Origin of the sequence: Teichococcus coralli, assembly GCF_009829925.1 — a bacterium.
Lineage (GTDB): Bacteria > Pseudomonadota > Alphaproteobacteria > Acetobacterales > Acetobacteraceae > Pseudoroseomonas > Pseudoroseomonas coralli.
The window spans coordinates 55454-111693 of sequence record NZ_SNVJ01000015.1; the positions used below are offsets into that span (position 1 = coordinate 55454).

The window sequence follows — 56240 nt, forward strand, 5'->3', positions numbered from 1 at the left end:
GCCTCCTGGCTGATCCAGGTCAGAAAAGCCGTTGCGCGGAAAAATGCTGCAACCGTTGCTTGCACAAGATTGTGCGGATGCCGTTCCGTTCCGGCTGCCTGGGTGGCCAGAAGAGTGCCTCGGAAGCAAGCCGTCGCGGGAGCGGAAATTCAGGTCGGGCCCGCAAGGCTTTCCGCGGGATCCGTGGTCGTTGCCGCCACGGCGAAGCCTCCGGAGGGCGAAAGCTTCCGGAGGGCGAACGTTTCCACCGGGCCAGCCTCAGGGCAAGGCGTCGAGCCGTTGGCGCAGCAGCCTGCGCCAGGGCGAATCCGGCGGCAGCGCGGCCATCAGGGTGGTCCAGGCCGCCCGCGCCGCCTCGGGGCGGCCCGCCTGCGCGTCGGCCATGCCGCGCAGGAAGCGGAGCTGCGGGGAGTTCGGCTCCACCGCCAGTGCCTTGTCCAGCAGTGCTGCAGCCCGGTCGAATTGGCTAAGCTCGATCCGCAGGCCCGCCAACTCGGCCGCCAGGTCGGGATCGAAGCGGGTGCCGAGGGCGTGTTCCCAGGCTTCGGCGGCGGCGGTCAGGCGGCCTCTTCCGCGCTGGGCGTTGCCGAGAAGGATCCAGCCCTGGCGCGCCGCCTCGCTTCCGGGCGGCAGCTGCTCGATCCGGCTGCGCAGCTGCGCCAACAGCGCCTCCTCCCGCGCCGCCTCCGCCGCGCGCTCGCGGAAGGGAGCGGCGGGAATGTCGGGGTGGCCGCCCCAGAGATAGATCCCGAAGCCGGCCGCCGGAACCAGGAACAGCGACGCCGCCAGCAACGCGGCGCCCCCCGAGAGGGCGCCGGGTGTAGTCCTGGGTGTGGTCCGGGGGGTAGCCCCTGGAGAGCCCCGTGTGGCGCGGCTGGCGGGAACGGTTTCCGGCGTGGCGAGCAGGCGGCGCTGCACCTCCACCACGGCGGCGCGGTGGGCGCTCTCCTCCAGGCGACCCGCCTCGCGCTCGCGCTCCAGCTCGGCGAGCTGGGCCCGGTAGAGGGCGAGGTCGGCCTCGCGGCGGCCGGTCAGGCGAGCGGGGCGGAGCAGGGCGAAGGCCAGCGGCGCCAGGACGAGCGCGGCCAGTGCCAGGAACAGCAGCCAGATCATTCCGCCGGGTCTTTCTCCAGCGCGGCGAGGCGCGCCTGTTCCTCGGCCGAGAGGGGCAGGGGCTCGGGCGCCGCGCCGCGCCGACGGAGCAGCAGGATGGCGGCCAGCCCGCCGCCCAGCGCCAGCACCGGCATGCCCCAGAGCGCGGCCGTCAGCAGGTTGAAGGGGGGGCGCAGCAGCACGAAGTCGCCGTAGCGTGCATGGAGGTAGTCGATCACCGCGGCGTCGCTGTCGCCCGCCGCCACCCGTTCGCGCACGATATGGCGCAGGTCTCGCGCCAGGTCGGCGTGGCTGTCCTCGATGGACTCGTTCTGACAGACCAGGCAGCGAAGCTGCCGCCCGATCTCCTGGGCGCGCTGCTCCTGCGCCGGATCGGGCAGCATCTCGGAGGGCGAGCTCACGGCAAGCGCCAGCGGCAGCCAGACCGCCAGCAGCGCCAGCGCCAGCAGCAGGCGGCGCATCAGGCGTAGTGCCTGAGCAGGGCGCGCACGTCCTGCTCCAGCACCTCCGGAGTGATCGGCCCGGCCCAGCGCCAGCGGATGACGCCCTTGCGGTCGACGAAATAGGTCTCCGGGACGCCATAGACGCCCCAGTCGATCGCCACGCGGCCCGGCTCGTCCCGCCCGAGGCGCTGGAAAGGGTTGCCATGCCGGGCCAGGAAGGCCATCGCCGCCTCGGGCTTGTCCTTGTAGTTCACGCCGTAGACCGCGACGCCCTCGCGCTTCAGGCGCATGAGCTGCGGGTGCTCGACCACGCAGGGCACGCACCAGCTCGCCCAGAAGTTCACCAGCACCGGGCCTTCGAGGTTCTGCAGGTCGGCGCTGGCGAGCAGCGGAAGGCCGGACGGCACCAGCGGCGGCAGGCTGAACTCGGGCGGGGTCCGGCCCACCAGGGCGGAGGGCACGCCGTGCGGATCATACTCGCCGGTGCCGAGGCCGCGCAGCATCGCGTAGAAGCCGAGGCCGCCGGCCGCCGCGACACCCAGCGGCGCCAGCATCAGCACGCGGCGGGAGGTCATCGGCATTCAGGGCCTCCGAAGGAGAAAGGCTGGGGAAGGAATTCCCCCCGGAATCTCCCGCCGGCCGTCATGCCGCCGCCTTCGCCGCGCCACGCGGCGCCGGTGCCGCCACGCGGATGCGCCGGTCCGTCAGGGAAAGCGCGCCGCCCAGCGCCATGATGCCGCCGCCGAACCAGATCCAGGACGCCAGCGGATTGTAGTGCAGGCGCAGCACGGCGGCGCCGTTCTGCTCCTCGCCCATGACGGCGTAGAGGTCGGCAAGGAAGGTGGTGTGGATGGCGGCCTCGGTGGTGGTGGTGCGGCCCACCGGAAAGAAGCGCCGCTCCGGCGTCATTACCGTGACCAGATCGCCGTTCCGAAGCACCGTGACCGTGGCGCGGCGGGCCGTCCAGTTGGGGCCGATGGCATCCGCCACCTTGTCCAGCCGCCATTCGTAGCCCGCGAGGGAGAGGCTCTGCCCCGGCTGCACCGCGGCGAGCCGGTCGCTGGCCAGGCCCATGCCGGCGATGCCGAGCACCGAGACGCCCAGCCCGGCATGCGCCAGGGCTCCCCCCCAGGCGGCCCGCGGCAGGCCCAGGGCGCGGCCCCAGGCGGCGGCCGGGCGGCGAAACAGGCCGATGCGGTCGGCAAGGTCGGCGAGGGCGCCGCAAACCAGCCACAGGCCGCCGCCGATGCCGAAGGCCGGACCGATGCGCCAGCCGGCGAAGGCCAGCACCAGCGCCACGCCGCCCGCGGCGATCAGCGCCGCCCACCACAGCCGCTGCAGCACGGGCCAGAGCCGGGCCCGCTTCCAGGGCAGCAGCGCGCCGGCCGCCATGGCCAGGATCAGCGGCACCGCGAGCGGCAGCAGGGCGGTGTTGAAGAAGGGCGGCCCGACCGAGATCTTCTGCTGGAACAGCAGGTCGGCGAACATCGGCCAGAGCGTGCCGCTCAGCACCACGGCCGCCATCGAGCAGAGCAGCAGGTTGTTCAGCACCAGCCCGCCCTCGCGGGAGAGGGGCGCGAACATGCCGGTGGGCGCCATGGAAGGTGCCCGCCAGGCGAAGAGGGCGAAACTGCCGCCGACATAGAAGAGCAGCAGCCCGAGGATGAAGACGCCGCGCGCCGGGTCATTGGCGAAGGCGTGCACCGAGTTCAGCACGCCCGAGCGCACCAGGAAGGTGCCGAGCAGCGAGAAGCCGAAGGCCAGCAGCGCCAGCAGCACCGACCAGACCTTCAGTGCCTCGCGCTTCTCCACCACAACGGCGGAGTGCAGCAGCGCCGTTCCGGCCAGCCAGGGCAGCAGGGAGGCGTTCTCCACCGGGTCCCAGAACCAGTAGCCGCCCCAGCCCAGCTCGTAATAGGCCCAGTAGGAGCCGAGGGTGATGCCGAGCGTCAGGAAGCACCAGGAGCCGAGCGCCCAGGGGCGCACCCAGCGGCCCCAGGCGGCGTCCACCCGCCCCTCGATCAGCGCCGCGACCGCGAAGGCGAAGGTGACGGCGTAGCCCACGTAGCCGAGGTAGAGCATCGGCGGGTGGAAGGCGAGGCCGGGATCCTGCAGCACGGGGTTGAGCCCCTGGCCGTCCGGCGCCGGCGGCCAGACGCGGCCGAAGGGGTTGGAGGTGGCCAGGATGAACACCAGGAAGCCCACCGCCACCAGGCCCAGCACGCCGAGCACCCGGGCGCGCAGGGCGCCGGGCAGGGCCCGTCCGAACGCCGCGACGGCGCCGCCGCACAGCGCCAGGATCATCACCCAGAGCAGCATCGAGCCCTCGTGGTTGCCCCAGGCGCCGGCCACCTTGAAGAGCAGCGGCTTGGCCGAGTGGCTGTTCTGCACCACGGTGATGACGCTGGTGTCGTTCACCACGAAGGCGGTGATCAGGGCCAGAAAGGCCGCGCCGACCGCCAGCAGATGGCCGAAGGCCAGGGGCGCGGCGGCGGCCATCAGCCGCGGCTCGTTGCGGGCCGCGCCCAGGATGGGCAGCACCGTCTGCGCCAGCGCGAGCGCCAGCGCCAGCGCCAGGGCGAAATGGCCGAATTCGCCGATCATCAGGCGCTCCTCAGGTTCCCGGCCGGGCCGGCTTGGCCGGTGCGGCGGAAGCGGCCGCCGGCTCCAGCGTGTTCCAGGAGGCGGCCGGCGGCGGCGCCCCCTTGGCGGGATCCCAGTGGCCGGTGCGCTTCAGCGCGTCGGCCACTTCGGGGGGCATGTAGGTCTCGTCGTGCCGGGCCAACACCTCGCTGGCGCGGAACAGGCCGTCCGGGCCGAGCTTGCCCAGCGCCACCACGCCCTGCCCCTCGCGAAACAGGTCCGGCAGCACGCCGACATAGGTCACGGGAATGGCGGCAGGGCCATCGGTGACGCGAAAGCGGGCCTCGGGCTTGCCGTCAGGCGTCTGGTCGCGTTGCAGGCTGCCGGCCTCCACCAGGCCGCCGAGGCGGAAGGCGCGCTCCGGGCCGGGATGCCTGGCGGCGATGTCGCTGGGCGCCAGGAAGAAGACCAGGTTGTCCTGGAAGGCGGTCAGCGCCAGCGCGGTGGCGGTGCCGAGGCCAAGCCCGGCCAGCACCACGATCCACAGCCGCCGCCGCTTGCGCGAGAGCTTCACCCCTGCCTCCTTTCCCGCGGGCCGAGCAGCGCGAGCCGCCGCTTGGCCGCCGCGTGCCGCCGCGCCGCCAGCGCGGCCATGGCGCCGAAGCCGAACGCCGCGAGCGCCCAGGAAATCACCACGTGCCACCAGTGTTGCGTCATACCGGCACCGCCGTTCCCGCCACATTGACCTGTGTCAAGCGACGCGTGGCCGCCGCACCGCCGCTCATGCGCCCACCTCGTGGCGGCGCGCCTGGGCGAGCTGGAGCTGCCGTACCCGCTTCTCCATCACCGCCGCGCGGGTGCGGGCCAGCACCAGGGCGGCGAAGGCCAGGGTGAAGCCGACCGTGCAGGCCAGCAGGGGGTAGAGCATGTCCACATGCATGGCCGGACCGTCCAGCCGCATGACCGATTCCGACTGGTGCAGCGTGTTGAACCAGTCCACCGACCACTTGATGACGGGCAGGTTCACCGCGCCGATCAACGCCAGGATGGCGCCGGCGCGGGCACCGCGCTCCTCGTCGTCGAAGGCGCGCACCAGGGCGGCATGGCCGATCCAGAGAAAGAACAGCACCAGCACGGAGGTCATCCGCGCGTCCCAGGCCCACCAGGTGCCCCACATCGGCCGGCCCCAGAGGCTGCCGGTGGCGAGGCAGAGCGCCGTGACCATGGCGCCCGCCGGGGAAAGCTCGCGCGCCGCGAGGTCGGCCAGCGGGTGCCGCCACACCAGCGAGAGCAGCGAGGCCACGGCGAGCCCGGCATAGCCGCCCATCGCCAGCCAGGCCATCGGGACATGCACGTACATGATCCGCACCGTCTCGCCCTGCTGCCAGTCCGGCGGCGAGAAGAGCAGCGCCCAGGCGGCGCCCACCGCCAGCACGAGGAGCGCCGCGCCCCAGAGCCAGGGCAGCAGGCGATCGGTCAGCCGCAGGAAGCGGCCGGGATTGGCGAAGCGGTGCAGCGTGCCGCCGCCGCGGGCGGCGGCCAGGGCAACGGGACGGGGGCGGGGCGGCAGGGTGCTCACGGGGCGCAACCTAGGCCCTCGCGCGGCCGGATTGAAGCCGTTCGCGCACGCGGTTACGTCATGCAACAGCCGCGCGCGGAGCGGTTCCGCCGCCGCCATGCAGAAGGAAGCCTGACCATGCTGTTCGCCATCATCTACGAGGACAAGCCCGGCGTGCTGGACCAGCGGGCGGCGGCCCGCCCCGCGCACCTGGAGTACCTCACCGCCCGGGCGGCATCCGTCGCGCGGGGCGGTGCCATGCTGGACGCCGAGGGCAAGCCCTGCGGCAGCCTGATCCTGGTCGAGGCGCCCGACCTCGCGGCCGCCGAGAAGATCGCCGCCGAGGATCCCTACACCCAGGCCGGGCTGTTCCAGCGCGTCACCGTGCGGGCCTTCCGCCAGGTCTTCGCCAATGGCGAGCGCCTCGCCGGCTGATGGCCTACTGGCTGGTCAAGAGCGAGCCGGACGCCTTTTCCTGGGACCAGCAGGTGGCGAACGGCACCGAGCCCTGGACCGGCGTGCGCAATGCCCTGGCGGCGAAGCACCTGCGTGCCATGCGCGCCGGCGACCGCGCCTTCTTCTATCACTCCAACCTGGGAAAGGAGATCGTCGGCGTGGTCGAGGTGGCGCGCGAGGCCTATCCCGACCCGACCGAGGAAGTCGCCCAGGGCAAGGCGCCGCGCTGGTGCTGCGTGGACATGCGCGCGGTGGGTGCGGTGCCCGCGCCGGTGACGCTGGCCGCCATCAAGGCCGAGCCGGCACTGGCGGAACTTGCGCTGATCCGGCAGTCCCGCCTTTCGGTGATGCCGGTCTCGCAGGAACACTGGGTGCTGCTCTGCCGGATGGGCGGCTGGGCGGCGGGCTAAGGCTTCGGCGCAATCGCGCGCGCTGGGTTTGGAGGCGCTGTCCCTGAACCAGGGCTTCGAAAACGAAGGTGGGAATCGGGAGGCATTCGATGCCTCCGATCGATGGGGGAGGGCCGGGAGGAGCGACGCCTCTCCCGGGCCTTTCACGCCGTCAGGTGGGCATGCAGGATGCTGCCGCCCAGAAAACAAGCAGGGCGGTGCCGCCCAACGCCTCGGCGATGCGGCCGAGCCGGGTGCCGAGCAGGCGCGACGGAGACGGCGCGCCGATTGCCCAGCCCCGCGCCGCGTCTCGGTCTTGCCGGGCCGCAATGCGGCGCACCGGGCCACGCGCCGAAGGCAGGAGCCTGTTGACTCGGTTCCGCCTGGATGGCGGTGGCTACTTCCCGATGCCGGGCCAGGAGACGCTTCGTGCCGGTGCGTCAAACTGCCCATTGAAATCAAGTAATTGTCCGTTTGTCGGAGATTTCACGCCCGGGCTACAGGCCCATGCCGCGCCATGCCGCGCCATGCCGCGCCATGCCGGCAAGTGCCGGCGCCGCGTTCCGTCCCGGATCCTCCTGTGCAGGGTGACGTCGCCGCCAGATCGGCCATGTCCGCGCTTTCATGCATCGGGGGCGCAGGGCCGGCGTTGAGGGCGGCAAGGAAAACCGGAGTTCTCCTGCCATGCGCATCGCTGTTTTCGCTGTTCTCGCCCTGGGCCTCACCGCCGCGCTGCCGGCCGCCGCCAAGGAAGGCGGCTGCGCAAAGGATGGTGCCGTGGGCGCGGTGGCCGGGCACTTCGTCGGCAAGGGCCATGCGGTGGCCGGTGCGGCGGCGGGCTGTGCCGTCGGCGTGCACCGCCGTCACCAGGCGGAGCATCGCCAGGAGCAGCAGCGGCAGAACCAGGATCCGAAGGGCTGAGGCCCTCCAGGCCTAGCGGCCGCCGAACCAGGGCGTGCGGCCGCGCCGGAAGTCGGGTTCGGCGGCGGGGTCCGGGGGCTGGTTCTGCAGGAAGGGCGTGGGGTCCACGTAGACCTGAACGCCGCTGCCCTGGGACGATGAGTCGCCCGGCATGCCGCGGCGGCGGAAATCGCGCTCGATATCCTCGTGGCCGAGGTAGCGCCCTTCCCGGTCGTAGTAGCGCCGGACCCCGCCCCCGGCGGACCGCTCGGAGCGGCCTTCGTACCGCCCCCAGGGGTCGTAGTAGCGAGTCGGGCCGGATGGGTGTCCGCTTTGTCCGTAGAAGCGGCCATGCCCATCGAAATCGGGCCGCGGCTGTGCCTGCGCCGGCTCGGTCAGGCCCAGCAGCAGTGCCAGCGCCAGGGCGTGGCGTTCCAGTCGTCGCATCCGTGCCTCCCTCCACATGCTCAGGCTGCGCGCTTCTGGTGAAGAAAGGCTGAAGCAGGTGGGGCGTTCCGTGCGGCGGGAGAATCCGGGCAAGAGCCTGCCGGCAGCCGGCTTGCGGTAGTGAAGCCGGGAGGGAGGGCGCCAGGCTGGCTTGCCTTCCGCTTGCGCCTGCGCCATCCCCGGCGGAATGAGCGATGCGCGCGCCCTGTGCCGGCTGGACGAGATCCCGGAGGGAAAGGCCCGCGGCTTTCCAGGTCCGGAGGGCGGTTTCATCGGCCTGCTGGCGGTGCGGCGGGCCGGGCGGGTGTTCGTCTACGTGAACTCCTGCCCGCATGTCGGTGTGCCGTTGGAGGTCATGCCGGACCGCTTCCTTGACGGGCCGGGCCGGATGATCGTTTGTGCCGTGCATGGCGCGCGCTTCCGCATCGAGGACGGCTTCTGCGTCTCCGGTCCCTGCGCGGGGGACAGCCTGGAAGTGGTGGAGGCGCAGGTTGATTCCGAGGGCACCGTCTGGGTGCCGGCGGATGCAGGCACCTGAAACCGGCGGCCTTCCGTGGCACTTGACGTGCCTCAGGGCGGCTTGGCCCAATATGCGCTGAATACGCGGCGCGCCGCCGCATGGGCGGGAAGCGGAACGGGGAGGAACAAGACATGCCCGATGATGCGCTGATCACGGTGAAGCCCGAGCTGGCGCAGGGTGCCAAGGTGGATGCCGCGCGCTACCGGACCATGATGGCCGAGGCCCTGCGCGACCCGGAGGGCTTCTGGCGCGAGGAGGCGAAGCGCGTCGCCTGGATGACGCCGCCGACCAAGATCAAGAACACCAGCTTCACCGGCGACGTCTCCATCAAGTGGTTCGAGGACGGCGTGCTGAACGCCTCCGTCTCCTGCCTCGACCGGCACCTGGAGAGCCGCGGCGACCAGGTGGCGATCATCTGGGAAGGTGACGACCCGGAAACCGACGCCAAGGTCACCTATCGGGACCTGCATGAGCGGGTCTGCCGCCTGGCCAGCGCCATGAAGGGGCTGGGGGTGAAGAAGGGCGACCGCGTCACGCTCTACCTTCCCATGATCGTCGAGGCGGCGGTGGCGATGCTGGCCTGCGCCCGCCTCGGCGCGGTCCACTCGGTGGTGTTCGGCGGCTTCTCGCCCGACAGCCTCGCCTCCCGCATCGAGGATTGCGAGAGCACGCTGCTGATCACCGCCGACGAGGGCCGCCGCGGCGGCCGCAAGGTGCCGCTCAAGACCAATGCCGACGAGGCGCTGAAGTCCTGCCCCACGGTGCAGAACGTCATCGTGGTGCGCAACACCGGCGGCGAGGTGCCGATGCAGGCCGGGCGGGACCATTGGTACCACGAGCTCTGCGCCCAGGCCTCGCCGCAATGCGAGCCGGAGCCGATGAACGCGGAGGACCCGCTGTTCATCCTCTACACCTCCGGCTCCACCGGCAAGCCGAAGGGCGTGCTGCACACCACCGGCGGCTATCTCGTCTGGGCCGGCTTCACGCATGAGCTGGTCTTCGACTACCGCCCCGGCGAGGTCTTCTGGTGCACCGCCGATGTCGGCTGGGTCACCGGCCACACCTACATCGTCTATGGCCCGCTGGCGAACGGCGCCACCACGCTGATGTTCGAGGGCGTGCCGAACTGGCCGGGTATCGACCGCTGCTGGCAGGTGGTGGACAAGCACCAGGTCAACATCTTCTACACCGCGCCGACGGCCATCCGCAGCCTGATGCGCGAGGGCGAGGCGCCGGTGCGGAAGTGGTCCCGCAAGTCGCTGCGCATCCTCGGCAGCGTCGGCGAGCCGATCAACCCGGAGGCCTGGCTCTGGTACTACCGCACCGTCGGCGAGAGCCGGCTGCCGGTGGTGGACACCTGGTGGCAGACCGAGACCGGCGGCATCCTGATCTCGCCGCTGCCCTTCGCGGTGGACCAGAAGCCCGGCTCCGCCACCCTGCCGCTGCCCGGCGTGCAGCCGGCCCTGGTGGACAATGAGGGCAACATCCTGGAAAGCGCGACCGAGGGCAACCTCGTCATCCTCGACTCCTGGCCCGGGCAGATGCGCACCGTCTTCCGCGACCACGAGCGCTTCATCCAGACCTACTTCTCCACCTTCCCCGGCCGCTACTTCACCGGCGACGGCGCCCGGCGCGACGCGGACGGCTACTACTGGATCACCGGCCGCGTGGACGACGTGCTGAACGTCTCCGGCCACCGCATGGGCACGGCCGAGATCGAGAGCGCGCTGGTCGCCCACCCCAAGGTGGCCGAGGCGGCCGTGGTGGGCATGCCGCATGCGCTGAAGGGCCAGGGCATCTACTGCTACGTGACGCTGAAGTCGGGCGAGGAACCCACCGAGGCGCTGCGCAAGGAGCTGGTGGCCTGGGTGCGCAAGGAAATCGGGCCGATCGCCGCGCCGGATGCCATCCAGTGGGCGCCGGGCCTGCCCAAGACCCGCTCGGGCAAGATCATGCGCCGCATCCTGCGCAAGATCGCCGCCAACGAGACCGACAGCCTCGGCGATACCTCCACCCTCGCCGATCCGACCGTGGTGCAGGACCTGATCAGCAACCGCGTCGGGTAAGCAGAAAGGCCGGGGGAAGGAATTCCCCCGGACCCCATCTTTTTTCTGTCAGTTGGGCGCGGCCGGACCGATCGGCGGCACAAGGGAAGAGTAGGCCATGCGGATCCTGGTTCTCGGCGCGGGTGCGCTCGGCGGCTATTACGGGTCCCGGTTGCTGGAGGCGGGCGCCGATCTCGCCTTCCTCGTGCGGGCACGCCGGCAGGAACAGCTCCGCCGGAACGGGCTGGTCGTGCACTGCCCGGTCTTCGGCACCACGCAGCGCGCCGTCACGGCGCTGCAGGCGCAGGAGGTGCAGCCCGGCTGGGACCTCGTGCTGCTGACCTGCAAGGCCTATGACCTGCAAGACGCCATCGCCGCCATCCGCCCCGCCATCGGGCCGGAGACGGCGATCCTGCCGGTGCTGAACGGCATCGCGCATGTCGCCAGGCTGCGGGAGGCCTTCGGGGAGGCGGCGGTGCTCGGCGGCGTCGCCCGCATCGCGGCCACCCTCACGCCGGAGGGCGAGGTGCGGAACCTTGGCCAGTGGCGCACCCTGACGGTGGGCGAGCTGAACGGGCGCATCACGCCGCGCGTCACCGACTTCGTCGCGCTGGCCGCCAAGGGCGGCATCCAGGCCGAGGCGGCGCCCGATATCCGCGGCGCGCTCTGGGCCAAGCTGGTGATGCTCGGCACCCTGGCGGGCGCCACGGTGCTGATGCGCGGCACGGTCGGGCAGATCCTGCGCGCGCCGGGCGGCCCCGGCTTCCTGCGCAGCCTGCTGGAGCGCAATGCCGCCATTGCCGCGCATCACGGCGCGCCGCTGGCGCCCAAGGTGCTGGAGACCATCCAGGACATCTTCGCCGACCCGGCCAGCAAGCTGACCGCCAGCATGCTGCGCGACCTCGAAGGCGGCGGGCGGATCGAGTCGGACGCCATCCTGGGCGAACTGCTGGAAGGCGCGCGCCGCGCCGGCATCGATCCTGCGCTGCACGAGCTCATCATGCTGCACGCCCGCACCTACGAGCAGCGCCGCGCCGAGGAAGCCGGCCCGTGACCGACCGCCATCGCATCGGCAACGAGCAGCTCGCCGCAACCGTGCAGGCGCATGGCGCGGAGCTGGTCAGCCTGCGCAACGACAGGGGGATCGAGCTGCTCTGGCATGGCGGCCCGGAATGGCGCCGCCATGCGCCGGTGCTGTTCCCCATTCTTGGCAAGCTGGCTGGCGACACGCTGCGCCATGCCGGCCGGACCTACCGCCTGCCGCAGCATGGCTTCGCCCGCGACCGCCGCTTCGAGTGGGTGGAGCGCGAACCCGGGCGGTGCCGCCTTCGCCTCGTCTCCGACGAGGAGAGCAAGGCCGCCTTCCCCTTCGCATTCGCGCTCGAACTCGCCTATGCCGTGGCGGACACGCGGCTCACCGTCACCGCCACGGTGACCAACCCCGGACGAGGGGCGCTGCCCTTCTCGATCGGCGCGCATCCCGCCTTTCGCTGGCCCCTGGTGCCCGGCCTGCCGAAGGAGCGGCACCAGCTGACCTTCGAGGCGCCCGAGCCCGGCCCGGCGCATTACCTGCAGGGCGGCCTGCTCGGGCCGGAGGAGCCCTCGCCGGTCCGGGGCCGCGAACTGCCTCTTTCGCCGGTGCTGTTCGCCCGCGACGCGGTGATCCTCCCCGGCCTCGCCAGCCGCGCGGTGCGCTTTGCCGCCGAGGACGGACCGGCGCTGCGGGTGAGCTGGGAGGGCTACCGTGATCTCGGCCTCTGGTCCAAGCCGGAAGGAGCGGATTTCCTCTGCATCGAGCCCTGGCACGGCACCGCGAGCCCGCTGGACTGGGATGGCGACTTCAGCACCAAGCCGGGAGTTCTCACGCTGGCAGCGGGTGAAAGCCGCGACTTCACCTGGGCAGTCACGCCGGAATAACCGGCGGGGACGATGCTGCGCGCGCGAAGTCTCCGGCCCCTTCCTGTTGAAGCTTTTCGGCAAGGATCGGGACGAATGCTTTCCCGGCGCCATCGCCATCGGCAAACTCGCGCGACCTTCATCATATTCATTGGCTTCCTCCATCAAGGATCTGGAGAAGGAGGAGCTATCCGCTGCGGGAGGTTCATGAAATCGGGCAATAGGCGCCGCTCTACCTCACGCTTTTCTTCCGAATATTAATCATTACTAATCATGAACGCGTAAGATTTTCTGTATTGCTGAAGCGCCATCATGGTTGAAGCTTCGCATGGTGCCGCTGCCGGGCCGCTTCGCGGCGGTGGCCCCGCCGTTCCGGAAGGACAAGGCGATGATTTCGAGCGTGGAAGCCTCCAACATCGGCAAAGCCGGCGCCGCCGGGGAAACGACGGCACCGGCCATCCAGGGCGCCCTTGAGCTCGGCAGACTGCGCGCCGCGCCTCTTCACAGCGACCCCTACCCCTTTGTCATCGCGCATGGCGCACTGCGCCCGGCAGCGCTGCCGGCGCTGCGGCGCGACTTCCCGATGCTGCGGCAGACAGGCTTCCATCCCACCGACAGCTTCACGCCGGAAGGTGCCTTCGCCGCCCTGCTGCGCGAGCTGGAAGGTCCCGAGATTGCCACCGTGCTGAGCGAAAAGCTCGGTGTGGACCTGGCCGGCCTGCCGCGGCTGATCACCGTACGCCGGCTTTCTGCCGCGCATGAAGGGCGCATCCACACCGACAGCGCCAGCAAGGTGGCGACGCTTCTGCTCTATCTGCACGAAGGCTGGAGCGCGCCGAACGGGCGGCTGCGCATCCTGCGCGGCCCTGGCAGCTTCGAGGACTATGTCGCCGAGGTCAGTCCGCAGGAGGGCAACATGCTCGCCTTCCTGCGCTCGGACCATTCCTGGCATGGCCACACGCCCTTTGTCGGCGAACGGCGCGTGGTGCAGGTCGCCTGGCTGCGGGACGCTTCGGAACTGGAGCGCAAGCGGCGCCGCCACGGGCTTTCTCACTTCCTGCGCCGCCTGATGGGCCGGGAGCAGCGCGCCTGACCGGCTGTTCCGCCGCATGAGGGTCGCGCATGTCCTGGGCAGCGCCGGGCGCGGCGGGGCGGAGGGCTTCTTCGAGCGGCTCTGCATCGCGCAGGCCGCCGCCGGGGAGGAGATCCTGCCGGTGATCCGCCACGAGCCGGGCCGCGCCGCCCGGCTGCGCGCGGCGGGGCTGGCGCCTGTGGAACTGGGCTTCGGCGGCTACCTCGACCTGCGCACCGGGCCGCGGCTGGAGCGCCTGCTGCGTGCCTTCCGCCCGGATGTGGTGGTCGCCTGGCAGAACCGCGCCAACCGCTTCGTGCCGCGCGGGCGGCGGCTGGGCGGGCCCTGGCCGCTCGCCGGCCGGCTCGGCGGCTACTACGACCTGCGCTACTACCGCCGCTGCGACCATGTTCTCGGCAACACGCAGGGGCTGCGGACCTGGCTCCTGCGGGAGGGCTGGCCGCCGGAGCGGGCGCATGCCCTGCCCAATTTCGTGCCCGACCTCGCCGGCGCCGCGCCCGCCCTGTTGCCGGCCCCTCCTGGCATGACGCGCCTCCTGGCGATGGGCCGGCTGCACCGCAACAAAGGCTTCGACACGCTGCTGGGTGCCCTGCCGCGGCTGCCGGGAATGCATCTCTCGCTCGCCGGCGAGGGGCCGGAACGGGCGGACCTGGAAAGGCTGGCGCGCAAGCTGGGGGTGGCGGATCGCCTGGCCATGCTGGGCTGGCGCGTGGATGCCGGCGCCCTGCTCGCGGGCTGCGACCTGTTCGTCTGCCCGAGCCGCCATGAGCCGCTCGGCAATGTCGTGCTGGAGGCCTGGTCCGCCGGACGCCCGGTGGTCGCCGCCGGGGCGGCCGGGCCGGCCGAGCTGATCGCCCAGGGCATCAACGGGGTGCTGGTCCCTCGGGAGGATGCAGCGGCGCTGGCGCAGGCCATCGCCGCACTGGGCGCGCAACCGGAGCGGGCGGCGGCCCTCGCGGCCGCGGGGCGCGCCGCCTATGCCCGGGACTATGCCGAGGCGCCGGTGCTGGCGCGCTGGCGGGCCTTCCTGGAGACGGTGGCGGGCACGAAGCCGGTTGGAAGGGCGGCGTGACAGGCGCGCAGGCCGCCGCCGGCGAATTCCTTTCCTGCCCGAATCCAGATAGCCTGCTGCCCGCAGCGGGGAGGGACGTTCCGTGGTGGAGCTGATCCGTATCGGCCAGCTTGAGATCCGGTTCCTGCAGGCGAGGGAGCAGACCGGGGGCAGGCTCGACATGTTCGAGTTCGCCGTGCCGGCGAAGGCTAGGGTTCCGGTGGCGCATTACCACCGCGACTACGACGAGACGATCTACGGCCTGTCCGGCGTGCTGACCTGGAAGCTGGATGGCGCAAGGCATGAGGTCGGCCCCGGCGAGACCCTCTTCATCCCGCGCGGGGCGGTGCATCACTTCGCCAACCAGCATGAGGAGACCGCCCGCGCCCTGGCGGTGCTGACACCCGGGCTGATCGGGTCCGCCTATTTCCGCGAACTGGCTGCGCTGATCGCGCCGGGCGCCCCGCCGGACCCGGCGCGGGTGCGGGCGGTGATGCTGCGCCACGGTTTGGAGCCGGTGCCCGACTGAGCCGGCAGGTGTGCGCGATGCGGAGGCCTGGAGGAGCTGAGAGCTCCCCCAGCGAGGTGCAGGGGCGGAGCCCCGGCCGTCACAGCCCGGCGATGACCGCCTCCGCAACCCGCCCGGCCTGCTCTTCGTCGAGATAGGGATGCATCGGCAGCGCCAGGATCCGCTGGCAGACGGTCTCGCTGACCGGCAGCGGCGGGGACTGGCGCAGGCCGGCCGCATGGGCGGCGGCATAGGCCGGCTGATGGTGCAGCGGCTTCGGGTAGTAGATGGCGCTGGGCACGCCGCGCGCCTGCATCGCCGCCTGCACGCGCCCGCGCGTCTCCGCATCCGGCAGCAGGATGGAATAAAGCCCCCAGGCGCTGTCCGCGCCGGCCTGCGTGCCGGGCACGGTGACATGCTTCGCCAGCCGCTCGGCGTACCAGCCCGCGATGCGGGTGCGCGCCTTCAGTTCCTCCTCCAGCAGCGGCAGCTTGCAGAGCAGGATGGCGGCCTGGATGGTGTCCAGCCGGCCGTTCATGCCGGTGCGCTCCACCTCGTAGCGGGTCTTGCCCTCGCCATGGGTGCGCAGCGAGCGGTAGAGTTCGGCCCGGGCGGCGTCGTTGGTCAGGATGGCGCCGCCGTCGCCGTAGCAGCCGAGCGTCTTGGTCGGGTAGAAGCTGAGCGCGGTGGCATCGGCCCAGGCGCCGAGCCGCTTGCCGCCCAGCGCGCCGCCAAAGGCCTGCGCGGCGTCATCAAGGGCGAACATGCCCTCGGCGCGGCAGATCTCCTCCAGCGCGGGCCAGTCGGCGGGGCGGCCGAAGAGGTCCACGCCGATCACGGCGCGCGGCCGCAGCCGGCCTTCCTCCTTCACCAGCGCGATGCGCCGCTTCAGGTCCTGAAGGTCGATGTTGAAGCCGTCCTCCGCGATGTCCACGAAGACCGGCGTGGCGCCGAGCACCAGCGGCACCTCGGCGGTGGCGGTGTAGGTGAAGGCGGGCAGGAAGACGGCGTCGCCCGGGCCGATGTTCTCGGCCATCATGGCGATCTGCAGCGCGTCGGTGCCGGAGGAGACACCGACGGCATGGGCGACGCCGGCGAACGCGGCCAGCTTCGCCTCCAGCTCGCGCACGTCCGGCCCGTTGATGAAGGCGCCGCTGTCCAGGATGGCGGCGATGCGGCGGTCGATCTCGGGGCGGATCAGCGCCTGCTGCGCCTTCATGTCGAACAGGGCGATCGGGCGCGGGGAAGTCTCGGCACTCATCGGCGGGAAGGCTCCGTCACTGCGGCCCGGGCACGGAGGCTCAGGCCTGGATGACGGGGTGATAGGCCGGTTCCGCCGGCTGTGGGAAATCACCGCGCGTTTCAACGGGCAATGTTGGGGGCAGGGCGGGGCCGGTTTCCACCGCCGCGTCGGGGTAGACGCCGCGGGTGTCCACGATCAGGCGGGCATGGCGGCGCAGCGCGGCGAAATCGATGCCGGGCTGCGGCGTGACGATCAGCACGGCGTCCTGGGCGGCGACGAAGCCGGGGTCGAGCGGCTGGCTCTGCAGCGCGGGCGCGCCATGCGGGGCGGCGAAGCGCGGCACCAGCGGGTCGTGGTAGGCGCATTCGACGCCGCGTCCGCCGAGCAGGCGGAGGATCTCGATCGCCGGGCTCTCGCGCGTGTCGGGCACGCCGGGCTTGTAGGCGAGGCCGATCAGCAGCACGCGGGCGCCGCGCAGGGGCATGCCGCGCGCATCCAGCGCGTCGCGCAGGCGGCCAAAGACGTAGGCGGGCATGGCGTCGTTCACCCGGCCGGCGAGTTCCACGAAGTCGCTGGGCACGCCCAGCTCGCGCGCCTTCCAGGCAAGATAGTAGGGATCAACCGGGATGCAGTGGCCCCCCAGCCCGGGACCAGGCCGGAAGGGCATGAAGCCGAAGGGCTTGGTGGCGGCGGCGTCGATCACCTCCTGCACGTCCAGCCCGAGGGCGTGGCTGATCCGCTTCAGCTCGTTGACCAGGCCGATGTTCACCGCGCGGAAGACGTTCTCGTAGAGCTTCACCAGCTCGGCGGCGCGCAGGGAGGAGACCGGCACCAGCGCGCCCGCCGCCGCGCCGTAGAGCGCCTTGCCCACGGCGAGGCAGGCCGGCGTGGCGCCGGCCACCAGCTTCGGCACGCGGCCCACCGTGCCCTCGGGGTTGCCGGGGTCCTCGCGCTCGGGGCTGTAGATGGCGAAGGCGTTCCGGCCCACGGCCAGCCCGGCGGCGGCCAGGGCGGGAAGGACGAACTCCTCGGTGGTGCCGGGATAGGTGGTGCTTTCCAGCGCGACGGCCTGGCCAGGGCGGAGATGGGGCGCCAGCGCCGCCAGCGCCGCCCGCACCGGGCCGAGCTCCGGCTCCTTGTGGGGGCCGAGTGGTGTCGGCACGCAGATGACCAGGGCGTCGCAGCCGCGCGCCGCTTGCATGTCCGTGTAGGCCAGCAGGCCGGCGGCGGCGACGCGCGCATCGGCGATGCCATGCAGCGGGCTCCGCCCGGCGGCGACCGCGGCGACCTTGGCGGGATCAATGTCGAAGCCGGTGACGGGAAAGCCCAGCTCGGCGAAGCGCAGCGCCAACGGCAGGCCGACATAGCCGAGCCCGACCACGCCGATGCGCGCGGTGCGGGCCTCCAGCCGCGCGATCAGGTCGGCGGCGGGATCCTCGGGCAGCCGCATGGCCTCCGCGGCCTGCCGCAGAAGCTCCAGCGAGTCCGGCCGGGCGGGTGCCGTGCCGAGAAGGGTGGCGGGGGGCTCGCTGGATGGGGTCATGCGTGTGCCACGGGGGCCGTGCCCGGGTTGTGGTCGAATTCGGGAACCAGCCGGGCGAGCTGCGCCAGCGCCGCCTCGGCATTGCCGCCGCGCGCGGCGGCGGCGATCTCGTCAATGGCGCGGCCGACCAGGGCGGCATCGGCGGTGCGCGGCGTGGCCACCAGCAGCCCGGGAAACTGCGTGGGATGCGGCGGCTCCTGGCCGTGGAACAGTTCCTCGTAGAGCTTCTCGCCCGGGCGCAGGCCGGTGAAGCGGATCTCCACGTCCTCGTCCGGCCGCAGCCCGGCGAGGCGGATCATGCGCCGGGCCATGTCCACGATCTTCACCGGCTTGCCCATGTCGAGCACGAAGATGCCGCCATCGGCCAGCTCGGTCGGCTGGTCCTGCCGGCGGCCGGCGCCGGCCGCCTCGGCGCCGCGGAACCCCTCCGCGTCGGCCATGCCGACCACGCTGGCCTGCAGCACCAGCCCCACCGCCTCGCGCACCGTCATGAAGTAGCGGCGCATGTCGGGATGGGTGACGGTGAGCGGACCGCCGCGTTCGAGCTGGCGGCGGAACAGCGGCACCACCGAGCCGGTGGAGCCCAGCACGTTGCCGAAGCGCACGGTGACGCAACGCATGCCGCCGGCGCGGCGCGCCTGCATGTCGAGCGCCTGGCAGTACATCTCGGCCAGCCGCTTGCTGGCGCCCATCACGCTGGTCGGGTTCACCGCCTTGTCGGTGGAGATGAAGACCATCGCCCGGCAGCCCACCGCGCGCGCCGCATCGGCCACCACGCGGGTGCCGAGGGCGTTGGTCAGCAGCCCTTCCAGCGGGTCGTTCTCCACCATCGGCACGTGCTTCAGCGCGGCGGCGTGGAACACCAGCTCGGGCCGCTCCACCTCCATCAGGCGGGCGATGCGGGCGGCATCGCGCACATCGGCCAGCATGGCGCGGCGCGGCACGCCGGGATGGTTCTCGGCCAGCTCCAGGTCGATGCCGTAGAGGGCGAACTCGCCATGGTCGAGCAGGATGAGCTGCGCCGGGCCGAGGGCCGCCACCTGCCGCGCCAGCTCGCCGCCGATGGTGCCGCCGGCGCCGGTGACCAGCACGCGGCGGCCCTGCACCAGCCGGGCCATGCCCTCGCGGTCGAGCGGCACCTGCGGGCGGTCGAGCAACTCCTCGATGGCGACGGGGCGCAGGTCGAAGCGGCGGACCACGGTGGAATCGCGCCGCGCCGGGTCGAGCGCGGTCAGGCGCGGCGCGCGCTTCACCGGCACGCCGTGGCGGTCGGCGGCGTCCAGCAGCTCCTCCAGCGCCGGGCCCTGCAGGTCGGGGTCGGCGAGGACGATGGCGCCGGGCAGGCGCAGCTCGGCGCGCAGCCGGTCGAGCACCTCGCCCGCCTCCTCCAGCCCGCCCAGGATCGGATGGCCGTGGATGCGGCGGCCGGCGGCGCGCGGCCGGCGGGCCAGGATGCCGATGACGCGGTAGCCCGGCGCGCGCTGCTGCAGCAGGGCCCGGATGAAAAGGTCGGCGGCATCGCCGGTGCCGACCAGCAGCACCGGCTGCGCCGGCGCCTCGCTGAGCGGGCCGACGCGGTGCACCTGCTTCAGCGGCGCCAGAATGCGCGGCGCCAGCAGCAGGGCGGAAAGGGTGCCGGCATGGATCAGCGGAAAGGCGGGGTTGCCCGGCGCCCAGGCATCGGTGGCGTAGAGGCCGAGGGCGAAGAGCATGGCGCCGCCGATGCCGGCGCCGACCACCGCGACGAGATCCTTCAACCCGGCGAAGCGCCAGTATTGCTGCGGCAGCCGCACCGGCACGCCGGCCAGCAGCAGCGCCGCCACGCCGCCGGGCAGCGCGCCCAGCCACCACAGGGCGGGCGGAGGCCAGTCGCCCGGCGCGGCCATCCAGACCGCGAGCGGCAGGGCAAGGGCGGCCAGCAGCGAATCGAGGCCAAGGTTCAGCAGGATGCGGGGGAGGGCCATGATTGCCGCGTATAGGCGCCGCGCCGCGAGGGGTGAAGGATCGCCGCGCGGCCTCCCGCCCCGCAAGGTGAGGCCGCCGGTCATTTCGTCGCGCGTGCCAGAGGGGCGAGGCGGCGATAGAGGCCGACCAGCCGCTCGGCCTCGCCGGCCCAGCCGAAGCGGCCGAGCGCCGCGGCGCGTCCGCGCGCGCCCAGCCCGGCCCGGCGGGCGGGATCCGCCAGTTCGCCCACGGCGGCGGCGATGGCGGCGGGGTCGGCGGTGTCCACCAGCAGGCCGCAACCCGCTTCTTGGATCACCGCCGCCACCTCCTCGGCAAAGGCGGGGGCGATCACCGGCAGGCCGGCCAGCATGCAGTCGAACAGCTTGTGCGGCAAAGCCAGGCGGTGGTTCTCCACCCCGGGCTGGAACAGCACCAGGCCGATATCGGCACGCGCGGCCTGGGCCAGGGCGGCCTCGTGCGGCATCCAGCCGTGCTGCTCCACGGCTGCGGACAGGTCGAGCGCGGCGGCGCGGGCGGCGAAATCCGGACCGGAACCATCGGTGAAGCGGCCGACCAGGCTGAGCCGTGTGTCCGCGGGGCAGAGCGCCAGCGCGTCGAGCATCTCCATCGCGCCGCGGGCGCGGCCGAGTGCGCCGAGATGCACCAGGGTCAGCGGCCCGGGCCGGTGCTCGCGCGGCGCGACGGGGGTGGCGGTGGCGTAGTTGCGCACCGGCACGATGTGCTCGGGCGCGGCGAAGTCGCCGTCCAGCCCGTCCTTGGCCACCACCACGGCATCGGCACGCCTGGCCATGCGGCGGCAGGCCCAGCGGATGGCGGCGCGGCCGAGCGGGCGCAGCGGCGCCGGCAGGCGGGGGTCCAGCCGGGAGGGGTAGTGCTCGTGCACGTCCAGCACCACGCGGGCGCCGCTGCGCCGGGCTGCCAGCAGCGCCGCGAGCCAGGCATCGGGCTCGCTCGCATGCAGCACGGTGGCGCCGCTCTCCGCCGCCAGCCGGGCAAGCGCCGGGATATTGGCGAGCCGGCCGCGCCAGCCGCCGGCACGGCGATAGGTGCGGATGGCGACGCCCATATGCATGGCTGGCGCCCCGGGGCCTCCGGGGCAGAGATGCAACACGCGCCAGCCGGCCGCCGCCAGGGCGGCGCCCTCCTTGCCGACGACGCGCACATCCGTCGGTGGATGCGCCGCCGAGAGCAGGCAGGCGAGCGGCGGCTCCGCCGGGGCGGGCGCGGCGGGCTGGCGCAACAGGGCGGAGCCGTCGGGCATCAGGCGGCGCTCCGGGCGGGGGCAGGGGAGAGGACCATGCGCAGATGCGCCACCATGCGGGCGCCGGCCTTGCCGTCCCAGAGCGGGATCGGCCGCGCGATGGGCCAGCCACCGGCCAGCACCTCGGCCACCGCGCCCTCCAGCGCGGCGGGGGCGACCAGGCGGTTGGCGCCGGATTCCAGCGTCACCGGGCGCTCGGTGGAGGGGCGGAGGGTCAGGCAGGGGCGGTCCAGCACGGCGGCCTCCTCCTGCACGCCGCCGCTGTCGGTGGCCACAAGCCGGGCGCGGGCGAGCAGGCCAAGAAAATCGAGGTAGCCGAGCGGCGGCAGCACCCGGATGCCCGGCGGCAACGCGAAGCCGAAGTTGCCCAGGCGGGCGGCGGTGCGCGGATGCAGCGGCCAGGCCAGCGGCAGGCGTGAGGCCGTCTTTTCCAGCGCCGCCAACAGCGCGGCGAGGCTGGCCGGGTGGTCCACATTGGCCGGACGGTGCAGGGTGACGAGGCCATAGCCGGAAGGCGCCAGACCCGCGGGCAGCGGACGGGCCAGGGCGGCGGGCAGGCGGGCCAGCAGCGTGTCGATCATCGCGTTGCCGACGGCGCAGACCGCCTCCGGCGCATGGCCTTCGGCCAGCAGGCGGGCGGCGGTGGCTTGGTCGGGCGCCCAGAGCAGGTCGCTGACGGCGTCCACGGCGCGGCGGTTGATCTCCTCCGGCATGTCGCGGTCGCCGCAGCGCAGCCCGGCCTCCAGATGCGCCACGGGAATGCCGAGCTTGCGGGCCGCCAGGGCCGCGGCCAGCGTGCCGTCCACGTCGCCGGCCACCACCACGAGGGCCGGCCGGCGGGCCATCCAGAGGTCGGCGCAGGCCATCATGGTATGGCCGGTGAAGGCGGCATGGCCGCCGCCCGCTGCGACGCCCAGCGAGATTTCCGGCTCGGGCAGGCCGAGATCGGCCAGATGGGCACCGAACATCGCCGGATCGGCGTGCTGGCCGGTGTGCAGCAGCACCGGGCGGCAGAAGGGCGGCGCGGCGGCGAGGGCATGCCAGAGCGCCGCCAGCTTCGGCAGGTTCGGCCGCGCGGCCGCCACCAGATGCAGTTCGGGCAGGACGGCGCTCATGCGGCGGCCAGCAGTCCGGCGGGCGCCACCTCGGCGGCCGCCTCGACCGCCTCGATGAACCGGCCGGCGAGCAGGCGCCGGTCCCAGCGGCGCACCGCCTGCTCCCGCGCCGCATGGCCCATGGCGCCCCGCCGGTGGGGATTGTCCGCCATGGCCACCAGCGCCTCGGCCAGTGCGGCGGCATCGCCGGGCGGGGCGACGATGCCGCAGGGTCCTTCGGCCAGCAGGCGGGCGGCGCGGCCGGGAAGGTTGGAAACCACCGGCAGGCCGGCGGCCAGGTAGTCCATCAGCTTGTTCGGCGCCGTCAGCTCGGCGAATTCCGGCACCGGGGCGAGGCATTGCAGCCCGACCTGCGCGCCCGCCAGCAGGCTGGCGAGCTTCCGCTTCGGCAGCGGCGGCAGGAAGCTGACGTTGTGCAGGCCCCGCGCCGCGGCCTCGCTGCGCAGGCGCGGCTTCTCGCTGCCCTCGCCCACCAGCAGCAGGCGGATGCGGTGCTCGTTGGCGGTGCGCAGCACGGCGGCGGCGTCGAGCAACTGGTCCAGCCCGTTGGCGCGGCCATGCGCCCCGGCATAGACGGCCAGCATCTCCCACGGTGCCGCCTCGGCCGGGCGCCAGGGAGCGACCTGCGGGCCGAACAGGTCGAGGTCGCAGCCGTTGGGCACCACATGCACCCGCGCCGGCTCGGCGCCGCGCGCCAGGGCGGTGGCCGCCATGCCCTCGCTGAGCGCCACCACCGCATTCGCCCGGCGACAGGCGGCGTTGGCCATTGCCTCCATCCCCGCCAGCGCCCAGCCGGGCACGCCGCCCATGGCGCGGGGAAGTTCCGGCCAGGGGTCGCGCATCTCGTAGACAAAGGGCGTGCCCCGCACGCGCCGCGCCAGCAGCGCCGGCAGGGTGACGGTGAGCGGTGTCGAGCTGGCGATCACCAGGTCCCACTCCTCGGCCAGCGCCAGCTGGCCCGCGCGGGCGGCATAGCGGGCGAAGGCGAGGCCGCGGGCGGCGAAGCCCTGGGCGTTGCGGCAGGGAATGTCGAACTCCACGATGCGCAGGCCGCGCAGCCGCCCCTCGCGGCGGCCGGAATGGAATTCGCCGGCAAGGCCGGTGGCGGCGCCCTCGTAGCGCCCGCAGGCCATGGTCACCTGATGGCCGCGCGCCAGCAGCGCGGTGGCGAAGGCGTGGCTGCGCGTCGCGGTGGTGCCGTTCGGGGCGGAATAGTGCTGGTGCAGGTAGAGGATGCGCATCGGCCTCAGCCCTTGCAGCAGCCGCGGATCACGGCGACGACGCGCGCCTGCTCCTCGGCGGTCATGGTGCCGCTGGGCAGGCAGAGCCCATGCTCGAAGAACTGTCCGGAAAGGCCGCCGCCGTCATAGCGGGCGCCCCGGAAGGCCGGCTGCATGTGCAGCGGCTTCCAGACCGGGCGGCTCTCGATGTTGGCGGCGTCCAGCGCGCGGCGCACGGCCTCGCGCGTGGCGCCGAAGACCTTCGGGTCGATCAGGATGACGGACAGCCAGCGGGTCGCGCGCGCCCAGGCCGGCTCCGGCATGAAGCCGATGCCGGGCAGGTTGCCGAGGCCTTCGACATAGCGCTCGAACACCAGCCGGCGCTCGGCCACGCGGGTGGACAGCGCGCCGATCTGCGCGAGCCCGACCGCGGCCAGAACCGAGGACAGGCCGTAGGAATAGCCGGTCGTCTCGTGCTGATAGTGCGGCGCCACCTCCTTGGCCTGGGAGGCGAGATGGCGGGCGCGGGCGATCAGCGCCGGGTCGTCCGAGGCGAGCGCGCCGCCGCCGCCGGCCGTGATGATCTTGTTGCCGTTGAAGGAGAAGGCGACGAGCGCGGCGCCCTTGCCCACCGCGCGGTCGCGGTAGCGCGCGCCCATGGCCTCGGCGCTGTCGCAGAGCACCGGCACGCCCCAGCGGCCGCAGAGGGTGAGGATGGCGTCCAGGTCGCAGGGCTGGCCGTAGAGGTCCACCGGCACCACGGCCCGCGGCAGCTTGCCGCGCTGCGCCGCGCGTTGCAGCGCGCTCTCCAGCACGTTCGGGTCCATCGTCCAGCTTTCCGCGGCGACGTCGAGGAAGCGCGGCCTGGCGCCCATCTGCACGGCGGGGGCGATGGTGGCGACAAAGGTCAGGCTCTGCGTCCAGACCTCGTCGCCCCGCTCCACTCCCAGCACGCGGTAGCCGAGATGCAGCGCCGCCGTGCCCGAGGCGACGGCGGCGACGTGGTTGAAGGTGGTCGCTTCGCCGATCGCCTGCTCGAAAGACTCCGGCACAGGCCCGGCGGGCGCGATCCAACCATCGGTGAGAGTGCGACTGAGAACCGCGAGCTCGCCCCCGACCAGGCTGGGAGGAGACAGGTGGAGCCGGCTGCGCGGAGCCCGGGCCGGCATGCCGCGGCTGGGGAAGGAAAGAACGGCGCCTGGGCGGGACTCGGCATCGTCTTCTGCCCGGAGGTGGATCGCAGTCATGGGTCCACTCACACTTTTGTGACGAACAACAACGAAACAGGTTCGCGGGTCCGTTTCAAGGCGGAAAACAACCTATGGTGTTAAAACACTCCTTGCAATCCTCCTTATCCGGGATTCGTATGGCTGTCGAAACGGGGCATGGTGGCATGGCCCGGGGCGTGAACACCCTTGCCGTGCAACAGGATGCCCAGCGTGCCGAGCATTGCCCGCAGGTCGGCGCGCAGGCTCAGCCGCGCGGCGTAGCGCGCATCCAGCTCCAGGCGCTCCTCCCAGGGCAGGGCGTTGCGCCCGGCTGCCTGCGCGACGCCGGCCAGCCCCGGGCGAACCCGCTGCCGCTGCCGCTGCCGGGCGGTGTAGCGGGCGGTATAGGCGGCGGGCAGCGGCCGCGGACCGACCAGGCTCATCTCGCCGCGCAGCACGTTGACCAACTGGGGCAGCTCGTCCAGGGCGGTGGCGCGCAGGCGGCGGCCGAAAGGCGTCAGCCGCGCGGCGTCGTCGCCCGGACCATCCCGCATCGAGCGGAACTTCAGCAGGGTGAAGGGCAGGCCATCCTGTCCGGCGCGCTCCTGCCGGAACAGCACCGGCCGACCCAGCGCCAGCCGCACCGCCAGCGCGGTGCCGAGCAGCAGCGGCGAGAGCAGCAGCAGACCAAGGCCCGCCCCCAGGATGTCGAGGCAGCGCTTGCCCCATCGTTCGTAATGTCCCCGTTCAGGCACGGCGCGCCACCACTCCCAGAGAAAGCGCCAGACCCAGGGCGAACCAGACCATCCGGTTGCCGAGGTCGGTCGAAACCATGGCCGCCAGCCCCACCGGCAGCACCAGGGCGGCGATCCTTGCCACCCGCTCCGGCGCTGCATGGCGGGCGCGCAGCAGCACCAGCGCCGCCGCCCCGCCGAAGCAGAGCAGCCACAGCAGCAGCCCGGGCAGCCCGCCTTCGGCGAAGGCCTCCAGCAGGTGGTTGTGCGGGTAAAGGCCGCGCCGCTCGCCGTATCCCGCAGCCAGGGTGAAGCCGCCCGTGCCCAGGCCCCAGGGCAGGGTCGCGGCGCCCCAGTCCAGCGCGGCGCGCCACAGCGCCGGCCGAGCCGAGGCTTCCAGCCCGCCTTCGGTGAAGCGCTCCAGCGTGCGCAGCCCGTCCAGCGCCTGCGCCTTGAGCAGCAGCAGACCAAGCCCGGCGGCGCCGGCGAGGGCCGCCCCGCCGGCCCAGCGCAGCGCCGCGCGCGGGCAGCCGGCCGACCAGCAGCGCAGCGCCGGCGTCAGCAGCACTGAAAGCCCCAGCGAGATCAGCCCCATGCGGCCCCCCGGCAGCAGCGCCGCCGCCGCCAGGGCCAGCGTATAGGCGGACCAGAAGAGCCGGCCCTGCCACACCGGCGCCTCGACCAGCCGCACCGCGCCCAGTCCCGCGGCGCAGGCGATGGCCAGGCCGGCGAGCTGGTACTGCACCCGCAAGAGGTCCGGATTGCCGCCCACCGCGCCGCCCAGCACCACCCCGCCGGTGGCCAGCCCCACCGCCACGGACACCGCAACCAGCGGGCCGGTCAGCAGCGTGGCGCCGACAAGAAGCCGCCGCGCCGCGGAGTCGGCGCCGACGGCAAGGCCGCCGAGCAGCATCAGCGGCGCCAGCAGCACCAGCTCCGGCAGCTTGGCGGCCAGGATCGTGCCGCTGCGGCTCCAGCCGCCCGCCAGCACCAGCCAGAGCCAGAGCAGCGCCGCCCCCGCCAGCGGGGGCGCGAGCGTGCCATGCAGCCACCAGCGGCGTGTCAGCAGCAGCACGGCCAGCAGCGGCAGCAGCAGGGCACCGGCGAGCAGCGTCAGGTCAACCGGAAGGAGGGTGCCGAGCGGGGTGGATTTCAGGGCCCCGGCGAAGTGCAGCCCCGCCGCGGCGAGCCCGGCCAGCGCGCCAAGGGCCGCACTGTCGATGCGGAGCGCCCGCCAGCTCACCGGCGCCGCCCCTCGCCGCCGCGCAACAGCACCCAGCAGGCGGCAAGAAACAGGCAGGCCAGCGGCGCCGCCACGCCGAGCAGCGCCAGCAGCAGCGGGCGGTTGGGCAGGGAAGGGCGCAACTCCACGCTGGGGCCGGAGACCAGCCGTGCCGCCACTGTCTGGTCGGCCGAAAGCACCAGCGCCGCCCGCTGGTGCTGCGCCAGCAGCTCAAACAGCGGCGTGCGCAGGTAGATGTCGCGCTCCTGCGCCAGCCGGGCCTCCAGCGCGACGACGCGGCGGCGGGTCAGGGCCAGCAGATCCTCCCGCACCCGCGCCTCGGCGAACGCGTGCAGGCGCGCCAAGTCGTCGAGCGCCGCTTCGCGGCGGGGATGCGCCAGCTCCAGCGTCCAGGTGACCGAGGCGAGCGACTGCGTCACCGAAAGGTTGCGTTCCAGCCAGCGCAAGGCATCGTCCATGTCCGGCGGGCGGTCGAGGCCGAGCAGCCGGCGCAGCGGGGCCAGGGGGCTGGCGGCTTTCGAGGCAGCGAGATCGGTCAGCAGGGTGGTGTCGCGCGCCAGCATGGCGGCCGCCTCCGGGCTGCGCAGCGCCGACAGATAGACCGCGTAGTTGCCGCCTGGCCGGGTGTCGAGCAGGTTGCCGGGTGCCAGGGCGCTCGCCGAGATCAGGCTGGAGGCGGCGATGCCGGTGGTTTCGGCTGGCGCCACCATCGCTTCCGCCACATAGGCGCGCGGCAGGGCGAGAATCACCGCGCCGCCACTGCCCAGCAGCAGCAGCACGGCCAGCAGCAGCCAGCCCCAGAGCGCCGCGACGCCTCTCAGCAGTTGATCGAGCGGCATGGCGGCCCTCCTCGCGCCTTCATGGCAGCAGGACCCGCGTCACGATGCAGGAAACCGGGGCGTCGGCGCGGGCCACCAGGACCTGGCAGGGCCGCACCACGCCGTAGGCGGGGCTTTCCCACCCCTCCTCCAGCGAAAGCCGCAGCGGCGCGTCACCCTTCAGGCACAGCCGCGCTGGCCCTTCCACACCGTCGGCCCGCAGGCGCCACGCGCCGGGGCCGAGCCGCCAGCGCAGCGCCAGGATGCGGAAAGGGCCGGCCACCTCGTCGGTGATGGTCCAGGCGCGGCCTTCCGGCGTCACGCGGCGCGCATGACGGTTGCCATGGGCGTCGCGCAGGGCCGCCCCTTCCACCCGGGAGGCAAGGCGCGGCCAGCGCGCCAGCAGGAAGCGGGAGAGGCGCGGCATCGGCTCGCGCTCGTCGAAGAGGATGGTGTTGTGGGCGCGGGCGGCCGGGAAATAGTCGAGCCACCACCGATCCGCGGCGGGCGGGTTGTAGGCGCCGGTCCCGGCATCGGCCAGCACCGGCCGGGCGCCGTCCCAGAGGTCGAGGTGCAGCAGGTCGGCCTGGCCCGGGCGGAAGCGCAGCGGGCCGGTGCGCAGCAGGGCGCGCGCGCCCGCCGCCTCCCACCCGCGCGTGCCGCTGGCGATCCAGGCGGCGGGGCTGGGAAGGGGCGGGAACTCGGGAAGCTCCAGCCAAAGGCAGCCTGGCTCCCCGGCGAAGCCCGCCGAGGCCTCGGCGAAGAGGCGCATGGCCCGCTCGGCGCTGCCGCGCGCGTCGGCCTGGCCGCCCAGGGCGAGGTCGGCGAAGGCGGAACCATCCTGGTGACCGAGCGCCGGCAGGGCACCGTCGGGGGCGACGAGGCGGGCCAGCCACTGAGCGGCGGCGGCGGCGCGTGCGGCGAAGGGCGCGGGCAGGGCCGGTCGGCCGAGTCGGCGGCGCAACGCCTCGACCACGGAAAGCGTGTCCAGCAGCAGCCGGTGGTAGCCGGTGGAAACCTGCGCGAAGCCGCCATCGGGCGCCACCAGGCGGCGCAGCGCGGCCGTCAGTGCGGCGGCGGCCCGGCCGGCGAGGGCGGCATCGCCCAGCAGCCAGCCGCAGGCCAGCAGCCCGGCGGGCTCGCTGATGCTGTGGTTGTTGTCCTGGGCGAGGGCATAGGCGCCGGTGGCGGCGATCCGCCGGGCGTGCACCTCCAGAAAGGCGCGTGCGGCCTCCGGCGGGTTCCGTTCCTGGCCGGCCAGCAGCAAGGCCAGAGCAAGATGCAGCACCCGCAGCGCCGCTTCCTGCCCGCAGGCCCAGTTCGGGCCCTGGAAGGGCGGGTTGGCGTCGCACCAGGCGGCCAGCCGCGCCTCCGCAACGGCCAGGTGGCCCTCCTCCGGCCAGAGTCGGGCGGCCTGCACCAGCAGCGGCAGCCAAGCCAGGCGATTGGGTTCCCAGACCGGACGTACGTCGCCCGGGCGGAAGAGATCCAGCCCCAGGGCTGGAGCCCCTGGTGCGAAGGGACCATGCCAGACGGCCGGCGGCAGGGCGGCGAGGGCCATGCGGACCCTCTCCCGCGCGGCGGCCGGCAGGGCGGGAGCGGGTGACAGGGGCGCCAGCTCCAGAAAGCCGGAAAGGGCCGGCAGTCCGGCGCCGTTCCGCAGGCGGCGCTGCGGCAAACCGATCAGGCGCAGTGTCCGGTGCCAGCCATAGAGGGCCAGCGCGCGGGGCCCGAGCCGGCAGGCCGCATCGGCCAGCAGCATCATCCGCGTCAGACCGGCTTTGCGCACTTGGATCAGCATCACGAAACTGTTATAGCAAGATTTATACTTTTGCGAGCAGGCAGAACGCCGGCTCCCGCTGAAGGTGGTGCCGGGCCGTGCTTGACCCCCTCCTCCTCGCTTTCCAGTTGCTGCGCTCCCCGGCCGTTCGCCGGTTCGGACGGGCAATGGGGGCCGGATCGCTCCTGGCGGTGCAGATCCTTCCCGCCCTGGCGCAGCCCGGCCCGCCGGGCGGACAGGTGCCCAGCCCCTTTCTTTCGCCCCCCTCGCTTCCCTCGACGCTGCCCGGCGGCCTGCCGCTGCCCAGCCTGCCTCCTGCCCTTCAGCAGGATATTCTGCAGCGGATCCTCGATGCCTCCGGCGGCAACCTTTCCGCCCCGGCCGCGCCCGCGCCTTCCGCCGCGCCAGCCTTCGCGGCGCCCGCGCCCCACGCCGCGCCGGCCCCGGCTCCCCCGCTCCTGTCCGCCGAGCCGCTCTCCCAGGCGGAGGCCTTCTTCGCCAGCCGCCTCGAAGCGCCGCTGCGGCAGTTCGGCTACAACACCTTCCGCGAGATGGCGGCCATGCCGGTGCCGCCCACCGCCGTTGGTAGTCTGCCGGACAGCTACGTCATCGGGCGGGACGACGAGGTGCTGATCGGCATCCGTGGCCGCACCCGGCAGAACCACGCGCTGCGCGTCACGCGTGACGGCACGCTGCTGCTGCCCGACCTGCCGCCCTTTCTCGCCGCCGGCCGCAGCCTGGGCGAACTGCGCGCCGACATCCAGGAGCGCGTGGCGCGCGAGCTGGGCGGCTCGGAAGCCTTTGTCTCGATCGGCCAGCTCCGGCAGATCGGCGTCTTCATCGCCGGCGAGGTGGTGCGGCCGGGCCTGCAGGCGCTGCCGGCCCTGGCCTCGGTGCTGGACGCGCTGGCGCTGGCGGGCGGGGTGAAGAAGACCGGCTCGCTCAGGGCCATCCGCGTCGAGGGGCCGCGCGGCAGCCGGATCATCGACCTTTACGCGGTGATCGGCAGCGAGGCGGGCCAACCCGACCTGATGCTGCGCGAGGGCGAGCGCGTGGTGGTGCCGCCGCTCGGCGCCACGGTGGCGATGGCGGGCGAGGTGACGCGCCCCGGCATCTACGAACTGCCCGCCCGCACGCCAACCGCCTCGCTCGACACCCTGCTGCGGCTGGCCGGCGAGGCGCTGCGCCCGGCCGGCAACCGCTTCCTGCTGCATGGCACCGACGCGCAGGGGCGGCGCATCCTCTCCGAGATCGGCCATGGCGCACGGCTGCGGCGCGGCGACGCGGTGGTGGTGCAGCCGGGCGCCGACGTGGCGGCGGGGCAGGTGCGGCTGGCCGGGCATGTGGTGGCGCCGCTGCTGCGCCCGGCGCGCGGCGCGGGGCTGCGCAGCCTGCTGAACGACCCCCGCATCGTGCAGCCCGACCCCTATGTGCGGCTCGGCGTCGTCTGGCGCGTGGACCCGGCGACGCGGGTGCGCCGCTTCGACGCCTTCGACCTCGGCCAGGTGATGCAGGGCCGCGCCGACCTGCCGCTGCGCGAGGACGACGAGGTCATCCTGCTTTCGCAGGCCGACGTGCTCTGGCTGGCCAGCCCGCCGGTGCAGCGCGCCCTGCGCGGCGAGGCGGCGGGGCCGCCGCTGGCCACGCCGGCCGCCGCCGCGGCGGCACCCGCGCCGGCCGCCTGCCCGGCGCTGCAGGCGCTGGCGATCGCCGCCCGCTCCTCGCCGGTGCGCTTCGCGCATGTGCGCGGCGCCGGTTTTCCCGATCTCGGCGCGCCTTCCTGCCCGCAGGCCTTCATGGACTATCCGGCGCTGCTGCCCTTCCTGCTCGACCAGTCGGTGCTGATCTCCGGCGAGGCGCGGCTGCCCGGCCTCTACCCCATCCTGAACGACACCGGGCTCGACCAGGTGCTGGCCGCCGCCGGCGGGGTGACGGACACGGCCGACCTGTCCGCCGTGGAACTGTCGCGCGAGCCGCTGGAGCAGGCCGGGGCGATCCCGCTCTCCCGCACGCTGCTGGACCTGCGCAGCCGCAACTTCGCCGCCATCCGGCTTTCCCCGCGCGACGGCATCCGCATTCCGCGCGGCTTCGGCGACCGTGACGCCGGGCCGGTGACGCTGGCCGGCGAGTTCCTGCGCCCCGGCATCTACGACATCCGCCGCGGCGAGCGGCTCTCGGAGCTGATCGCGCGGGCGGGCGGGCTCTCGCCGCAGGCCTATCCCTATGGCGCCGTCTTCACCCGCGAGAGCGTGCGGCAGCGGCAGCAGGAGGGCTTCAACCGGACCGCGCGCGAGCTGGAGCAGAGCCTGATCCAGGTGGCCGCAGGGCAGGCGGTCGCCGGCAGCCGGGCCGGCAACATGGATCTCGGCGGCGCCATCACCGCCGGGCGCGAGCTGGCCAATGCCCTGCGCGACGCGCGCGCCGCCGGGCGCATGGTGGTGGAGGCCAATCCCGTCATCCTGGCCGCCCGGCCGGAGCTGGACGTGCTGCTGGAGCCCGGCGACCTGATCGCCATCCCCAAGCGGCCAAACGAGGTGACGGTGGTCGGCGCGGTGCTGAACCCCGGCAGCCTGCAGTTCACCTCCGGCTGGAAGGCGAACGACTACGTGCGCGCCTCCGGCGGCAGCCAGCGCTTCGCCGACGGCTCACGCGCCTTCGTGGTGCTGCCCAACGGGCAGAGCGTGCCGGCCGGGCTGAGCTCCTGGCAGGCGGGCGGCCCGCCCATCCCTCCGGGCAGCCTTGTTGTCGTGCCACAGGACCCCTCGCCCTACGAGACCTGGGGCTTCGTGCGCGACCTGACGCAGACGCTCGGGCAGCTCTCCATCAGCGCCGCCGCGCTTTCGGTGATCGCCAAGCAGGTGAACTAGGGCAGATCCCGTTCCGATGGCATCAACGGGACGGGTGAAGATGCTCGTCAGAACAAACGGCTAGAGCAGATCCCGTGAGCCAGAGCGAACGGAAAATGCTCTAGCGCGGCGAAGGCGGGCGGCGTTCGTTTCGGGATCAGGGCCGGTCGCGGTGCAGATGAGCGATGTGGCGGCCGACCGATTCGGTCACGGCTTGCCGGCCTCCCTGCGGAATCACGCGTCCCCAGAAGGCACCGTACACGGCGTCGAAGTCCCAGGCCTCGATGGCCTCGCCCATCCGCCGCACGGCGGCCGCGCCGAGCGGGATGAGGTTGGGATAGCTGCGCATCAGCCCGACATGGCGGCGGTCCGGCACCACCTGGAGAATGTCGCCTGAAAGCAGCGCACCGCGCCCCTCCGCCGCCTGGGCCGCGTGCAGCACGGTGCCGCCGGAAAAATGGCCGCCGAGGCGGATCAGCGTCACGCCGGGGGCGATCATGTGCGTCTCGCCTTCCCAGAAAGCGATCTCCGGCCCGGAGCGCATCACCCATTCGCGGTCGGCGGCGTGCAGGTGGATGGGGACGCCGCCGAAGGCGCGGCTCCATTCCAGCATGGTCGTGTAGTAGTGCGGATGGGAGATGGCGATGCCGGCGAGGCCGCCCAGCGCCTGGATGACCCGCAGCAGGGTGGCGTCCAGGAAGGCGATGCAGTCCCACAGGATGTTGCCGGCCGGGGTGGGCAGCAGCAGGGCGCGCTGGCCGATGGCGAAGTCCGGCGCGCAGCCGATGCCGAGCAGCCCGTGCTCCTCTTTCAGCAGCGCCTTGCGACTTTGGGAAAGCTGCTCCAGCGTCGTCCAGTTCTGGCCCGACTCGGGCACATACTGGCGCTCGTCCTGGCAGATCGGGCAGCAGGGCGGGGGCTGGTCGGCGGGCGGGAACTGCGTTCCGCAGGCGGTGCAGATGAAGGGCGTGGCCATCGCGTGCTCCTCTCCTGACCAAACGGTAAGGTCGGGCCGGGGGTGCGCCAAGCCGGCCGCCGCCGCCCCTGTGGCCCAGGATACGATTTTTTCCGGCGCCGATGTCACACGGCCCCGCCCCTGTCCGTCCTGGAGGCGTCAATCTGCACAGGAGCATGACGCCATGACCCCGCGCCTCAATCCGCACCAGGCCGCTCCCGAGGTGATCCGCCCGATGCTGGCGCTGGAGGCCGCGCTGCAGGAGGGTGGCCTGGAGCGGCCGCTGGTCCACCTGGTGAAGACCCGCGCCTCCCAGATCAACGGCTGCGCCTTCTGCCTGCACATGCACACCGCCGAGGCGCGCGCCGACGGCGAGAGCGAGCAGCGGCTCTATCTGCTCGACGCCTGGCGGGAATCGCCGCTCTACACCCCGCGCGAGCGCGCCGCGCTGGCCTGGACCGAGGCGCTGACGCGGGTGGCGGAAACCCATGCGCCGGATGCCGACTACGAAGCCCTGTCTGAGCAGTTCTCGCCGCAGGAGCAGGTGGTGCTGACCATGCTGATCGGCGCCATCAACACCTGGAACCGTCTGGCGATCGGCTTCCGCTCGGTGCATCCGGCGGGGGCGGCGGCGGCACATGCCGCCTGAACTGGCCGCCTTCGCCGGGCTGCGGCCGCGCCTGCTGCGCCTCGCCTACCGCATGCTCGGCTCGGTGGCCGAGGCGGAGGACGTGGTGCAGGAAACCTGGCTGCGCTGGCAGGGCGCCGAAAAGGAAGGCCTTCGCGACCCGGAGGCCTTCCTGATCCGCATCGCCACGCGCCTCTGCCTGGATGCGCTGCGGGCGGCGCGGCGGCGGCGCGAGAACTACGTCGGCCCCTGGCTGCCGGAGCCGCTGGTGGACCCCTTCGCGCCCGCGGAGCCGCCGCTGGCCGACGAGCTGACACTGACCATGATGCTGGTGCTGGAGCGGCTCTCCCCCGCCGAGCGCGCCGCCTTCCTGCTGCATGACGTGTTCGGGCTGGACTTCGCCGAGATCGCGCAGAGCCTGAGCCGCGAGGAGGCCGCCTGCCGCCAGCTTGCCAGCCGTGCCCGCCGGCAGCTCCAGGCGGCCCGGCCGCGCTTCTCCGCGGCGCCGGAGGCGGGAATCCGGCTGGCGGAAGCCTTCTTCGCCGCCTCCCGCAGCGGCGACGCCTCGGCGCTGCGGCAGATGCTGGCCGCCGAGGCGGTGGCGCTGACGGACGGCGGCGGCCGCCGGCGCGCGGCGCTGAACCCGATCCTGGGGCCGGCTCGCATTGCCGCCTTCTTTGCGGGTCTGGCGCGCAAGGGCGCCTTCGCCACGGCCCCGCCGCTGCATCTCGGCATGATCGACGGGCTGCCGGGCTTCGTCACCCGCGAGCCGGATGGCGGGTTGCAGGCGACGGCGCTGCAGCCCGAAGGGGAGGTGATCGCCGCGGTCTATATCCAGCGGAACCCGGACAAGCTGCGTCACCTGTTGCAGTGAAGGTCCAGGGAGAGCGGGCCGGCTTTCAAGGCAGCGTGAGCGCCCGAGGCCAGCGCAACAAGCTGACAAGAAAGAAGAAGAGGGGTCCGGAGGAGAATTCATTCTCTCCCGGCTTGGCCGCTCAACAGATTGACGAACAGGCCCGAACTCCCTTCCCCGGGTTTTCGTCCTTGTTCCGGCGACCATGCGGCGCAAAGCGCACGCGCTTGCGTGTTCCTGCCGCGCGCGTGCGTGGAAGGCGGCGGAAAATGAAGCGGCGGGCCCTGAGGTCCGCGACCGAGGGAGCCCCTCCCCCGTCCCAGTTTCAGTCCGCCTGCGCCGCCTGCCCCAACCGATGGAGATTCGCCGGATAGGCGCCGAGGACCCGCATCTCGCGCGAGAAATAGGCCAGCTCGCTCAGCGCCCGCTTCAGCGCGGGCTGCTCCGGGTGGCCGTCCACGTCGCAAAGGAACTGGGTGGCGGTGAACTCGCCGTCGAGCATGTAGCTCTCCAGCTTGGTCATGTTCACCCCGTTGGTGGCGAAGCCGCCGAGCGCCTTGTACAGCGCCGCAGGGATGTTGCGGACGCGGAAGACGAAGGTCGTCACCGTGTTGGGCGCGTCCAGCGGCGGATAGCTCGGCTCCCGCGACATGACGTAGAAGCGGGTGGTGTTGTGCGCCGCGTCCTCGACGTTGCGCAGCAGGATCTCCAGCCCATAGATCTCGCCGGCCAGGGAGGAAGCGATGGCGGCGTCCTCCAGGCTCGGATGCTCGGCCAGCAGCTTGGCGGCCCCGGCGGTGTCGGCCTCGATCACCGGCTCCAGCCGGCGCTCGCGCAGCAGGTTCAGCACCTGGCCGAGGGCGACGGGGTGGCTGTGGGCGCGCTTCAGCCCCTCCAGCGTGGCGCCCTTGTGCGCCAGCAGGCAGTGCTCCACGCGCTGGTAGTGCTCGCCCACCACGAAGAGGCCGGAATCGGGCAGCATGCGGTGAATGTCCGGCACCCGGCCGGCGAGCGAGTTCTCGCAAGGCAGCATGGCCAGCTCCGCCCGGCCCTCGCGCACCGCCGCCATGGCGGCCTCGAAGCTCGGGCAGGGCAGGGTGGTCCAGCCGGGATAGGCGCTGCGGCAGGCGAGGTCTGAGTAGGCCCCCGGCATGCCCTGGAAGGCGATCACACCACTCATCATGTTCCCCCGGTCTGGCCGCGGCCGCGCGGCGGGTGCCGATTCGCGCAACCCACCGGCGCGTCCCTCCACTGGTCCCTCGTACTCTGGCGCGCAAAAGGGAATAGTGCCGCTCACGGCACGACAGGCCCTCTCGCGGTGGGGCAACGGGTTGATGCGCCCGTGCTTCCCCACTATGGTCCGGGCGCTTCTAGTCGAGGCCCGGACGGCACGCAAATCGTGCGCGGCAGACCAGCGGGGGATGGATCGGCAGCATGAGCTTGGAGGTCAACAAGGCGTTCGCGGCTGTGCTCACAGCCGGCATCGCCTTCATGGTTGCGGGCCTCATCGGCGAAACGGTCGTGCATCCGAAGCGGCTCGAAAAGACCGCGATCACGATCGAAGGGGTCGGCGAGACCGCCGCGACTCCCGCCGCCAGCGAGCCAGAGATCGAGCCCGTGGCGCCGCTGCTGGCCGCCGCCAACATCGAGGACGGCAAGCAGATCGCCGGCCGCATCTGCAGCGCCTGCCACACCTTCGAGCAGGGCGCCGCGAACAAGGTTGGCCCCAATCTTTATGGCGTGGTCGGCAACCACCATGCCCATCTGGAAGGCTTCAACTACTCGCCGGCGATGCAGGCCCTGAAGGACAAGCAGTGGGACTATGAGGCGCTGAACCACTTCCTGGCCGGCCCCGCCCGCGCGATCCGCGGCACCCGCATGGCTTTCGCCGGGCTGCGCAGCGTGAACCAGCGGGCGGATGTCATCGCCTACCTGCGCACGCTGTCCGGCAATCCACAGCCGCTGCCCTGATGCAGCAGGCGCTGCTCGCGGCTGCCGAGGCGGCCGCCGACGCGGCGGGGGCGGTGATCCGCCCCCTTTTTCGTTCGGCCCTGCTGGTCGAGGCAAAGGGCGACGCCAGCCCCGTCACCGAAGCCGACCGCGCCGCCGAGCGCGCCATCCGCGCCCTGCTGGCCGAACGCTTTCCCAGCCACGGGGTGATCGGCGAGGAATACGGCGCCGAGCGGGCGGATGCCGACTATGTCTGGGTGGTGGACCCGATCGACGGCACCCGCGCCTTTGTCACCGGCCGGCCGCTCTTCGGCAGCCTGATCGGCCTGTTGCATCATGGGCGCCCGGTGCTCGGGCTGATCGACCAGCCCGCCACGGGGGAGCGCTGGGTCGGGCTGGAAGGCGCGCCGCTGCGCTTCCAGGGCCCGATGGGCGGCACCCCCCGGACCCGCCCCTGCGCCCGCCTGGCCGCGGCGGAACTCTCCTGCACCAGCCACGAGATGTTCACCCCCGAGGAGGCGCCGCGCTTCGCGAAGGTGCGCGCCGCCGCGCGCCGCGTGACCTGGGGCGGTGACTGCTACGCCTACGGGTTGCTGGCGCTGGGCCTGGTGGATGTGGTGGTCGAATCCGACCTCAAGCCCTGGGACTGGGCGGCACTGGTGCCGGTGGTCGAGGCCGCCGGCGGCGCGATGACCGACTGGCAGGGCAACCCGCTGCGGCTCGGGGCGAGCGGGCAGGTGGCGGCCGTCGGCGACAAGGCGCTGTTGCCGGAGATCTGCCGCCTTCTGGCCTGAACGTAGCCGGAAGGCGGCGTTCTTCCCGCCTACGTTGCAAAGAGCAAGCGGCAACAGGGAAGTGTTGTCCCGGCCGGGCGGAACCCTCATCCTAAGGCCATGCGCCGCCGACACCTGCTGGCCTCCGGCCTTGCCCTTGCCTCCGGCCCCTTCATGCCGCGCGCCTGGGCGCAGGCCCCGCCGCCCAACCTCGCGGACGGCAACCCGCCGCCGCGGCTGACCCATGCGCTTTCGCTGCTGGGGGAGCCGGCGCTGCCGGCCGACTTCGCCCATTGGCCCTGGGTCAACCCGGATGCGCCGAAGGGCGGGCAGATGGCGCTGACCGCCATCGGCAGCTTCGACTCCTTCAACGGCTACATCCTGCGCGGCACGCCGGCCGTCGGCCTCACCATGCTCTACGACACCCTGACCCTGCCGAGCAGCGAGGAGGCCAGCACCGAGTATGGCCACCTGGCCAAGCTCATCGAGGTGCCGCGCGACGGGCGCGGCGTCGCCTACGCGTTGCGCGAGGAAGCGCGCTGGCACGACGGCAAGCCGGTCACGGCCGAGGATGTGGTCTGGACCTTCAACACCCTGCGCCAGCATGGCCGCCCCTTCTACCGGGCCTATTGGGCCGATGTGGCGGAGGTCGTGGCCGAGGGGCCGCGGCGGGTGGTCTACCGCTTCAGCACCAACGAGAACCGCGAGCTGTCGCAGATCCTGGGCCAGATGCCGGTGCTGCCGCGCCATTGGTGGGAGGGCAGGGACTTCGCCCAGCCGGGGCTGGAGGTGCCGCTCGGCTCCGGCCCCTACCGGATCGAGAGCTTCGAGCCGGGACGCAGCGTCACCTACCGGCGCGTGGCGGATTACTGGGGCCGCAATCTCCCCACCCGCAAGGGCACCAACAACGTGGACGTCACGCGCTACGAGTATTTCCGTGACACCACCGTGGCGCTGGAGGCCTTCAAGGCCGGGCAGATCGACCTGCGCACCGAGAACGTGGCGAAGGACTGGGCCACCGCCTACGACTTCCCCGCCGTGCGCCGGGGCCTGGTGAAGCGGGAGGAGATCCCGCACGAGCTGCCCACCGGCATGCAGGGCTTCGCCATGAACCTGCGGCGCCCGCTGTTCCAGGACAAGCGCGTGCGCGAGGCGCTCGGGCTGATGTTCGACTTCGAGTGGATGAACGCCAACCTGTTCTACGGCAGCTACACGCGCACCACCTCCTACTTCTCGAACTCCGAGCTGGCGGCGAAGGGCCTGCCCTCCGAGGGCGAGCTGATGGTGCTCTCCGCCTTCCGCGGCAAGCTGCCGGAGGCGCTGTTCACCACCGAGTTCCGCGTGCCAATGTCGGACGGCAGCAACAACAACCGCGAGAATGCCCGCAAGGCGCTCGGCCTGCTGCGCGAGGCCGGCTGGGAGGTGAAGGAGCGGCGCCTCGTCAACGGCCAGGGCCAGCCTTTCAGCTTCGAGATCCTGCTCAACGGCCCGACCTTCGAGCGCATCGCCCTGCCCTACATCCAGGCGCTGCAGCGGCTCGGCATCGAGGCGCGCGTGCGCACCATCGACCCGGCGCAGTACCAGGTGCGGATGGACGACTTCGACTACGACATGACCACGGTGGTCATCGGCGAGAGCCTCTCGCCGGGGAACGAGCAGCGCGACTACTGGACCTCGGCCAAGGCCAGGGAAAAGGGCAGCCTGAACTACATGGGCATCGCCGACCCGGTGGTGGACGCGCTGGTGGAGCTGGTGATCGCCGCGCCCGACCGGCAGGCGCTGATCGACCGCACGCGGGCGCTCGACCGCGTGCTGCTCTGGGGGCACTACATCATCCCGCACTGGCACAGCCGCACCTTCCGCGTGGCCTGGTGGGACAAGTTCGGGCGCCCCGAGCACAACCCGCGCTACGGGCTCGCCATCGACAGCTGGTGGGTGGACAAGGGGCGCGAGCGGGCGCTGCCGGCGGACCGCGGCGCGGCGCAATAGATGGGCGCAGCAGGAAAAGGTCGGGGGAAGGAATTCCCCCGAACCCCCTACTTTTTTCTGACCGGTAAAAAAAAGCTGGGGCGCGCGGGGGGAATGCATTCCCCCCGCACTTTTCCCTCCTGTGGGATGGACTGACGCATGGGCGCCTACCTCCTCCGGCGCATCGCTTTGCTGGTGCCGACGCTGTTCGGCATCATCCTGATCAACTTCGTCGTCGTGCAGTTCGCGCCCGGCGGGCCGGTGGAGCAGATGCTGGCCGAACTGCGCGGCCAGGGCGGCAGCGCCATCGGGCGCCTCTCCGGCGAGAGCCAGGGCGAGACGCGGGCACCCCAGCAGGGTGGTGGCGGAAGCGGCCCCGTCGGCTCCTATCGCGGTGCGCGCGGCATGGACCCCGCCGTGGTGGCCGAGATCGAGAAGGCCTTCGGCTTCGACAAGCCGGCCTATGTCCGCTTCACCGAGATGCTGAAGGGCTACCTGACCTTCGACTTTGGCGAGAGCCTGTTCCAGGGCCGCAAGGTGATCGACCTGCTGCTGGAGAAGCTGCCCGTCTCGGTCAGCCTCGGCCTCTGGTCCACGCTGATCATCTACCTCGTTTCCATTCCGCTCGGCATCCGCAAGGCGGTGCGGGACGGCACGCGGTTCGACGCCTGGACCTCGGGCGTGGTGCTGGTGGGCTATGCGGTGCCCGGCTTCCTCTTCGCCATCCTGCTGGTGGTGCTCTTCGCCGGCGGCAGTTTTCTGCAAATTTTCCCGCTGCGGGGCCTGACCTCCTCCGGCTCCGCGGACTGGCCCTTCTGGCAGCGGGCGCTGGACTATGCCTGGCACATGGTGCTGCCGACCGTCTCGCTGGTGATCGGCGGCTTTGCCGGCCTCACCATGCTGACCAAGAACAGCTTCCTGGAGGAGATCGGCAAGCAGTACGTGCTGACCGCCCGCGCCAAGGGCGCCGACGAGGGGCGCGTGCTCTACGGCCACATCTTCCGCAACGCCATGCTGCTGATCATCGCCGGCTTTCCGGCGGCCTTCATCAGCATCCTGTTCACCGGGGCGCTGCTGGTGGAGATCGTCTTCTCGCTCGACGGGCTCGGCCTGCTCGGCTTCGAGGCGGCCATCCGGCGCGACTACCCCGTGATGTTCGGCACGCTCTACATCTTCACCCTGCTCGGCCTGGTCATGCAGATCGTCGGCGACCTGACCTACACGCTGATCGACCCCCGCATCGACTTCGAGGCGCGCCGATGAGGCCGATCACGCAGCGGCGGCTCGCCAATTTCCGCGCCAACCGGCGGGGCTGGTGGTCGCTGTGGGTCTTCCTGGTGCTGTTCCTGCTCACCCTCTTTGCCGAGCTGGTGGCCAACGACCGCCCGCTGGTGGCCAAGGTGGGGGAAGAATGGTTTTTCCCCGTGGTGCGGGAATATGCCGAGAGCGACGTCATCCCCGACGGCTTCCCGACCGCGGTGGTCTGGCGTGACCCCTTCCTGCAGGAGGAGATCCAGCAGCGCGGTGGCTGGATGCTCTGGCCGCTGCTGCCCTACCGCTACGACACCATCATCCGCGACCTCGGGCAGCCGGCGCCCTCGCCACCTTCCTGGAAGAACCCGCTCGGCACCGACGACCAGGCGCGGGACGTGCTGGCGCGCGTCATCTACGGCTTCCGTATCTCCGTGCTGTTCGGCTTCGCGCTGACGGTGTTCAGCTCGGTCATCGGCATCGCGGCCGGGGCGGTGCAGGGCTATTACGGCGGGTGGGTGGACCTGGGCTTCCAGCGTTTCATCGAGATCTGGTCGGGCATGCCGCAGCTCTTCCTGCTGATCATCCTGGCCAGCGTGATCGAGCCGGGGTTCTGGACGCTGCTGATCTTCCTGCTGCTGTTCTCCTGGATGTCGCTGACCGGCGTGGTGCGCGCCGAGTTCCTGCGCGGGCGCAACCTGGACTACGTGCGCGCCGCCAAGGCGCTCGGCGTCTCGGACGCGCGCGTGATGTCGCGCCACATCCTGCCCAACGCCATGGTGGCGACGCTCACCTTCCTGCCGTTCCTGCTCTCCGGCAGCGTCACCATCCTGGCCAGCCTGGACTTCCTCGGCTTCGGCCTGCCGCCGGGCTCGCCCTCGCTGGGCGAGCTGGTCAGCCAGGGGAAGAACAACCTGCAGGCGCCCTGGCTGGGCATCACCGCCTTCGTGGTGCTCGGCGGGGTGCTGACCCTGCTGATCTTTGTCGGCGAGGCGGTGCGCGACGCCTTCGATCCGCGCAAGCTGCCCGGAGGGAGCGAGACATGAACGGCGCCGGCCCTCAGGAGGGGCTCCGCCCCTCCCGAACCCTTCCCGCCGGGGGGACAGTGTCCCCCCGGACCCCGCCATCCACGGCCTTCGAGATGTTGGTGCACCCGAGGGCATGGTCCTCCGGCGATGGGGGGTTCCGCTCCCGTGGCGGAAAAGCGAATGGCGGGGTCCGGGGTGACACTGTCACCGCGGCGGGGATCCAGGGGGCGGCGCCCCCTGGAAGGCGTTGCGCATGAGCGCGCTCCTGGAGGTCGAGAACCTGGGCGTCGCCTTCCGCGGCAGGCAGGTGGTGCACGACGTCTCCTTCCGAGTGAACCCCGGCGAGACGGTGGCGCTGGTCGGCGAGAGCGGCAGCGGCAAGAGCGTCACGGCGCTCTCCTGCCTGCGGCTGCTGCCGAATGCCGGCGCCAACCCGACCGGCCACATCCTGCTGGACGGCACGGAGGTGCTGAAGGCCACGCCCGCCGCGTTGCAGCGGCTGCGCGGCGGCGTGGCGGGCATGGTGTTCCAGGAGCCGATGACCTCGCTGAACCCGTTGCACAGCATCGGACGGCAGGTGGGCGAGGCGGTGCGGCTGCACCGGCCGCTCCGGGGCGCGGCGCTGCGGGCGCGCGTCATCGAATTGCTGGAGCGCGCCGGGCTTGCGAACGCGCGCGAGCGGCTGGATGCCTTCCCGCATCAGCTTTCCGGTGGGCAGCGGCAGCGGGTGATGATCGCCGCCGCCCTGGCCAACGACCCCAAGCTGCTGATCGCCGATGAGCCGACCACGGCGCTCGACGTCACCATCCAGGCGCAGATCCTGGATTTGCTGGACGAGCTGAAGCGCCGGCTCTCGATGGCGCTGCTGCTGATCACGCATGACCTTTCCATTGTGCGCGCCCATGCCGACACGGTGGTGGTGATGCGGCACGGGCGGGTGGTGGAGCAGGGGCCGGCACGGCAGGTGCTGACCACGCCGGGCCACGACTACACCAAGCTGCTGCTGGCCACCGAGCCGCGCGGCCAGCCGGCGCCGGTGCCGGCCGCGGCGCCGGAGGTGCTGCGGGCCGAGGCGGTCAAGGTGCATTTCCCGATCCATCGCGGCGTGCTGCGCCGGGAGGTGGGCGTGGTGAAGGCGGTGGACGGCGTTTCGCTGGAACTGCGTGAGGGCGAGACGCTCGGCCTGGTGGGCGAGAGCGGCAGCGGCAAGACGACGCTCGGCCTGGCGCTGCTGCAGCTGGAGCAGAGCCAGGGCCGCATCCTGTTCGAGGGCAAGCCGATCCAGGGACTGTCCCGCGCCGCATTGCGGCCGCTGCGGGCACGGATGCAGGTCGTCTTCCAGGACCCCTTCGGCTCTCTCTCGCCGCGCATGAGCGTGGCGGAGATCGTGGGCGAGGGGCTGGCGGTGCACGAGCCGGCCCTCGGCCGGGCCGGGCGGCAGCAGCGGGTGGTGCGGGCGCTGGAGGAGGTGGGGCTCGACCCGGCCACGGCCGAGCGCTACCCGCACGAGTTCAGCGGCGGGCAGCGGCAGCGCATCGCCATCGCCCGCGCGCTGGTGCTGCAGCCGCGCCTGCTGGTACTGGACGAGCCGACCAGCGCGCTCGACGTCTCGGTGCAGGCGCAGGTGGTGGAGCTGCTGCGCGGGCTGCAGGCGCGGCACCGGCTGGCNCTCGGTGCAGGCGCAGGTGGTGGAGCTGCTGCGCGGGCTGCAGGCGCGGCACCGGCTGGCCTACCTGTTCATCAGCCACGACCTGCGCGTGGTGCGCGCCATGGCGCACCGGATCATGGTGCTGCGGGGCGGCGAGGTGGTGGAGGCCGGCGCGGCGGATGCGGTGATGCGGGCGCCGCGGGCAGCGTATACAAGGGCGCTGATGCGCGCCGCCTTCCCGGATGGCGCCGGTGTGCTGGAAACTGCTGCGGACGAATGAACGAGCTTGAAATGCTGCGCGAGCAGATCGCGCAGGAGAAGGTCCGGTTGGGCGTGGACATCCGGCGGATGAACGCGCCGGGCTCCCCGGTCTATCGGGCCACCGAGACATTGACCATGCCGGTGGCGATCCTGGTCGCGTCCTTTCTGGGGGCGCGCTTCGTCAACATCCATGTTGGCGCGCTGGTGCTGGCGGCGGGCGTCGCCTGGTGGTTGCTGAAGGTGCAGCCCAAGGTGAAGGAGGCCGTCTTCCAGCGCACGGCCGATCTCGCCTTTTCCGACGTTCGGCTGTTCGACGGGCTCTGGGCCAAGGGCATCCTGACGCTCTACGTCGAGCGCCCGGGCCGACCCGCCCGCGCCGCGACGCGCAAGGACGACTGGCGCGCCTTCGTGCGGATGCTGGCGGAAGAATAAAGGTGGGGAGAGGGAATTCCCTCCAAGCCCCCCCTTTCTTTTTGCCAGCTTGGCGCTGCCTTGGCTGCGCGTGCTGGAAACCGTGAGGACAGGAAATGGAGGCCTGGGGGAATTCCTTCCCCCAGGCTTCTTCCCGTGGCCTCAGATGCTTCGATCAGGCGGCAGGGTGCCCGAGCGGGTGGGGTCGGCCGTCGGGCCGACGCCGCGGCTGGAAGCGGTGCCGGGCAGGTCGGTGGCGGTGTCGCCGGGGGTGGCGTCGTCATAGGTGCCACGCCAGCCGGAGGCCCGGTAGTCGGCCTCGCGGGCGCGGATGTCCACGGGGTTATGGCGGTTCAGGATGTCCTGCGCCTCGGCCTCGCGGCTGGCATCCGTCCGCACGGTGACCAGGCTGCCGCCGCGGCGGACGCCTTCGGCATAGACCGGTGCCTCTTCCTCGCTGACGCCGGAGCCGGTGAGGGCGCCGATCAGGCCGCCCGCCGCCGCGCCCGCGCCGGCGCCGGTGAGGGCCGCGATCAGCGCGCCGGCCGCGACGATCGGGCCGATGCCGGGGATGGCGAGGGCGCCGAGCCCTGCCGCGAGGCCCGCGCCGCCGCCGACGACGGTGCCGAGCGTGGCGCCGATGCCGGCGCCGGAGGAACCTTCGTGATGCGTCGTCGTGGCGTCCGTGGTGTCGCGGCCGCCGTCGCTGGCAACGATGCCGACATCGTCATGCGAGAAACCGGCGGCCTCGAGGTCGCGCACCGCGGCGAGGGCGTGCTCGCGGGTGTCGAACATGCGGGTGATGGTGTGGTTGGGCATGGAAAATCTCCTGTGGGACGGGGGAGGAGCGGCCGCTCACTTCGCGGGGGCGTTTCCGGTCACCACCTGGCCCTTGAAGTCGAGGCCGACATCGACGCGCTGGCCGTTCTGCATGGCCTGGCCACGCCAGACGCCCTGCTCATCCTTCTTCAGCCCCTGGATGTCGGTGTAGCCGGCGGCGGCGATGCGGTCGCGGGCCTGTCCCTCGGTGAAGCTGTTGGCGCCCGCAACGGGCATCGCGGTGGTCGGCGGGTTGTCGGTGCCTGTGGCATTGGGCTCGGCGCGTCCCTGGGTCCGCGTCTGCGGCATATCGGCCGCCGGCGGGGCGATGACCCCTGGGGCATTGGTGGTGCCGGGCGTGCCGGGGGTGCCTTGCGCCATGCTGGAACCGCCGCCGCCCGGAGCCGTGGGCGAGCCGACCGTTCCCTGCTGCTGGCCCTGTGCCAGGGCCATGGGCGCGGCGAGCAGGGTGGCGGCGATTGCCAGGGCGGTTGTCGTGGACCGCATGCGTGGGATCTCCCTCTTGGTCTTGCTCGGCGAATTCATGCCGATTGCCTGGGATAACGGCGCAGGCGTGTGCACGTTTTCAGGACTCTTGGCACAAACGCGGCATTGCCCCGGAGCGGCGGGGATGAGGCGAAGCATCCGCAGGCCACGATTTCGATGGACGCCGTGCTCCTGAGGGGCCTATGGCTTGCTCCAGACTTCGTGAGCATGCCTGGTCCACGGAGGGCAAAGAAATGTCGGATTGGCTCAGGCGGCTTTGCCGCGATGGCCGCGGGTTCGCAGCACTGGAACATGGGCTCATGGGGCTTCTGGTGGCCATCGTGATCATCAGCGGCCTGCAGTTGCTCGTCAGCAGTGGCAGCCAGGACCTGGCGAGCCCGGAGACGCTTTTCGTCGCCCCTCCTGCTGGCTCCTGAACGCCGCACGGCCGGCGCCGGCCGCAGGCTGGCACGCCGCCTGCACCGCTCCGGCCGCCATGCCGGGGCCGGCAGGGCATGCGGCTGGCTTCGGCGATTGAGCTTGCGGTAAGCACCGGAGGCACCCCGCGACCCTGGCCTCGGCCGCAAAGCGGCGCCGGGCGGCGGCACGGCAGGCCTCCGACGATCCGGGGTTGCCGCGCGGATGCCGGCCCCCAACCCATCCCTATCCTCCACCAGGCAGCCAGTGATGCCGTGCTCGATGACCTCGGGCAGAAGGGCGCCGAAGCGCAGCGCCACCCCCGGCCTTGCGCAGGCCAACATGGCGGTCAGGAATGCGGCGGCGTGACCCGCCTCCATGCGGGCCTCACTCGCCGCCGCCCGCGGCACCCGCCTGCTGTTCCGGCATGCCGATGGCGCCATGTGGCGGGCGGCCCGGCTGGTCCGCACGTCGCGCGGCGTCACGCAGCGCCGCGCGCTGCTGCAGGACGCGGAAGGGCAGGGCCACCTCCCTCCCGTCCCTCGGCCGGCTCTCCAACAGTTCCAGCGCCTGGCGGTAGCCGTGCAGCGTGCCGACATCGGCATAGGCCTCGCCGGCGCGCAGGCCGCGCGCCCGCCCGCCCTGGGCGAGATAGGCGTTCACCAGCGTGCCGATATACTCGTCGCCGCGCCCGGGCCGCTGCCACAACGCATGCAGCGCGTGCAGCACATGTCCAGGCATGCGGAAGGCGCCCCAGACCCAATGTGACCGGGCCTCGCGCGACTTCACCTGGATCTCCGCGACACGCCCCTCCGCATCGGTCACCACGGCGTCGAAATGCTCGGGATGCTCGACGGGGAAAAGCAGAAAGGAGAGTTCCTCCGCCGGCAGCCGCGCCAGCCCGTCGCGCGGGAACCAGACGGTGTCCGGCAGGCCCACCAGCACGGGCTCCTCTGCGGCGATGAAGGGGGCGGCGCGGAAGATCGCGTCGCAGAGGCCACCGGGCTCCGGCTGCACGACGTAGGCGATGCGGGCCGGGCCGATGCTGGCGCCGTAGTAGTTGATGATGTCGCTCTTTCCCGGCGCGATGACGAAGCAGATCTTGTCGGCGCCGGCGGCGATCATCCGTTCGATCAGGTGCTCGCTGACGGCGCGCGGGCGCTCCACCCCGTCCTCGATCCGGCTGCCGACCGGCAGCAGCTCCTTCGAGAAGGCCAGCGGCTGGATGCGGCTGCCGAGCCCCGCGGCCGGGATGATGCCCCACACGGCTCAGGCCTCCTCGGCCATGGCACCGGGCGCTGGCACGGCGATCAGCGCCAGCGCCGCCTCCAGGTCGCGCGCGCGGTGGTCGGCGGTGTGCTCGTCCAGCGTGCGCTGGCGGGCGCGCGCGGCCATGCGGCCGGTCTCCTCTCCCCCCAGGGCAAGCGCGGCCACCGCCTCGTCGGTCGTGCCGGCGACGAGGATCTCGCTGCCGGGCTGGTAGAACCGGTCCAGCCCCTCCCAGCGGTCGCTGAGCACCAGGGCGCCGCAGGCCGCGGCCTCGAACAGCCGGCCGGAAGGGCAGTAGCCCATTTCCGCCATGGCCTGGCGGGTGATGTTCAGCGTCAGGCGGGTGGAAGAGAAGAAGGCCGGATGCTCCGCCGGCGGCAGGTGACGGACAAAGAAGATGTTGTCGGACCAGGGGAAATCCGCCGGGTATTGCGCGCCGCCGATGACGAAGCGCCGCCCCGGCAGCCGCTGGGCCGGCCGCATCAGCAGCGCCTCCAGACCGGCCTGCCGGTCCGCCGCGTAGGTGCCGAGATAGGAAAGATCGGCGCGGTAGGCGGACGCCGGCATGGCCGGCCGGTGCGCCTCGGGGTCGACGCTGCCGTAGAGCGGCGCGACACGGCGCGCGCCCAGCCGGCGCCGCAGCCGCGTCAGCGCGTCGCCGCCGGTATAGCTGAGCACGAGGTCGAAATCGCCCAGCCCCTGCGGCGGCAGGTAGCCGACCGCTTCGCCGGCTGCCACTCGGGCGAGCGTGACGGGTGTGTCCAGGTCGTAGAAGACGCGCGCCTCGGCGGGCGAGCGCAGCACCAGCTCCGAGGCGGCGAGGCCATCCGGGCAATAGGAGGTGACCATGCCGACATCGGCATCCGCCAGGTGGCGCTCTGCTGGCGCGCGCGCCGACTCCCAGCTGGGGTAGAGAAGGATCTCGACACCCGGCAGCGCCTCCAGATCCCGCGCGCCGGCATACCAGGGCACGTCCTTCTCGAAGAAGACGATGCGGTGGCCGCGGCGGACCAGCGCCTTGCACAGCGCGCGCCACAATGTCGCATGGCCATTTCCCCAGGACGACGTGATGGTCAGGCCGAAAACAACGAGCTTCATGCAACGGCATCCGTCGTACCGGGGACGAGGGGAACCGATCCAGAGTTCCACAGTTCCGGCGGAGCCGTGACAGCAAGGAAACGTGAGAGCCGGCCCGGCGCCGCGGGAACCGCTGTCACGGGCCTTGGTTGGTCAGGCCCGGCGCCAGAGCGGGAACGGAGATCATGGCTGGCGCCATCACCGATCATGCAACCCTCCGGAGGTGGGCGGAGTCGCACGGCGACAAGCCGGCGGCGACGAACCGCACGCGCCAGGAGGGCGAGACCGGCATCATCCGCATCCTGTTCCCGCGGCCGAGACGGCCGGAGCATGGCGCGCGCCTCGAGATCTCCTGGGACGAGTTCTTCCGGCAGTTCGACGAGAGCAAGCTCGCCCTACCTTACGAGAGGGACAGCCTGCTCAACAGGATCATCGGGCGGGACACGATGGAGTGCCGCGAGCATCATGCCGCGCACCGCCAGGAATAGCGCCTGGCCGCGGAAGGCGGAGGCCGGTGGAATGCGTTCCCCCGGCTGCGTCGCCTTGATTGCCGCTCACGCTCCTGGCGCGGAGGCGTGTGCCGGCGCTGGTTCCACCAGCGCGCGCAACTGCGCCTCGTCCAGAGTCTCGCGTTCCAGCAGGGCGTGCGCGGTGCGTTCCAGCGCCTCGCGGCGTTCCTTGAGCATGGCCAGGGTGTGCTCGAAGGCGCGCTGGATGATGCCGTGCACTTCCTCGTCCACCGCCGCCGCCGTCTCGTCGGAATAGGCGCGTTCCTGCGCCCCACCGGCCAGCGGATTGGGGCTGAGGAAGGAGCGGCTGTCCTTTTCCAGCGAGACATGGCCGATCCGCTGCGTCATGCCGTAGCGGGTGACCATGGAGCGGGCGATGTCGGTGACGCGGGCGAGGTCGTCGGCGGCGCCGGTGGAAAGATGGCCGAAGACGATCCATTCGGCGGCGCGGCCGCCGAGCAGCACGGCCATCTTGTTCTCCAGCTCCTGCTGGGTCATCAGGAAGCGGTCCTCGGTCGGCCGCTGGATGGTGTAGCCGAGCGCGCCGACGCCGCGCGGGATGATGGAGACCTTGTGCACGGGGTCGGCGCCCGGAGTGGCGAGCGCCACCAGCGCGTGCCCCATCTCGTGGTAGGCGACGATCTCGCGCTCGCGCGGATTGAGCAGCCGGTTGCGCTTCTCCAGCCCCGCCACGATCCGCTCCACCGCGTTGTTGAAGTCGGCGAGGCTGACCGCCTGGGCCTGGCGCCGCGTCGCCAGCAGCGCGGCCTCGTTGACCAGGTTGGCGAGGTCGGCGCCGGTGAATCCTGGCGTCAGCGCCGCCACCTTCTCCGGATCGGTGCCTGGCTCCAGCTGCACCTTGCGCATGTGCACCTTCAGCACCTCGATGCGCCCCTTGCGGTCGGGCCGGTCGACCAGCACCTGGCGGTCGAAGCGGCCGGCGCGCAGCAGCGCGGGGTCGAGGATCTCCGGCCGGTTGGTGGCGGCCAGCAGCACGAGGCCGGTCGAGGAATCAAATCCGTCCAGCTCGACCAGGAGCTGGTTCAGCGTCTGCTCCTTCTCGTCGTTGCCACCGCCGAGGCCGCCCACGCCACGCGCGCGGCCCATCGCGTCCAGCTCGTCGATGAAGATGATGGCGGGCGCCTTTTCGCGCGCCTGGGCGAAGAGGTCGCGCACGCGGGCGGCGCCGACGCCCACGAACATCTCCACGAACTCGGAGCCGGAAATGGAGAAGAACGGCACGCGGGCCTCGCCGGCCACCGCCTTGGCCAGCAGTGTCTTGCCGGTGCCGGGCGGGCCGACCAGCAGCACGCCCTTGGGCATCCGGCCGCCGAGCCGGCCATACTCCTTGGGCGCGCGCAGGAAGTCCACCACCTCGCGCAGCTCATCCTTCGCCTCGTCCACGCCGGCGACGTCGTCGAACCGCACGCGCGTGTCGTTCTCCACATAGATCTTCGCCTTGCTGCGGCCGACCTGCATCAGCCCGCCCATGCCGCGCCCGATGCGGCGCAGCATGAACATCCAGATGCCGATGAACAGCGCCATCGGCACGATCCAGGAGAGCAGGTCGCGCAGGAAGGTGCTCTCGATCTGCCCGGTGTACTGGACGTTGTACTTCTGGAGTTCCTGAGCGAAGTCCGGCTCCACGCGCGTTGTGGTGAAGCGCGTCTCGCCGCCCGGCAGGGGCTCCTTGAGCCTGCCCTGGATGAAGCGGTCGGAAATGCCGATCTCGGAAACCTTGCCTTCGTGCAGCAACTGCTCGAAGCGGCTGTAGGGAATCGGCGCGACGCCCTGATGCGCGGCAAGGTAGTACTGGATCAGCAGCACGCCCAGGAAGGCGGCGATCCAGTAGCCCAGATTGAAGCGGGCATGCGGCTTCATGGCTGCTCCCTGGCGTCTTGCGTCACGATAAGGCCCCTTCCACGGCAGGCGGGCGGCCGCGCCCGCATGCGCCGCCCTCCGGCAAACGGCGCAACGCCGTGGATGTTGCATGCGGCGCCGCACGGGCATGTGACGGGCCGTGCCGCAACGGCTGCGCGCGCCCTCATCTTAACCCTGCCCGACCAAACGTTGCGGCCGATGCGGAGGAGAGAGAAAATGAACGACGGCAAGCGCTACGAAACCGCCAGGCCGGCCAATGTCGGCCCGCACGACGTCAACAAGGACCAGGCAGATCCGGACGCCAAGCGGCCGGTGCCCGAGAAGATGTACAACAACGAGATCGCTGGCCAGGCCGCCGTGGTTGGCCCGCAAAGCGGAAAGAAGCAGGCGCAGGAGCCGGTGAAGAAGGGCTGAGCCGGCCGCTCAGCCCCGCGCCGCCTCGCCCGAGAAGCGGAGGCGGCGCAGCGCGGCGCTGCGGCGTCCCGGTCGGCGCCATCTCCAGCGGGCAACGCGTCGGCGTGCGGGCGCGCAGTTGCGGCGGCACCGCCGGCCTCCCCTCCTCCCGCGGCAGACGGGCCATGCCCGGCACGAGGATGCTGGCGGGCACGGCGACAATCAGGCGCGAGGGCTGGCCGCGCCCCAGTCGCCCTAGCTAAAGGAGATGCGCTCCGGCAATGGCGCTGGCGCCGCGGCCGGAGCGGCGGGCCTGCCTGCCGCCGAGGGGGAAGGCTACGCGGCCGCAAGCATCGGGAGCAGCGCGGCGGCGAGCACCCGGGCGAGCGGCGCCTGGATCATCGGAAGCATCCTGGGCCTCGTGCCGCGGCGCGTCAGGCCGGCTTGGTCTCGGCCAGGTCGAGCACGCTGCTCCAGGAGCCGCCGGCATGCATGACGGCATAGGCGGCGCCCAGCCAATGGCGCTTGCGCCACGCCAGGATGGTCTCGTCCGGCAGTTCCTCGAACCGCTTCGGGTTCATCATCAGGAAGCCGTTGAGCCGCGCGCTGCCGCCGCTGCGGAATTCCACGCGGGCCTCCTGCTGCTCCAGCACCTCCGCCGCCTTCAGCGCCTCGGCGAAGCGCTGCGTCTCCTCCAGGCTGGCGCGATAGTCGGAGCAGAAGCGCAGCATCTCCTGCAGGAACGTGCTGGGCTTGCCCTCCTCGAAAAGCGGGTCTCCCGAGCCGGTATGCAGCGCCGGGGCGTCCGGCTCGATGCCGAGATGCAGCTGCGTGCCACCCTCCGCCTGCAGGAAGATGAAGGGATAGGCGCGCAGGTAGGCCGGCAGGTATGTGCCGGCGCGCCAATTCCCCTTCTCGTCCACGAACAGGTTCTCGCCGGTGCGGTAGCCCAGCACCGCGAGCGGCATCGGCAGCGGGCCGGTGGCGAAGACGATCGGGAAGTGGCGGGCCGCGAGGGGCAGTTCGACGATGCTGAGCGGCACGGCATTGGCACGTGCGGCGAAGCCGAGGCCGGCGGCGCGGTCCAGGCGCAGGCCGCCATGGCGGGCGGGATCCAGCGGCTCGACGCGCCCGAACAGGGGCGGCATGCCCGAAGCGGGCTGCGAAGCCGTCTTGGCGGGAGCGGGGGAAGCGTCGGCCATGGGGCGGCACTCCTGCGGCGAACCGCCTTTGGACGGGCGCCTGAAAGAAAAAAGAAAGCTCATCCGGCAAGGCCGGGGTGCGGAAAGCGCGAGGGATGCAACCGCCGCGTTCCCGCGCCGCGTCATCTGGCGCCGCAACCCTGGCTTGTCCAGCAGGAACTCCGGGCGCGCCACGGAAGTGCCGCGGGCAACGGGTGGTGGCCGGGGCGCCTGCGGGGCCCCGGCCAGTGGCTCACCAGGCCCAGCGCAGGCCGCCGCCGACAGCCTGGCCGGTGTAGTTGCTCCGCAGGTCCACGCTGTAGTTGAGGTACAGCGAGGCCTGCGGGCTGATCGTCAGGCTGGCGCCGAGGCCGCCCAGCAGGCGGTCCCGCCCGGTGGCGGCGGTGGCGGTCTGCACCGGCACGGAGGAGACGCCGATCAGCGTGGCATCGGTGCTGGTCGCGACATCGCCGAACTCATGCGCCCACTGCAGGCGCACCGCGGGGGTCAGCACCATGCCCGAGGAGAGCGGCAGGCCGGTGCTGGCGCGCAGGCCGAGCGTGCTGCGGCTGGCCGTCACGCTCTCGCTGTCCACCTTCAGGCCCAGCACGCCGGCGCCGCTTTCGGTGGCGCCGTCGCGATTCACCGAGTCGATCCGGAAGCCGAGGCCCGGCTGCAGCGTCCAGCCGCCCAGCTTGTAGTGCACCCCCGCATCCACCCCCGAGCCGAAGCTCGACATGGAAGGCGAGGCATGCGCCGTCATGCCGAGCGCGCCCAGGTTCCGGTCCACGTCGAGCTGCCCGAAGCTGCCGCCGACCTGCGCATCCGCGAAGAACAGCGGGCCGGTGTAGCTGCCATAGGCCGCCACGTGGCCGGTGCTGGTATCCGCCTCGCCGCCGGTTGCGGAGGAGGTGACGCTGCCGGCCGTGTAGCCGGCCGCCAGGCCGAGGCTAAAGCCGTTGCCCAGCCCGCCCTCCAGGCCGACCGCCACGCCGCCGCTGGAGGCGTGATAGCCGGTGGTGCCGCTCTCGCTTCCGGTGTGGAAGGTCTGCCCGAGGCCGCTGATCCAGGTGGTGAAGCGGCCCTGCTGGACGGTCAGGGCGCGGCTGGTCACCGCCCCGTCGGCTCGGCGCGCCGCCTGCTGCTCGCTGACCGCGCCGGCGAAGAGGCGGTTGCTGTCCACGCCCGCCATCAGCGCGTCGCCGTAGACGGCGCCGCCGAGGCGGATGGTGGCGTCCCGCACCTGCGCCGTGTTGAGCGGGAACAGGGCGGCCAGTCCTTGCTCGACCTCGGCGCTCGCCCGCACCCCCGGCTCCGGTCGCAGCGCGTCCAGCGCCCGGCCGACCGAGAGCTGGTTCGGCGTCTGCTGCACGCCCAGCAGGGAAAGCTGGGTGTAGGAGCCCGGCGTCACGAAGAGGTTGAGGCTGCCCGGCAGGTAGACGGCGTCCATCCGCGTGCCGGCGGCCAGCCCCTCGGGCTGCACCAGGCCGCTGAAGGAGCCCTCCACCGCGCCCGCCTGCACCACCGCGAAGCCGGTGCCGACCGACGGGGTGTAGGCATTGGTGGCCGAGCCGGTGATGCCGCGCAGGAGCGGCGTGATGGTGCCGGCCGCGGTGAAGGGCGCGCCCTGCACCACCACGCGGCTGTGGTTGCCGGCGCCGTTGCCCGTGCCGGTGCCGTCGATGTCGAGCGCGAGGGTGGCGCTGTCGGCCAGCGTCACCGGCGCGGTGAAGAACAGCGTGCCCGGGCTGTTGCCCGGCGCCAGCCTGCCCTCGATCGTGGTCGGCGCCGCGATGGTGCCGGTGCCGCGCAGCGTCGCCGGGCCCTGCACGTCGAGCGAGGCGGCCTGGATCAGGCTGTTGGCGTAGAAGGTGCCGTCGGTGATGACCAGCGGGCCGGCGAGGTTGGCGCCGCCCGTCAGGTTCACTCCGCCGCTGCCCACCGTGGTCAGCCCGCCCTCGCCGCTGACGGCGCCCGCGAAGGTGACGTTGCCGCCCGTGGTATCCACCGTGCCGCTGGTGCTGTTCACCACCACCGGCTGGGTGAAGGTGGCGTCGGTGGTGGGCTGCAGCGTGCCGCCGGCGAAGACGATGGCCGGAGCGCGGGCCGCGGGATCATCCTGCGTGAAGACCGGCTTTGTCTGGTCCACCAGCAGCGAGGCGAGCAGCAGGTCCACCTGGTTCGGCCGGTACAGCGTGATCAGCTGCATGCCGTCGATGCTGCCGGCCTGACTGGCGAAGCTGCCGGCCACGCCGCCCTGCGCGGTGAGCAGGGTGTAGAGGCTGTCCGGCGCATAGGTGCCGCTGGCCGGGGTGATGTCCAGCCCGCCATCCAGTGAGGCGGTGCCGGCGACGGCCAGGGTGGAGGCAGCGCTCGGCGTCAGCGCCACCTGCAGGGTGCCGCTGGAGGTCTGGATGTAGTTGCCGCCGACCGCCAGGGTGCCCGGCGCCCCCGCCACGCCCGGCGCCACGACGCCGGCATTGACCAGCCCGCCGCCGACGCTGCCGGCACCGGTGAGGGCCGCGCCCGGGGCGACGCCGACATCGCCGCCGGTCCGCGCCGCGGGATGCGCCGCGTCGCCCAGCACCAGCATGCCACCGGTGACGGAGGTCACGCCGGCATAGGTGTTGACGCCGTTGAGGGTGAAGGTGCCGCCGGCGATCTCCAGCCCGCCTGTGCCGGCGGCGGTGCCGTCGAAGGTGCCGCCGTTGAGCACCCGGAGCTGCTGCGCGCCGAGGGCGATGCCGCTGCCGGCCACGCCGTTCAACGTGTTCAGTGCGACCGCACCGGTGGCGCCGCTGATGTCCAGCCCCGCGCCGGCATTGGCCAGGAGAAGGCCGGAGGAGGCGGCCACCGAGCCGGCACCGGCGATGGCCAGCGTTCCGGCTTCCACCCGGGTCGTGCCGGCATAGGTGTTGGCGCCCGCCAGCGTCAGCGTGCCGCCGGTGACGGCGAGGCTGCCCGGGCCCATGATGGCGCCGGCGAAGTTGCCGCCGCCCGCCACGTCCAGGGTGTTGCTGCCCAGCATCACGCCGCTGCCCGCAACGCCGCTCAGGCTTTGCAGGCTGCGGCTCCCGGCGGCGTTGGAGATGTCCAGCGCCGCGCCGGCGCCGGCCAGCGCCACGCCCGAGGAGGAGGCGATGTCGCCCGCGCCATCGAGCGCCAGCGTGCCGCCGGCGACGGTGGTGGCCCCGGTGAAGGTGCTGGCGCCCGTCAGCGCCATCACGCCGCCGGCGACGGTGAGGCCGCCGCTGCCGCCGATGGAGCCGGCGAAGCTGCCGCCGCCCGTCACGGCCAGGGTGTTGGCCCCCAGCGCCACCTTGCTGCCGGCCACGCCGTTCAGCGTCTGGATGGAGGGCACTCCGGCGGCGGTGGCGATGTCGAGGCGCGCGGCAGGGGTCGCCAGCGTCACGCCGGAGGAGGCGGAGATGTCGCCCGCGCCGCCCAGGGCCAGGGTGCCGGCATTCACCAGCGTGCCGCCGGCATAGGCGTTGGCGCCCGCCAGCGTCATCACGCCGCCAGCGACGGTGAGGCCGCCGCTGCCGCCGATGGCGCCGGCGAAGCTGCCGCCGTTCGTCACGGTCAGGGTGTTCGCGCCCAGGGCGACGGCGCTGCCCGCCACGCCGTCCAGGCGCCGCACGCTGCGCGCGCCGGAAGCGGTGGCGATGTTCAGCGCCGCGCCCGGCGCGGTGAGCGCCACGCCGGAGGACGCCGCGATGTCAGCCGCCCCGGTGAGATTGAGCGTGCCGCCCGAAATGGTGGTTGCGCCGGTATAGGGCTGCGCCAGGTTGAGGGTGAGCGTTCCAGCGCCGGTCTTCTCCAGGCCACCGGGGCCGACCATCGCGGTCGAGATCCTGGCGTCGTGGCCGAAGGTGTCGATCGTGCCGCCGCTGGGGCCGAGCAGGACCGGCCCGGTGCGGTTGTAGCCGTTGACGTTCACCTGCAGCGTGCCGCCGCTCATCACCAGGTTGCCGGTGCCGAGGGCGGAGGTGTTGCCGATCTGCAGCGTGCCGCCGGCGAGGGTGGTGCCGCCGGCATAGGTGTTGGCGCGCTGGAAGACCACGAGGCCGCTATCCACCGCCACGGCGGCGCCCGCAGCCGTGCCGGCCGTGTAGCCCCTGCCGGCCGCCACGCTGGCGGCGCTGTCGTCGGCGATGGTGCCGCTGACCGTGACCGTGTTGCCGGCGCCGGGCGCGAAGCGGGCGGTGGAGCCGCTCATCAGGAACAGGTCGGAGCCCGCCGCGGCGCCCGCCGTGCCGGCGATGATGCCGGTGGAGCCGGCCGCGCCGCCGGTGACCGCGCTGCCGGAGAAGTCGCCGGCGCCGATGATCAGGGAGGCGCCGTTCCGCACGAAGACCGCGCCGCCGAAGGCCGCGCCGCCGCCGCCCGAGCCGTCCGAGCCGCCGGCGCCGCCCCCGGCGCCGCCCAGGGCGCGGTTGCCGCCGCCGCCGCCGAAGCCGCCGGTGCCGCCGTCAAACGCCAGCACGGCCGAGGATTGCGAGCC

The 56240-nt window shown here is 72.4% G+C and carries 50 protein-coding genes (1 of these 50 cut by a window edge); 22 read left to right on the forward strand and 28 right to left on the reverse strand.

Features of this window, described 5'->3' with window-relative positions:
* Positions 1–258 precede the first annotated feature (258 nt).
* The 7 genes from ccmI to E0493_RS16100 form a co-directional block, all read right to left on the reverse strand.
* On the reverse strand, positions 259–1113 hold the full coding sequence (gene ccmI / locus E0493_RS16075) for a c-type cytochrome biogenesis protein CcmI (protein WP_160938260.1): 855 nt from the start codon (positions 1111–1113) through the stop codon (positions 259–261).
* The gene (locus E0493_RS16080) at positions 1110–1574 is read right to left on the reverse strand and encodes a cytochrome c-type biogenesis protein (protein WP_160938261.1); all 465 of its coding nucleotides are present in this window, start codon (positions 1572–1574) and stop codon (positions 1110–1112) included. The genes ccmI and E0493_RS16080 overlap by 4 nt, the downstream gene beginning before the upstream one ends.
* Positions 1574–2137 (reverse strand): DsbE family thiol:disulfide interchange protein, encoded by a 564-nt coding sequence (locus E0493_RS16085; RefSeq protein WP_160938262.1) that lies wholly within the window; start codon positions 2135–2137, stop codon positions 1574–1576. The genes E0493_RS16080 and E0493_RS16085 overlap by 1 nt, the downstream gene beginning before the upstream one ends.
* Positions 2138–2198: 61 nt before the next feature.
* A complete protein-coding gene (locus E0493_RS16090; protein WP_160938263.1) occupies positions 2199–4160 on the reverse strand; it encodes a heme lyase CcmF/NrfE family subunit in 1962 nt (653 codons plus the stop codon).
* Between the two features lie 10 nt (positions 4161–4170).
* Positions 4171–4713 carry a cytochrome c maturation protein CcmE gene (gene ccmE / locus E0493_RS16095; RefSeq protein ID WP_367614526.1) on the reverse strand — a complete coding sequence of 181 codons (543 nt, stop codon included), beginning with the start codon at positions 4711–4713 and terminating at the stop codon, positions 4171–4173.
* Entirely contained in the window at positions 4710–4856 is a 147-nt protein-coding gene (locus tag E0493_RS23470) for a hypothetical protein (RefSeq protein WP_235913824.1), read from the reverse strand. The genes ccmE and E0493_RS23470 overlap by 4 nt, the downstream gene beginning before the upstream one ends.
* 64 nt (positions 4857–4920) lie before the next feature.
* Positions 4921–5718, reverse strand: coding sequence for a heme ABC transporter permease (locus tag E0493_RS16100; RefSeq protein WP_408889033.1), 798 nt, complete (start codon positions 5716–5718; stop codon positions 4921–4923).
* Positions 5719–5835: 117 nt separating this feature from the next.
* Here E0493_RS16100 and E0493_RS16105 point away from each other — a divergent pair, with 117 nt between their 5' ends.
* The 3 genes from E0493_RS16105 to E0493_RS16115 all read left to right on the forward strand — a co-directional run bounded on the left by E0493_RS16105 (position 5836) and on the right by E0493_RS16115 (position 7463).
* On the forward strand, positions 5836–6132 hold the full coding sequence (locus E0493_RS16105; RefSeq protein ID WP_160938266.1) for a YciI family protein: 297 nt from the start codon (positions 5836–5838) through the stop codon (positions 6130–6132).
* Positions 6132–6563, forward strand: coding sequence for an EVE domain-containing protein (locus tag E0493_RS16110; RefSeq protein WP_160938267.1), 432 nt, complete (start codon positions 6132–6134; stop codon positions 6561–6563). The genes E0493_RS16105 and E0493_RS16110 overlap by 1 nt, the downstream gene beginning before the upstream one ends.
* Before the next feature lie 663 nt (positions 6564–7226).
* The gene (locus E0493_RS16115) at positions 7227–7463 is read left to right on the forward strand and encodes a hypothetical protein (protein WP_160938268.1); all 237 of its coding nucleotides are present in this window, start codon (positions 7227–7229) and stop codon (positions 7461–7463) included.
* A 12-nt stretch (positions 7464–7475) separates the two neighbouring features.
* Here E0493_RS16115 and E0493_RS16120 read toward each other — a convergent pair whose 3' ends face one another.
* On the reverse strand, positions 7476–7889 hold the full coding sequence (locus E0493_RS16120) for a hypothetical protein (RefSeq protein ID WP_160938269.1): 414 nt from the start codon (positions 7887–7889) through the stop codon (positions 7476–7478).
* Between the two features lie 187 nt (positions 7890–8076).
* Here E0493_RS16120 and E0493_RS16125 point away from each other — a divergent pair, with 187 nt between their 5' ends.
* From E0493_RS16125 to E0493_RS16155, 7 genes are all read left to right on the forward strand, one after another.
* Entirely contained in the window at positions 8077–8427 is a 351-nt protein-coding gene (locus E0493_RS16125) for a Rieske (2Fe-2S) protein (RefSeq protein ID WP_160938270.1), read from the forward strand.
* A gap of 113 nt (positions 8428–8540) precedes the next feature.
* Positions 8541–10475 (forward strand): acetate--CoA ligase, encoded by a 1935-nt coding sequence (gene acs, locus E0493_RS16130; protein ID WP_160938271.1) that lies wholly within the window; start codon positions 8541–8543, stop codon positions 10473–10475.
* Positions 10476–10572: 97 nt separating this feature from the next.
* Complete coding sequence (locus tag E0493_RS16135) at positions 10573–11508, forward strand: 2-dehydropantoate 2-reductase (protein ID WP_160938272.1); 936 nt, start codon at positions 10573–10575, stop codon at positions 11506–11508.
* Entirely contained in the window at positions 11505–12371 is an 867-nt protein-coding gene (locus E0493_RS16140; protein WP_160938273.1) for an aldose 1-epimerase family protein, read from the forward strand. Before E0493_RS16135 ends, E0493_RS16140 begins: the two co-directional genes overlap by 4 nt.
* A gap of 307 nt (positions 12372–12678) precedes the next feature.
* Entirely contained in the window at positions 12679–13443 is a 765-nt protein-coding gene (locus E0493_RS16145) for a 2OG-Fe(II) oxygenase (RefSeq protein ID WP_202397164.1), read from the forward strand.
* A gap of 16 nt (positions 13444–13459) precedes the next feature.
* Complete coding sequence (locus E0493_RS16150; protein WP_160938274.1) at positions 13460–14515, forward strand: glycosyltransferase; 1056 nt, start codon at positions 13460–13462, stop codon at positions 14513–14515.
* Between the two features lie 82 nt (positions 14516–14597).
* The gene (locus E0493_RS16155) at positions 14598–15023 is read left to right on the forward strand and encodes a cupin domain-containing protein (protein WP_367614527.1); all 426 of its coding nucleotides are present in this window, start codon (positions 14598–14600) and stop codon (positions 15021–15023) included.
* A gap of 79 nt (positions 15024–15102) precedes the next feature.
* On the opposite strand, the gene E0493_RS16160 is transcribed toward E0493_RS16155, so the two are convergent.
* The 11 genes from E0493_RS16160 to E0493_RS16210 all read right to left on the reverse strand — a co-directional run bounded on the left by E0493_RS16160 (position 15103) and on the right by E0493_RS16210 (position 29153).
* Positions 15103–16263 (reverse strand): DegT/DnrJ/EryC1/StrS family aminotransferase, encoded by a 1161-nt coding sequence (locus tag E0493_RS16160; protein WP_160938275.1) that lies wholly within the window; start codon positions 16261–16263, stop codon positions 15103–15105.
* A 40-nt stretch (positions 16264–16303) separates the two neighbouring features.
* On the reverse strand, positions 16304–17788 hold the full coding sequence (locus tag E0493_RS16165; RefSeq protein ID WP_235913825.1) for a nucleotide sugar dehydrogenase: 1485 nt from the start codon (positions 17786–17788) through the stop codon (positions 16304–16306).
* Complete coding sequence (locus E0493_RS16170) at positions 17785–19752, reverse strand: polysaccharide biosynthesis protein (RefSeq protein ID WP_160938276.1); 1968 nt, start codon at positions 19750–19752, stop codon at positions 17785–17787. Before E0493_RS16170 ends, E0493_RS16165 begins: the two co-directional genes overlap by 4 nt.
* Before the next feature lie 80 nt (positions 19753–19832).
* On the reverse strand, positions 19833–21014 hold the full coding sequence (locus E0493_RS16175; protein ID WP_160938277.1) for a glycosyltransferase: 1182 nt from the start codon (positions 21012–21014) through the stop codon (positions 19833–19835).
* Positions 21014–22129, reverse strand: a complete 1116-nt coding sequence (gene wecB, locus E0493_RS16180; protein WP_160938278.1) for a non-hydrolyzing UDP-N-acetylglucosamine 2-epimerase — start codon at positions 22127–22129, stop codon at positions 21014–21016. The genes E0493_RS16175 and wecB overlap by 1 nt, the downstream gene beginning before the upstream one ends.
* On the reverse strand, positions 22126–23370 hold the full coding sequence (locus E0493_RS16185; RefSeq protein ID WP_160938279.1) for a glycosyltransferase family 4 protein: 1245 nt from the start codon (positions 23368–23370) through the stop codon (positions 22126–22128). Before E0493_RS16185 ends, wecB begins: the two co-directional genes overlap by 4 nt.
* 5 nt (positions 23371–23375) lie before the next feature.
* Positions 23376–24596 (reverse strand): DegT/DnrJ/EryC1/StrS family aminotransferase, encoded by a 1221-nt coding sequence (locus E0493_RS16190; protein WP_160938280.1) that lies wholly within the window; start codon positions 24594–24596, stop codon positions 23376–23378.
* Positions 24597–24700: 104 nt separating this feature from the next.
* Positions 24701–25312: a sugar transferase gene (locus E0493_RS16195; protein ID WP_160938281.1), complete on the reverse strand. Its 612-nt coding sequence runs from the start codon at positions 25310–25312 to the stop codon at positions 24701–24703.
* The gene (locus E0493_RS16200) at positions 25305–26534 is read right to left on the reverse strand and encodes an O-antigen ligase family protein (RefSeq protein WP_367614528.1); all 1230 of its coding nucleotides are present in this window, start codon (positions 26532–26534) and stop codon (positions 25305–25307) included. The genes E0493_RS16195 and E0493_RS16200 overlap by 8 nt, the downstream gene beginning before the upstream one ends.
* Positions 26531–27373, reverse strand: coding sequence for a hypothetical protein (locus E0493_RS16205; RefSeq protein WP_160938282.1), 843 nt, complete (start codon positions 27371–27373; stop codon positions 26531–26533). Before E0493_RS16205 ends, E0493_RS16200 begins: the two co-directional genes overlap by 4 nt.
* 19 nt (positions 27374–27392) lie before the next feature.
* Positions 27393–29153 (reverse strand): heparinase II/III family protein, encoded by a 1761-nt coding sequence (locus tag E0493_RS16210; protein ID WP_160938313.1) that lies wholly within the window; start codon positions 29151–29153, stop codon positions 27393–27395.
* A 170-nt stretch (positions 29154–29323) separates the two neighbouring features.
* Here E0493_RS16210 and E0493_RS16215 point away from each other — a divergent pair, with 170 nt between their 5' ends.
* A complete protein-coding gene (locus tag E0493_RS16215) occupies positions 29324–31999 on the forward strand; it encodes an SLBB domain-containing protein (protein WP_367614529.1) in 2676 nt (891 codons plus the stop codon).
* A 136-nt stretch (positions 32000–32135) separates the two neighbouring features.
* Here the strand turns inward: E0493_RS16215 and E0493_RS16220 are convergent, their stop codons facing one another.
* Complete coding sequence (locus E0493_RS16220) at positions 32136–32954, reverse strand: MBL fold metallo-hydrolase (protein ID WP_160938284.1); 819 nt, start codon at positions 32952–32954, stop codon at positions 32136–32138.
* Positions 32955–33117: 163 nt separating this feature from the next.
* Here E0493_RS16220 and E0493_RS16225 point away from each other — a divergent pair, with 163 nt between their 5' ends.
* Both E0493_RS16225 and E0493_RS16230 read left to right on the forward strand, forming a co-directional pair.
* Complete coding sequence (locus E0493_RS16225; protein WP_160938285.1) at positions 33118–33582, forward strand: carboxymuconolactone decarboxylase family protein; 465 nt, start codon at positions 33118–33120, stop codon at positions 33580–33582.
* Entirely contained in the window at positions 33572–34435 is an 864-nt protein-coding gene (locus E0493_RS16230; RefSeq protein WP_160938286.1) for a sigma-70 family RNA polymerase sigma factor, read from the forward strand. The genes E0493_RS16225 and E0493_RS16230 overlap by 11 nt, the downstream gene beginning before the upstream one ends.
* Positions 34436–34739: 304 nt before the next feature.
* Here E0493_RS16230 and E0493_RS16235 read toward each other — a convergent pair whose 3' ends face one another.
* Positions 34740–35594 carry a prephenate dehydratase gene (locus E0493_RS16235; RefSeq protein ID WP_160938287.1) on the reverse strand — a complete coding sequence of 285 codons (855 nt, stop codon included), beginning with the start codon at positions 35592–35594 and terminating at the stop codon, positions 34740–34742.
* Between the two features lie 254 nt (positions 35595–35848).
* Here E0493_RS16235 and E0493_RS16240 point away from each other — a divergent pair, with 254 nt between their 5' ends.
* The 6 genes from E0493_RS16240 to E0493_RS16265 all read left to right on the forward strand — a co-directional run bounded on the left by E0493_RS16240 (position 35849) and on the right by E0493_RS16265 (position 43725).
* Positions 35849–36385, forward strand: a complete 537-nt coding sequence (locus tag E0493_RS16240; RefSeq protein ID WP_160938288.1) for a c-type cytochrome — start codon at positions 35849–35851, stop codon at positions 36383–36385.
* The gene (hisN, locus tag E0493_RS16245; RefSeq protein ID WP_160938289.1) at positions 36385–37158 is read left to right on the forward strand and encodes a histidinol-phosphatase; all 774 of its coding nucleotides are present in this window, start codon (positions 36385–36387) and stop codon (positions 37156–37158) included. The genes E0493_RS16240 and hisN overlap by 1 nt, the downstream gene beginning before the upstream one ends.
* A 99-nt stretch (positions 37159–37257) precedes the next feature.
* Entirely contained in the window at positions 37258–39126 is a 1869-nt protein-coding gene (locus E0493_RS16250; protein WP_160938290.1) for an extracellular solute-binding protein, read from the forward strand.
* Between the two features lie 138 nt (positions 39127–39264).
* On the forward strand, positions 39265–40368 hold the full coding sequence (locus tag E0493_RS16255) for a microcin C ABC transporter permease YejB (RefSeq protein WP_160938291.1): 1104 nt from the start codon (positions 39265–39267) through the stop codon (positions 40366–40368).
* Positions 40365–41402, forward strand: a complete 1038-nt coding sequence (locus tag E0493_RS16260) for an ABC transporter permease (RefSeq protein ID WP_160938292.1) — start codon at positions 40365–40367, stop codon at positions 41400–41402. Before E0493_RS16255 ends, E0493_RS16260 begins: the two co-directional genes overlap by 4 nt.
* A gap of 235 nt (positions 41403–41637) precedes the next feature.
* On the forward strand, positions 41638–43725 hold the full coding sequence (locus E0493_RS16265) for an ABC transporter ATP-binding protein (RefSeq protein WP_456316350.1): 2088 nt from the start codon (positions 41638–41640) through the stop codon (positions 43723–43725).
* A 141-nt stretch (positions 43726–43866) separates the two neighbouring features.
* Here the strand turns inward: E0493_RS16265 and E0493_RS16275 are convergent, their stop codons facing one another.
* Positions 43867–44523 (reverse strand): hypothetical protein, encoded by a 657-nt coding sequence (locus tag E0493_RS16275; RefSeq protein ID WP_160938294.1) that lies wholly within the window; start codon positions 44521–44523, stop codon positions 43867–43869.
* A 36-nt stretch (positions 44524–44559) separates the two neighbouring features.
* Positions 44560–45030, reverse strand: a complete 471-nt coding sequence (locus E0493_RS16280) for a hypothetical protein (protein ID WP_160938295.1) — start codon at positions 45028–45030, stop codon at positions 44560–44562.
* Between the two features lie 233 nt (positions 45031–45263).
* On the opposite strand from E0493_RS16280, the gene E0493_RS16285 reads away from it, so the two are divergent.
* On the forward strand, positions 45264–45446 hold the full coding sequence (locus E0493_RS16285) for a Flp family type IVb pilin (RefSeq protein WP_160938296.1): 183 nt from the start codon (positions 45264–45266) through the stop codon (positions 45444–45446).
* 367 nt (positions 45447–45813) lie between these two features.
* Here E0493_RS16285 and E0493_RS16290 read toward each other — a convergent pair whose 3' ends face one another.
* Positions 45814–46692, reverse strand: coding sequence for a nucleotidyltransferase family protein (locus E0493_RS16290; protein WP_160938297.1), 879 nt, complete (start codon positions 46690–46692; stop codon positions 45814–45816).
* Positions 46693–46695: 3 nt separating this feature from the next.
* Positions 46696–47793, reverse strand: a complete 1098-nt coding sequence (locus E0493_RS16295) for a CgeB family protein (RefSeq protein WP_160938298.1) — start codon at positions 47791–47793, stop codon at positions 46696–46698.
* A gap of 164 nt (positions 47794–47957) precedes the next feature.
* Between E0493_RS16295 and E0493_RS16300 the strand changes: the two genes are divergently transcribed.
* Complete coding sequence (locus tag E0493_RS16300; RefSeq protein ID WP_160938299.1) at positions 47958–48260, forward strand: hypothetical protein; 303 nt, start codon at positions 47958–47960, stop codon at positions 48258–48260.
* 66 nt (positions 48261–48326) lie between these two features.
* On the opposite strand, the gene ftsH is transcribed toward E0493_RS16300, so the two are convergent.
* A complete protein-coding gene (ftsH, locus tag E0493_RS16305; protein WP_160938300.1) occupies positions 48327–50162 on the reverse strand; it encodes an ATP-dependent zinc metalloprotease FtsH in 1836 nt (611 codons plus the stop codon).
* A 216-nt stretch (positions 50163–50378) separates the two neighbouring features.
* Here ftsH and E0493_RS16310 point away from each other — a divergent pair, with 216 nt between their 5' ends.
* Positions 50379–50576: a hypothetical protein gene (locus E0493_RS16310; protein WP_160938301.1), complete on the forward strand. Its 198-nt coding sequence runs from the start codon at positions 50379–50381 to the stop codon at positions 50574–50576.
* A 413-nt stretch (positions 50577–50989) separates the two neighbouring features.
* Here the strand turns inward: E0493_RS16310 and E0493_RS16315 are convergent, their stop codons facing one another.
* Both E0493_RS16315 and E0493_RS16320 read right to left on the reverse strand, forming a co-directional pair.
* Positions 50990–51757, reverse strand: coding sequence for a SapC family protein (locus E0493_RS16315; protein ID WP_160938302.1), 768 nt, complete (start codon positions 51755–51757; stop codon positions 50990–50992).
* Between the two features lie 232 nt (positions 51758–51989).
* On the reverse strand, positions 51990–56240 hold part of the coding region annotated (locus tag E0493_RS16320; protein WP_160938303.1) for an autotransporter domain-containing protein (this coding region is incomplete at its 5' end). 192 nt of the annotated region lie beyond the right edge of the window; 4251 of 4443 annotated nt are visible.

Excerpts from the sequence above, each read along its gene's own strand:
- ccmI (WP_160938260.1), bottom strand. The coding sequence starts at position 1,113 with ATGATCTGGCTGCTGTTCCTGGCACTGGCCGCGCTCGTCCTGGCGCCG.
- E0493_RS16080 (WP_160938261.1), bottom strand. The coding sequence starts at position 1,574 with ATGCGCCGCCTGCTGCTGGCGCTGGCGCTGCTGGCGGTCTGGCTGCCG.
- E0493_RS16085 (WP_160938262.1), bottom strand. The coding sequence starts at position 2,137 with ATGCCGATGACCTCCCGCCGCGTGCTGATGCTGGCGCCGCTGGGTGTC.
- E0493_RS16090 (WP_160938263.1), bottom strand. The coding sequence starts at position 4,160 with ATGATCGGCGAATTCGGCCATTTCGCCCTGGCGCTGGCGCTGGCGCTC.
- E0493_RS23470 (WP_235913824.1), bottom strand. The coding sequence starts at position 4,856 with ATGACGCAACACTGGTGGCACGTGGTGATTTCCTGGGCGCTCGCGGCG.
- E0493_RS16105 (WP_160938266.1), top strand. The coding sequence starts at position 5,836 with ATGCTGTTCGCCATCATCTACGAGGACAAGCCCGGCGTGCTGGACCAG.
- E0493_RS16110 (WP_160938267.1), top strand. The coding sequence starts at position 6,132 with ATGGCCTACTGGCTGGTCAAGAGCGAGCCGGACGCCTTTTCCTGGGAC.
- E0493_RS16115 (WP_160938268.1), top strand. The coding sequence starts at position 7,227 with ATGCGCATCGCTGTTTTCGCTGTTCTCGCCCTGGGCCTCACCGCCGCG.
- E0493_RS16120 (WP_160938269.1), bottom strand. The coding sequence starts at position 7,889 with ATGCGACGACTGGAACGCCACGCCCTGGCGCTGGCACTGCTGCTGGGC.
- E0493_RS16125 (WP_160938270.1), top strand. The coding sequence starts at position 8,077 with ATGAGCGATGCGCGCGCCCTGTGCCGGCTGGACGAGATCCCGGAGGGA.
- acs (WP_160938271.1), top strand. The coding sequence starts at position 8,541 with ATGCCCGATGATGCGCTGATCACGGTGAAGCCCGAGCTGGCGCAGGGT.
- E0493_RS16135 (WP_160938272.1), top strand. The coding sequence starts at position 10,573 with ATGCGGATCCTGGTTCTCGGCGCGGGTGCGCTCGGCGGCTATTACGGG.
- E0493_RS16145 (WP_202397164.1), top strand. The coding sequence starts at position 12,679 with ATGGTGCCGCTGCCGGGCCGCTTCGCGGCGGTGGCCCCGCCGTTCCGG.
- E0493_RS16150 (WP_160938274.1), top strand. The coding sequence starts at position 13,460 with ATGAGGGTCGCGCATGTCCTGGGCAGCGCCGGGCGCGGCGGGGCGGAG.
- E0493_RS16160 (WP_160938275.1), bottom strand. The coding sequence starts at position 16,263 with ATGAGTGCCGAGACTTCCCCGCGCCCGATCGCCCTGTTCGACATGAAG.
- E0493_RS16165 (WP_235913825.1), bottom strand. The coding sequence starts at position 17,788 with ATGACCCCATCCAGCGAGCCCCCCGCCACCCTTCTCGGCACGGCACCC.
- E0493_RS16170 (WP_160938276.1), bottom strand. The coding sequence starts at position 19,752 with ATGGCCCTCCCCCGCATCCTGCTGAACCTTGGCCTCGATTCGCTGCTG.
- E0493_RS16175 (WP_160938277.1), bottom strand. The coding sequence starts at position 21,014 with ATGCCCGACGGCTCCGCCCTGTTGCGCCAGCCCGCCGCGCCCGCCCCG.
- wecB (WP_160938278.1), bottom strand. The coding sequence starts at position 22,129 with ATGAGCGCCGTCCTGCCCGAACTGCATCTGGTGGCGGCCGCGCGGCCG.
- E0493_RS16185 (WP_160938279.1), bottom strand. The coding sequence starts at position 23,370 with ATGCGCATCCTCTACCTGCACCAGCACTATTCCGCCCCGAACGGCACC.
- E0493_RS16190 (WP_160938280.1), bottom strand. The coding sequence starts at position 24,596 with ATGACTGCGATCCACCTCCGGGCAGAAGACGATGCCGAGTCCCGCCCA.
- E0493_RS16205 (WP_160938282.1), bottom strand. The coding sequence starts at position 27,373 with ATGCCGCTCGATCAACTGCTGAGAGGCGTCGCGGCGCTCTGGGGCTGG.
- E0493_RS16210 (WP_160938313.1), bottom strand. The coding sequence starts at position 29,153 with ATGCTGATCCAAGTGCGCAAAGCCGGTCTGACGCGGATGATGCTGCTG.
- E0493_RS16220 (WP_160938284.1), bottom strand. The coding sequence starts at position 32,954 with ATGGCCACGCCCTTCATCTGCACCGCCTGCGGAACGCAGTTCCCGCCC.
- E0493_RS16225 (WP_160938285.1), top strand. The coding sequence starts at position 33,118 with ATGACCCCGCGCCTCAATCCGCACCAGGCCGCTCCCGAGGTGATCCGC.
- E0493_RS16230 (WP_160938286.1), top strand. The coding sequence starts at position 33,572 with ATGCCGCCTGAACTGGCCGCCTTCGCCGGGCTGCGGCCGCGCCTGCTG.
- E0493_RS16235 (WP_160938287.1), bottom strand. The coding sequence starts at position 35,594 with ATGAGTGGTGTGATCGCCTTCCAGGGCATGCCGGGGGCCTACTCAGAC.
- E0493_RS16240 (WP_160938288.1), top strand. The coding sequence starts at position 35,849 with ATGAGCTTGGAGGTCAACAAGGCGTTCGCGGCTGTGCTCACAGCCGGC.
- hisN (WP_160938289.1), top strand. The coding sequence starts at position 36,385 with ATGCAGCAGGCGCTGCTCGCGGCTGCCGAGGCGGCCGCCGACGCGGCG.
- E0493_RS16250 (WP_160938290.1), top strand. The coding sequence starts at position 37,258 with ATGCGCCGCCGACACCTGCTGGCCTCCGGCCTTGCCCTTGCCTCCGGC.
- E0493_RS16255 (WP_160938291.1), top strand. The coding sequence starts at position 39,265 with ATGGGCGCCTACCTCCTCCGGCGCATCGCTTTGCTGGTGCCGACGCTG.
- E0493_RS16260 (WP_160938292.1), top strand. The coding sequence starts at position 40,365 with ATGAGGCCGATCACGCAGCGGCGGCTCGCCAATTTCCGCGCCAACCGG.
- E0493_RS16275 (WP_160938294.1), bottom strand. The coding sequence starts at position 44,523 with ATGCCCAACCACACCATCACCCGCATGTTCGACACCCGCGAGCACGCC.
- E0493_RS16280 (WP_160938295.1), bottom strand. The coding sequence starts at position 45,030 with ATGCGGTCCACGACAACCGCCCTGGCAATCGCCGCCACCCTGCTCGCC.
- E0493_RS16285 (WP_160938296.1), top strand. The coding sequence starts at position 45,264 with ATGTCGGATTGGCTCAGGCGGCTTTGCCGCGATGGCCGCGGGTTCGCA.
- E0493_RS16295 (WP_160938298.1), bottom strand. The coding sequence starts at position 47,793 with ATGAAGCTCGTTGTTTTCGGCCTGACCATCACGTCGTCCTGGGGAAAT.
- E0493_RS16300 (WP_160938299.1), top strand. The coding sequence starts at position 47,958 with ATGGCTGGCGCCATCACCGATCATGCAACCCTCCGGAGGTGGGCGGAG.
- ftsH (WP_160938300.1), bottom strand. The coding sequence starts at position 50,162 with ATGAAGCCGCATGCCCGCTTCAATCTGGGCTACTGGATCGCCGCCTTC.
- E0493_RS16310 (WP_160938301.1), top strand. The coding sequence starts at position 50,379 with ATGAACGACGGCAAGCGCTACGAAACCGCCAGGCCGGCCAATGTCGGC.
- E0493_RS16315 (WP_160938302.1), bottom strand. The coding sequence starts at position 51,757 with ATGGCCGACGCTTCCCCCGCTCCCGCCAAGACGGCTTCGCAGCCCGCT.